The 57,671-nt window shown below is 62.3% G+C and carries 49 protein-coding genes (1 of these 49 running past the window's edge); 24 read left to right on the top strand and 25 right to left on the bottom strand.

The features are described from left to right. Positions 1 to 603 precede the first annotated feature (603 nt). The 10 genes from P9220_RS07340 (at position 604) to P9220_RS07385 (ending at position 13,469) form a co-directional block, all read left to right on the top strand. Positions 604 to 894, top strand: a complete 291-nt coding sequence (locus tag P9220_RS07340) for a hypothetical protein (protein ID WP_309764244.1) — start codon at positions 604 to 606, stop codon at positions 892 to 894. Between the two features lie 60 nt (positions 895 to 954). Then, the gene (locus tag P9220_RS07345; protein WP_309764245.1) at positions 955 to 1,956 is read left to right on the top strand and encodes a helix-turn-helix domain-containing protein; all 1,002 of its coding nucleotides are present in this window, start codon (positions 955 to 957) and stop codon (positions 1,954 to 1,956) included. Between the two features lie 192 nt (positions 1,957 to 2,148). Further along, positions 2,149 to 3,678, top strand: coding sequence for a mannose-1-phosphate guanylyltransferase/mannose-6-phosphate isomerase (locus P9220_RS07350; RefSeq protein ID WP_309764246.1), 1,530 nt, complete (start codon positions 2,149 to 2,151; stop codon positions 3,676 to 3,678). A 113-nt stretch (positions 3,679 to 3,791) separates the two neighbouring features. After that, complete coding sequence (locus P9220_RS07355) at positions 3,792 to 5,171, top strand: undecaprenyl-phosphate glucose phosphotransferase (RefSeq protein WP_309764247.1); 1,380 nt, start codon at positions 3,792 to 3,794, stop codon at positions 5,169 to 5,171. Between the two features lie 51 nt (positions 5,172 to 5,222). Then, entirely contained in the window at positions 5,223 to 6,377 is a 1,155-nt protein-coding gene (locus P9220_RS07360; protein WP_309765415.1) for a polysaccharide biosynthesis/export family protein, read from the top strand. An 84-nt stretch (positions 6,378 to 6,461) separates the two neighbouring features. After that, positions 6,462 to 8,690: a polysaccharide biosynthesis tyrosine autokinase gene (locus P9220_RS07365; protein ID WP_309764248.1), complete on the top strand. Its 2,229-nt coding sequence runs from the start codon at positions 6,462 to 6,464 to the stop codon at positions 8,688 to 8,690. Positions 8,691 to 8,774: 84 nt separating this feature from the next. Beyond that, positions 8,775 to 9,893 (top strand): GDP-mannose 4,6-dehydratase, encoded by a 1,119-nt coding sequence (gmd, locus tag P9220_RS07370; RefSeq protein WP_309764249.1) that lies wholly within the window; start codon positions 8,775 to 8,777, stop codon positions 9,891 to 9,893. Between the two features lie 7 nt (positions 9,894 to 9,900). Continuing rightward, positions 9,901 to 10,857 carry a GDP-L-fucose synthase gene (locus P9220_RS07375; RefSeq protein ID WP_309764250.1) on the top strand — a complete coding sequence of 319 codons (957 nt, stop codon included), beginning with the start codon at positions 9,901 to 9,903 and terminating at the stop codon, positions 10,855 to 10,857. Positions 10,858 to 10,892: 35 nt separating this feature from the next. Then, complete coding sequence (locus P9220_RS07380) at positions 10,893 to 12,035, top strand: glycosyltransferase family 4 protein (protein WP_309764251.1); 1,143 nt, start codon at positions 10,893 to 10,895, stop codon at positions 12,033 to 12,035. Positions 12,036 to 12,152: 117 nt separating this feature from the next. Beyond that, on the top strand, positions 12,153 to 13,469 hold the full coding sequence (locus P9220_RS07385) for a glycosyltransferase WbuB (RefSeq protein WP_309764252.1): 1,317 nt from the start codon (positions 12,153 to 12,155) through the stop codon (positions 13,467 to 13,469). A 41-nt stretch (positions 13,470 to 13,510) separates the two neighbouring features. On the opposite strand, the gene P9220_RS07390 is transcribed toward P9220_RS07385, so the two are convergent. Next, on the bottom strand, positions 13,511 to 13,963 hold the full coding sequence (locus P9220_RS07390) for a hypothetical protein (RefSeq protein ID WP_309764253.1): 453 nt from the start codon (positions 13,961 to 13,963) through the stop codon (positions 13,511 to 13,513). A 368-nt stretch (positions 13,964 to 14,331) separates the two neighbouring features. On the opposite strand from P9220_RS07390, the gene P9220_RS07395 reads away from it, so the two are divergent. The 3 genes from P9220_RS07395 to P9220_RS07405 all read left to right on the top strand — a co-directional run bounded on the left by P9220_RS07395 (position 14,332) and on the right by P9220_RS07405 (position 17,351). Next, positions 14,332 to 14,973: a DapH/DapD/GlmU-related protein gene (locus P9220_RS07395; RefSeq protein ID WP_404989546.1), complete on the top strand. Its 642-nt coding sequence runs from the start codon at positions 14,332 to 14,334 to the stop codon at positions 14,971 to 14,973. Between the two features lie 87 nt (positions 14,974 to 15,060). Continuing rightward, positions 15,061 to 16,791: a GMC family oxidoreductase gene (locus P9220_RS07400; RefSeq protein ID WP_309764255.1), complete on the top strand. Its 1,731-nt coding sequence runs from the start codon at positions 15,061 to 15,063 to the stop codon at positions 16,789 to 16,791. Positions 16,792 to 16,895: 104 nt separating this feature from the next. After that, the gene (locus tag P9220_RS07405; RefSeq protein ID WP_309764256.1) at positions 16,896 to 17,351 is read left to right on the top strand and encodes a hypothetical protein; all 456 of its coding nucleotides are present in this window, start codon (positions 16,896 to 16,898) and stop codon (positions 17,349 to 17,351) included. On the opposite strand, the gene P9220_RS07410 is transcribed toward P9220_RS07405, so the two are convergent. Next, positions 17,332 to 18,534, bottom strand: coding sequence for a glycosyltransferase (locus P9220_RS07410; RefSeq protein WP_309764257.1), 1,203 nt, complete (start codon positions 18,532 to 18,534; stop codon positions 17,332 to 17,334). The genes P9220_RS07405 and P9220_RS07410 overlap by 20 nt on opposite strands. A gap of 34 nt (positions 18,535 to 18,568) precedes the next feature. After that, a complete protein-coding gene (locus P9220_RS07415; RefSeq protein WP_309764258.1) occupies positions 18,569 to 20,053 on the bottom strand; it encodes a hypothetical protein in 1,485 nt (494 codons plus the stop codon). A gap of 450 nt (positions 20,054 to 20,503) precedes the next feature. Between P9220_RS07415 and P9220_RS07420 the strand changes: the two genes are divergently transcribed. After that, the gene (locus tag P9220_RS07420; RefSeq protein WP_309764259.1) at positions 20,504 to 21,640 is read left to right on the top strand and encodes an acyltransferase; all 1,137 of its coding nucleotides are present in this window, start codon (positions 20,504 to 20,506) and stop codon (positions 21,638 to 21,640) included. Positions 21,641 to 21,707: 67 nt separating this feature from the next. On the opposite strand, the gene P9220_RS07425 is transcribed toward P9220_RS07420, so the two are convergent. Then, complete coding sequence (locus tag P9220_RS07425) at positions 21,708 to 22,925, bottom strand: glycosyltransferase (protein WP_309764260.1); 1,218 nt, start codon at positions 22,923 to 22,925, stop codon at positions 21,708 to 21,710. Between the two features lie 224 nt (positions 22,926 to 23,149). Here P9220_RS07425 and P9220_RS07430 point away from each other — a divergent pair, with 224 nt between their 5' ends. The 3 genes from P9220_RS07430 to P9220_RS07440 all read left to right on the top strand — a co-directional run bounded on the left by P9220_RS07430 (position 23,150) and on the right by P9220_RS07440 (position 26,274). Beyond that, complete coding sequence (locus tag P9220_RS07430) at positions 23,150 to 24,397, top strand: oligosaccharide flippase family protein (protein WP_309764261.1); 1,248 nt, start codon at positions 23,150 to 23,152, stop codon at positions 24,395 to 24,397. After that, positions 24,397 to 25,479, top strand: a complete 1,083-nt coding sequence (locus tag P9220_RS07435) for a glycosyltransferase (RefSeq protein ID WP_309764262.1) — start codon at positions 24,397 to 24,399, stop codon at positions 25,477 to 25,479. Before P9220_RS07430 ends, P9220_RS07435 begins: the two co-directional genes overlap by 1 nt. 99 nt (positions 25,480 to 25,578) lie before the next feature. Next, positions 25,579 to 26,274 (top strand): dienelactone hydrolase family protein, encoded by a 696-nt coding sequence (locus P9220_RS07440; RefSeq protein WP_309764263.1) that lies wholly within the window; start codon positions 25,579 to 25,581, stop codon positions 26,272 to 26,274. A 57-nt stretch (positions 26,275 to 26,331) separates the two neighbouring features. Here the strand turns inward: P9220_RS07440 and P9220_RS07445 are convergent, their stop codons facing one another. From P9220_RS07445 to P9220_RS07465, 5 genes are all read right to left on the bottom strand, one after another. Further along, positions 26,332 to 27,441, bottom strand: a complete 1,110-nt coding sequence (locus P9220_RS07445) for a glycosyltransferase (protein ID WP_309764264.1) — start codon at positions 27,439 to 27,441, stop codon at positions 26,332 to 26,334. 72 nt (positions 27,442 to 27,513) lie between these two features. After that, entirely contained in the window at positions 27,514 to 28,560 is a 1,047-nt protein-coding gene (gene galE, locus P9220_RS07450) for a UDP-glucose 4-epimerase GalE (protein WP_309764265.1), read from the bottom strand. Between the two features lie 25 nt (positions 28,561 to 28,585). Further along, positions 28,586 to 29,725: a glycosyltransferase family 4 protein gene (locus P9220_RS07455; RefSeq protein ID WP_309764266.1), complete on the bottom strand. Its 1,140-nt coding sequence runs from the start codon at positions 29,723 to 29,725 to the stop codon at positions 28,586 to 28,588. Between the two features lie 15 nt (positions 29,726 to 29,740). Then, the gene (locus tag P9220_RS07460) at positions 29,741 to 30,544 is read right to left on the bottom strand and encodes a glycosyltransferase (RefSeq protein ID WP_309764267.1); all 804 of its coding nucleotides are present in this window, start codon (positions 30,542 to 30,544) and stop codon (positions 29,741 to 29,743) included. Next, on the bottom strand, positions 30,541 to 31,803 hold the full coding sequence (locus P9220_RS07465; RefSeq protein WP_309764268.1) for an oligosaccharide flippase family protein: 1,263 nt from the start codon (positions 31,801 to 31,803) through the stop codon (positions 30,541 to 30,543). Before P9220_RS07465 ends, P9220_RS07460 begins: the two co-directional genes overlap by 4 nt. 437 nt (positions 31,804 to 32,240) lie before the next feature. Here P9220_RS07465 and P9220_RS07470 point away from each other — a divergent pair, with 437 nt between their 5' ends. The 4 genes from P9220_RS07470 to waaA all read left to right on the top strand — a co-directional run bounded on the left by P9220_RS07470 (position 32,241) and on the right by waaA (position 37,075). After that, positions 32,241 to 33,641 (top strand): phosphomannomutase/phosphoglucomutase, encoded by a 1,401-nt coding sequence (locus P9220_RS07470; protein WP_309764269.1) that lies wholly within the window; start codon positions 32,241 to 32,243, stop codon positions 33,639 to 33,641. A gap of 133 nt (positions 33,642 to 33,774) precedes the next feature. Continuing rightward, positions 33,775 to 34,770, top strand: a complete 996-nt coding sequence (gene waaC / locus P9220_RS07475) for a lipopolysaccharide heptosyltransferase I (protein ID WP_309764270.1) — start codon at positions 33,775 to 33,777, stop codon at positions 34,768 to 34,770. A gap of 50 nt (positions 34,771 to 34,820) precedes the next feature. Continuing rightward, on the top strand, positions 34,821 to 35,705 hold the full coding sequence (locus P9220_RS07480) for a Kdo hydroxylase family protein (RefSeq protein WP_309764271.1): 885 nt from the start codon (positions 34,821 to 34,823) through the stop codon (positions 35,703 to 35,705). Then, positions 35,702 to 37,075 (top strand): lipid IV(A) 3-deoxy-D-manno-octulosonic acid transferase, encoded by a 1,374-nt coding sequence (gene waaA / locus P9220_RS07485; protein WP_309764272.1) that lies wholly within the window; start codon positions 35,702 to 35,704, stop codon positions 37,073 to 37,075. The genes P9220_RS07480 and waaA overlap by 4 nt, the downstream gene beginning before the upstream one ends. A gap of 273 nt (positions 37,076 to 37,348) precedes the next feature. Here the strand turns inward: waaA and ureG are convergent, their stop codons facing one another. The 15 genes from ureG to P9220_RS07560 all read right to left on the bottom strand — a co-directional run bounded on the left by ureG (position 37,349) and on the right by P9220_RS07560 (position 53,589). After that, positions 37,349 to 37,999, bottom strand: a complete 651-nt coding sequence (gene ureG, locus P9220_RS07490; RefSeq protein ID WP_309764273.1) for an urease accessory protein UreG — start codon at positions 37,997 to 37,999, stop codon at positions 37,349 to 37,351. A gap of 28 nt (positions 38,000 to 38,027) precedes the next feature. Further along, entirely contained in the window at positions 38,028 to 38,708 is a 681-nt protein-coding gene (locus tag P9220_RS07495; protein ID WP_309765416.1) for an urease accessory protein UreF, read from the bottom strand. After that, complete coding sequence (ureE, locus tag P9220_RS07500; protein ID WP_309764274.1) at positions 38,695 to 39,267, bottom strand: urease accessory protein UreE; 573 nt, start codon at positions 39,265 to 39,267, stop codon at positions 38,695 to 38,697. The genes P9220_RS07495 and ureE overlap by 14 nt, the downstream gene beginning before the upstream one ends. Positions 39,268 to 39,273: 6 nt before the next feature. After that, positions 39,274 to 40,980, bottom strand: a complete 1,707-nt coding sequence (gene ureC / locus P9220_RS07505) for an urease subunit alpha (RefSeq protein ID WP_309764275.1) — start codon at positions 40,978 to 40,980, stop codon at positions 39,274 to 39,276. A 15-nt stretch (positions 40,981 to 40,995) separates the two neighbouring features. Next, positions 40,996 to 41,301, bottom strand: a complete 306-nt coding sequence (locus P9220_RS07510; protein ID WP_309764276.1) for an urease subunit beta — start codon at positions 41,299 to 41,301, stop codon at positions 40,996 to 40,998. Positions 41,302 to 41,309: 8 nt separating this feature from the next. Beyond that, entirely contained in the window at positions 41,310 to 41,612 is a 303-nt protein-coding gene (locus P9220_RS07515) for an urease subunit gamma (protein WP_014192076.1), read from the bottom strand. 136 nt (positions 41,613 to 41,748) lie between these two features. Then, complete coding sequence (locus tag P9220_RS07520; RefSeq protein ID WP_309764277.1) at positions 41,749 to 42,609, bottom strand: urease accessory protein UreD; 861 nt, start codon at positions 42,607 to 42,609, stop codon at positions 41,749 to 41,751. Between the two features lie 30 nt (positions 42,610 to 42,639). Continuing rightward, positions 42,640 to 43,332 carry an urea ABC transporter ATP-binding subunit UrtE gene (gene urtE, locus P9220_RS07525; protein ID WP_309764278.1) on the bottom strand — a complete coding sequence of 231 codons (693 nt, stop codon included), beginning with the start codon at positions 43,330 to 43,332 and terminating at the stop codon, positions 42,640 to 42,642. A 68-nt stretch (positions 43,333 to 43,400) separates the two neighbouring features. Further along, on the bottom strand, positions 43,401 to 44,270 hold the full coding sequence (gene urtD, locus P9220_RS07530) for an urea ABC transporter ATP-binding protein UrtD (protein WP_309764279.1): 870 nt from the start codon (positions 44,268 to 44,270) through the stop codon (positions 43,401 to 43,403). Continuing rightward, on the bottom strand, positions 44,267 to 45,460 hold the full coding sequence (urtC, locus tag P9220_RS07535; RefSeq protein WP_309764280.1) for an urea ABC transporter permease subunit UrtC: 1,194 nt from the start codon (positions 45,458 to 45,460) through the stop codon (positions 44,267 to 44,269). Before urtC ends, urtD begins: the two co-directional genes overlap by 4 nt. Positions 45,461 to 45,463: 3 nt before the next feature. Then, a complete protein-coding gene (urtB, locus tag P9220_RS07540) occupies positions 45,464 to 47,053 on the bottom strand; it encodes an urea ABC transporter permease subunit UrtB (protein WP_309765417.1) in 1,590 nt (529 codons plus the stop codon). 126 nt (positions 47,054 to 47,179) lie between these two features. Beyond that, the gene (gene urtA, locus P9220_RS07545) at positions 47,180 to 48,490 is read right to left on the bottom strand and encodes an urea ABC transporter substrate-binding protein (protein WP_309764281.1); all 1,311 of its coding nucleotides are present in this window, start codon (positions 48,488 to 48,490) and stop codon (positions 47,180 to 47,182) included. Between the two features lie 1,402 nt (positions 48,491 to 49,892). Next, on the bottom strand, positions 49,893 to 51,209 hold the full coding sequence (locus tag P9220_RS07550; RefSeq protein WP_309764282.1) for an MFS transporter: 1,317 nt from the start codon (positions 51,207 to 51,209) through the stop codon (positions 49,893 to 49,895). A 138-nt stretch (positions 51,210 to 51,347) separates the two neighbouring features. Further along, positions 51,348 to 52,124 carry an SDR family oxidoreductase gene (locus tag P9220_RS07555; protein WP_309764283.1) on the bottom strand — a complete coding sequence of 259 codons (777 nt, stop codon included), beginning with the start codon at positions 52,122 to 52,124 and terminating at the stop codon, positions 51,348 to 51,350. Positions 52,125 to 52,149: 25 nt separating this feature from the next. Next, positions 52,150 to 53,589, bottom strand: a complete 1,440-nt coding sequence (locus P9220_RS07560; protein ID WP_309764285.1) for an aldehyde dehydrogenase family protein — start codon at positions 53,587 to 53,589, stop codon at positions 52,150 to 52,152. 183 nt (positions 53,590 to 53,772) lie between these two features. Here P9220_RS07560 and ppa point away from each other — a divergent pair, with 183 nt between their 5' ends. Next, positions 53,773 to 54,300 (top strand): inorganic diphosphatase, encoded by a 528-nt coding sequence (gene ppa / locus P9220_RS07565; protein ID WP_309764286.1) that lies wholly within the window; start codon positions 53,773 to 53,775, stop codon positions 54,298 to 54,300. Between the two features lie 54 nt (positions 54,301 to 54,354). On the opposite strand, the gene P9220_RS07570 is transcribed toward ppa, so the two are convergent. Continuing rightward, on the bottom strand, positions 54,355 to 54,654 hold the full coding sequence (locus P9220_RS07570) for a GIY-YIG nuclease family protein (protein WP_309764287.1): 300 nt from the start codon (positions 54,652 to 54,654) through the stop codon (positions 54,355 to 54,357). Between the two features lie 146 nt (positions 54,655 to 54,800). On the opposite strand from P9220_RS07570, the gene P9220_RS07575 reads away from it, so the two are divergent. Next, positions 54,801 to 55,958: a GNAT family N-acetyltransferase gene (locus P9220_RS07575; RefSeq protein ID WP_309764288.1), complete on the top strand. Its 1,158-nt coding sequence runs from the start codon at positions 54,801 to 54,803 to the stop codon at positions 55,956 to 55,958. An 18-nt stretch (positions 55,959 to 55,976) separates the two neighbouring features. Beyond that, positions 55,977 to 57,671 carry the 5' portion of an NAD(+) synthase gene (locus tag P9220_RS07580; RefSeq protein ID WP_404980356.1) on the top strand. 393 nt of this gene lie beyond the right edge of the window, so only the first 1,695 of its 2,088 coding nucleotides appear in the window; the start codon lies at positions 55,977 to 55,979; its stop codon lies beyond the right edge, outside the window.

The raw sequence follows: 57,671 nt of genomic DNA on the forward strand, positions 1-57,671 counted from the left end.
CCGGTTACTGATGCGCCACGGCGACCGGAAAACTTGACCGATGCATCGCATCGTTGCGTCTTAACATTTGTTTCCGCCGGACATCATATTAATCGGGTCAATCCCGATGTATTCCCCGGAGGAATCGCCGCGTCGCGCAACCGTTCGTTCGTATTAACCTTGAACTGTGCACTGCCGCAATCCGACTAGGTTTTGGCGGAAATGTCCGGCTCCCAACGCCTTTGCTCGTGGTGCCTGACGGGGGTTTCACCCTCGTGCAGCGCAGCAAGTCAATTCATAACAAAAGACCGGATTATGTCCGTGAATAAATAGTCGCAATGCGTTTTAAAAATCCGTTTATGCGTATTAGATAATCTAAATCGAGAATGAGCGTCGATTAATAAATGAACGTATTCCGCATTTAATCGACGGTCGGGAATGACGCGTGTCTGTATCAAAATCTTACTGCCGATAAACCAAAAATTGCCGATTCGGCACGCGCGAACGAGCGGCAATGCCGTCTTCGATGTTTCATCGATGAATCATTTTCAAACGCTGTTCTGAAACTCCGGAAGCGTTCGATAGGCCGCACACGTCCGCGCAGCGGGGCTTCTGGCGCTTTGAGTGGGCGATCGCACGGAAAAGGCGCGGCGTCGGATTGGCGAATCCATCGACCGTTCGTATGAAGAATTAATGAATTGGCGGCGATCCGCATTGAAAGACCCTCAAATTGATTCCGGACGTGGTTATCAATGTGCGGTCACCCTCATAACCGAACAGATTTTGTGGTTTAAGCGCGAAAATCGAACCCACGCAAAACATTGTCTGCTTATTATTCACACCAGCGGAGACGATTCCGCCAACCTCTCGTTCCCATCGGTCACGGCAACCCGGCGCAGTTCGGGAACGCCTTGATGCAATGCAATGGCCGAGTAACTCTTCCGCACCCTGGAAACAAAGCTGCAGAGGATGACCATGCCTTACGCCACGCTCGAACCCGCAGTGATGGGTTGGATGCCTCCCTCGACGAGACCGTCGCAGGCCGAGGTGAAACGGATTGCGATTTTGCTGTTCGACGGATTCTCGCTACTGGGTGCGGGAATCGTCGCTGAAGTCTTTCACATGGCCAATGAGCTCTCGTCGGCCAAGGCGAAAGCCGACTGCACCTACGACGTGCGCTTTCTCTCCGTCGAAGGCGGCAACGTCGCCTGCTCGTCGTCGGTGCGCGTGTGGACCGACGGTCTCGACGCGCGCCACTACGGCGGCTTCGACGCACTGTTCGTCGCGGGCGGCCGGGGCGCAGAGGAAGCCGCGAAGGACGATCGCATCGTCGAATGGGTGCGTCGCGTGAACGGCAAGACCACGGCCATCAAGTCGATCTCCGAAGGCCGCAAGGTGCTGGAGGCGGCGGGTATCGGCCACGCGTTCGATGCACAGGCGCGCTACGGCAACGCGATCATGCCGCTCGTGCGCGACGAACAATCGGGCGATGGCGGCGACCGCTACGAGTCGATGAAGGGCGCGCTGATGATCGTCAAGCGCGATCTCGGGCTCGACGTATCGCGCAGCGTGGCCGAACGTCTCATGCCCGGCTCGGCCGCGAAGCTCGTGTCGATTCTCGGCGACAGCGGCGCGGCCTCGGCGGGCGACAAGATTCGCGCGGCGGCACGGTGGCTCCAGGACAACTGCGAGCGACCGATCTCCGTCGTCGATGCGGCGCAGGTCGCCGCGATGAGCGAGCGCAACTTCCTGCGCCGCTTCAAGATCGAGATGGGCATCACGCCATCCGATTATCTGCTGCAGGCACGCCTTGCCGTGACCTGCGCGCTGCTCACCGACTCGGAGTTGCCGGTGGACAAGATTGCGCGCAGGAGCGGCATGGGCAACGGCGACAGGCTCGCCAAGATTTTCCGCAAGCGCCTTCTGATTTCGCCGACCGAATACCGGATGCAAAGCCGGCGCGAGGCAAACGGCTGAGAGCCGGACGCGTCAGAAGGGCCAGGAGACAGCAAGGCCGAAGCACAAGGCGTCCCTCTGTGTGGGGTAGCGGACAGGGGTGGCGTAAAGCGTCGAACATTTGGCCGGACCATCTTGGTCCGGGGCCCAATCATTCTCGGGCGGCAGTGATTCAAGCAAGCCGCGAACGAACATGCAGGCAGGAGTCCTACGATGAGCAATGAGACACGCACGGAAGGCGAAGTGACGACAAGCAGCAGCGACGTGCAAACGAGCGTGGCCACGACGGCCGCACCGTGCCGCCGGCTGGTTTCCGTCATTTTGGCCGGCGGCTCGGGCACGCGCCTGTGGCCGATGTCCCGTGAGCAATTTCCGAAGCAGTTGATCGGCGTCGTCGGCCGCGACTCGCTTTTGCAGGCCACCGTTTCGCGCATGAAAGGCTTTACGGGCGACTTCAACGTGAGCGCCGAGCCGATCATCGTGTGCGGTGAAGAGCATCGCTTCACGACGGAAGAGCAGACGCGCGAAAGCGGCGTCAGCGCGAAGATCATCGTCGAGCCGGCACGCCGCGATACGGCCCCTGCGCTCACGCTGGCCGCGCTCGCCGCATGCAGGGACGGTCAGGACGCGATCATGGTCGCGATGCCGGCCGACCACTCGATCGCCGATATCCCGGCGCTGCATCGCGCAATCGCGATCGCCGCCGAACACGCCGAACGCGGCGCGATCGCCACGCTCGGCATTCCGCCGACGCGTCCCGACACCGGCTTCGGCTATATCCGGCTGGGCGGCGCGCTGTCCGACGGCGCGCACCAGATCGACCGCTTCGTCGAGAAGCCCGCCGCCGAACTCGCCGCGCAATACGTCGCAGCGGGCACGTACTGGTGGAACAGCGGCATCTTCGTCGTGCGCGCAAGCGTGTGGCTGGCCGCGTTGCAGAAGCTCAATCCCGACATGTTCGCGGCGTGCCGCGCGGCGCTCGGCGAAGGCAAGGACGACGGCAAGTTCTTCCGCCCGAACGCATCGCAGTTCGGCAGCGCGCCGTCCGATTCGATCGACTACGCGGTGATGGAGCACATCGGCACGCCGAACGCGCCGTGCGAAGGCGTCGTGGTGCCGCTCGTCGCGGGCTGGTCGGACCTCGGTTCGTGGGATGCCGTCTGGGACGCGATGGACAAGGACGACTCGGGCAACGTCGCGAGCGGCCGCGTCGTGTTCGAAGGCGCGACCTCGAGCTATGCGCGCTCCGAAGGCGGACGCCTCGTCGCATGCGTCGGCACGACCAACATCATCGTCGTCGAAACGGATGACGCGGTGCTCGTCGCGGACCGTTCGCGCGTGCAGGACATCAAGGGGCTCGTCGCGCGCATCCGCGAACAGCATGCGCCGGAAGCGGACACGCATCGCAAGGTGCGCCGTCCGTGGGGCTTCTATGACTCGATCGAGCACGGCGAACGCTTCCAGGTGAAGCGCATCGTGGTGGCGCCGGGCGCGCAGCTCTCGCTGCAGATGCATCACCATCGCGCGGAACACTGGATCGTCGTGTGCGGAACGGCGCTCGTCACGCGCGGCGACGAGCAGTTCCTTCTTTCGGAAAACGAATCGACGTTCATCCCGCTGGGCGTGCGGCATCGCCTCGAAAACCCGGGCAAGGTACCGCTCGAGATGATCGAAGTGCAGTCGGGCAGCTACCTCGGCGAAGACGACATCGTTCGTTTCGACGATACGTACGGCCGTAGCTGAGCGCCGCGCGTAACACTGGGCCTTCGCGGCGGCGCTTAAAGACATTGGCGCCGCCCGCGAGAGGGAAGATGAAAAGTTAGCTGGGCGGGATCGATTTCGTTCGGGGAAAAGACATGCGCGATTTACAAGGATTGCTCGCGCGCCTGTTCGACGTCGCCATGATCGTGGGCGGCGCGGCGTTGGCGTCGCAGATCAGGTTCGAGAACATAGCGGTGCCCGCCTATTCGGCGGTGTTCGTCGCTTTTGCGGCGGCGTTTTCGCTTGCCCTCTTTCCGGGCTTCGGCGTCTATGAATCATGGCGCGGCCGCAGGAAAGTCATGCTCGTCTGCCAGGTATCGCTTGGCTGGCTGGTGGTGCAGGGCTGCGCGCTCGCGCTGATGTTCTCGCTGCATCGGCTCGACTATGTGTCGCGCCTCTGGTTCGCATACTGGACCGCGATGTCCGGCGTGCTCATGATCGGCGGACGGCTTCTCACGCATGTCGTGCTCGCACGCATGCGCAATGCGGGCATGAACCTGCATCAGGTCGCGGTCGTCGGATGCGGCAAGCATTGCAATTCCATCGTCAGGAAGCTCGAACGTGCGAAGAACTCGGGCTTTCGTGCGAGCGCCGTGTTCAACGTCGCGCCCGAATCGGGCCGGCTCAATACGCGCGTTCCCGTGTTCGAAGATCACGATGCCTTCGTGAACTACGTACGCACGCACAACGTGCACGAAGTGTGGCTCGCGTTGCCGCTTTCCGAGGAACGCACGATTCATCGCTTCGTGAACGAGTTCCGCGAAGAGCTCGTGAACGTGCGCTTCATGCCGGATGTGCGCAGCCTGTCGCTCTTCGAAAGCAGCACGACCGACCTGCTCGGCGAAACCGCGATCAATCTCGTTGCATCGCCGATCTCGCAGAGCGCGCTCCTGCAGAAGGAGATCTTCGACCGTGTGTTCGCGCTCGCCGCGATCATCGCCATCTCGCCGCTGCTGATCGCCATTGCAATTGCGATCAAGCTGACGTCGCGCGGTCCGGTGTTCTTCAGGCAGCGTCGCAAGGGCGCGGATGGCCGCGTGTTTCGAATCTACAAGTTCCGTTCGATGCGACTGCACACGGAACAGGCCGGAGTGGTCCGTCAGGCCACGCGCAACGATCCGCGCGTGACCCGTGTCGGGGCATTCCTGCGCCGTACCAGCCTCGATGAGCTGCCGCAGTTCTTCAACGTTCTGCTCGGCGACATGTCGGTCGTGGGCCCGCGTCCGCACGCACTGGAACATGACGATCTTTATCAGAAGGTCGTGTCGGGGTACATCCATCGTTACCGGATCAAGCCGGGCATCACCGGCTGGGCCCAGGTCAACGGCTTTCGCGGAGAGACCGATCTCATCGAAAAAATGGAAGGACGCGTCGCTCACGACTTGTACTACCTGGGTAATTGGTCGTTCGGCCTCGACATGAAAATCATCGCCGCAACGATCTTCAAGGGACTACGCCACACCAACGCTTATTGAATGCAGGGGACGACCATCATGCACAATCAACAACAACCGGGCACCACATCCATGGCCGCCAATACCAACGTGTCGGGCGTCTTCCGGCTTTCGAGCCTGGCGGCTGCTGCTTCGTTCTGCGTGATCTTCGCCGGTTGCGCGCTCGCACCGGGCATGCACATGGAAAAGCCGGCCGCGCTCGCGGAAACGTCGAACGACCAGGGCGATACCGCCACGGCCGTGAACATTCCGATCACGCCGATCGACCTGTCGCTCGTGCGCAAGCTGAAGGCCGCGCAGCCGGTCTCCACGGTCGATCCGAACGCGAGCCTCTACGGCAAGCCCACCGCGTATCTGCTCGGACCGGGCGACGTGCTGCAGATCACGGTCTGGGATCACCCGGAACTCGTGGCCGCGCTCGGCCAGCCCGCGCAGCAGACGCGTCTTGCCGATGCCGCGCCCGGCTTCGTCGTCGATGCCGACGGCAACCTGCAGTTCCCGTATGTGAACCGCGCGATCCACGTCGCGGGCAAGACGGAATCGCAGGTGCAGCGCGAGCTGTATGCGGAGCTGTCGAAGGTCTTCGTGAAGCCGCAACTGACGGTGCGCGTCGCGTCCTTCCGTTCGTCGCAGGTTTATATCGACGGCGAAGTGCGCACGCCCGGCTCGCAGCAGATCAACGACATTCCGATGACGCTCACCGAAGCCATCGGACGTGCGGGCGGTTTTGCACCGACCGCGGATCAAAGCCGTGTCACGCTGATCCGTGACGGCGTGACCTATCACATCAACATGGCGGGCATGACCGCGAAGGGCCGCAGCCCCTCGGACATCATGCTGAAGCCGGGCGATGCACTGCGCATCGATTCACGCGAAGACAACGGCGTGTACGTGATGGGTGAAGTGACGAAGCCGGCCACGGTGATCCCGATGCGCAACGGCAAGCTGACGCTCTCGGATGCGATCTCGCAGGCCGGCAGCTTCAATGCCGAAACGTCGGATCCGAAGGAGCTGTACGTGATCCGCAATGGCCAGACGGACAACCCCGAGGTGTACAAGCTCGATGCGCGTTCGCCGGTGTCCATGCTGCTCGCGAACAGCTTCGAGCTGCAGCCGAAGGACGTGGTCTATGTGGACAACAACGGCCTCGTCCGCTTCAGCCGCGTGCTGAACCTGCTGTTGCCTGCGATCAACGCGGGTCTGACGGCAGCGGTGATCACCAAGTAAGGACTTCGTTTCTGGCTTCAACCGGCGCGCGCGGGGCGCGCCGGCGTTCTGTGCGACTTTTCAAAGAAATAAGCGAGCGAGACCATGGCCATAAACTTTGATGCACGCTACTCGGACGTCTCGACCGGCGACGAGTTGCGATTATCCGACTATCTGGCGGCCGTCTTCGGCAACTGGAAACTCGTGACGGTCGTTATGCTCGCGGTGGTCGCACTCGGCGCCGCGTATGCATTCGTTGCGCCGCCGACCTACAAGGCCGACGCGCTCATTCAGACCGAAGAGACCAACGCCAACAACAACGCGAACGCGAACGTCAATGCGGTGCAAGCCGTGTCGCAGATGTTCGACGCGAAATCCACCACGGCCGCGCAGATCGAACTTCTGCGCTCGCGCCTCGTCGTCGACGATACCGTGCGCCGTCTGCACCTCGACATCAGCGCCGCGCCGCATGCGGTGCCGGTGATCGGCGGCGTGATCGGCAGCGCATTGTCCACGTTCGACGTGAAGGTGCCGGAAGGCTATCTGTCGCGCTTCGCATGGGGCAACGAGCAGATCGACGTGCCGCTCTTCGATACGCCGAAGGAGCTGTACGAGCAGAAGTTCACCGTGGTTGCAGGCGAGAACGGCTCGTATGTGCTGAACGATCCGAACGGCGTGGCGGTCCTCTCCGGCAAGGTCGGCGAGGAAGCGTCGGGCATGACGCCGCAAGGTCCGGTCAGGCTGAAGGTCGACAAGCTCGTCGGCGCACCCGGCGTGCACTTCGACGTCCAGCGTTTCTCGACGCTCACGACCATCGACAATCTGCAGCAGCGTCTCACGGTCGCTGAAACGGCCCTGCAGTCGGGCATCATCAGCGTGAGCCTCGAAGGGCGCAATCCGAAGGAGATCGCGCAGATCGTCAACAACATCGCGAACCGCTTCGTGCAGCAGGACTCGGACAAGCGATCGGCCGAAGCCGAGCACACGCTCGCCTTCCTCGACCAGCAATTGCCGATTCTGAAGAAGCAGCTCGACGAAGCCGAGCAGCGCTACAACACGTTCCGCAATCGTCAGGGCACGGTGGACCTGAGCGAGGAAAGCCGTCTGCTGCTGCAGCAGATCGTCGACAACAAGACCAAGCTCACGGACCTGCAGCAGCAGCGCGCGGAACTGTCGCAACGCTTCACGCCGCATCATCCGTCAGTGCAGGCGCTCGATGCGCAGATCGCTTCGCTCTCCGGCGCGCAGACGCGTCTCGGCAAGAACGTATCGACGCTGCCGGACACGGAGCAGACCGCACTGCGTTATCTGCGCGATGTCCGCGTGAACACCGAGCTGTACACGAACCTGCTCAATAGCGCACAGCAACTGCGTATCGCGAAGGCGGGGCAGATCGGCAACGTGCGCGTGGTGGACTATGCACAGCCGGCCGATGATCCCGTGCGTCCGAAGCGCCTCATCGTCATTCTGATTTCGGCTGGCGTGGGCCTCGCGCTCGGCATCCTGTTCGCGCTCGTTCGCAAGTCGCTGTATGGCGGCGTGGAGCGTCCGGAAGAGATCGAAAAACAGCTCGGCGTGCGCGTGTTCGCCATCGTGCCGCGCAGCGACACGCAGCTTCGCCTGCAACGCAAGGTCGGCATGCGCAGCGAAGGCATGCACGTGCTGGCCGCGCAAGCGCCAGAAGATGCAGCGGTGGAGGGCATTCGCAGCCTGCGTACGTCGCTGCAACTGCAACTCGCCGATGCGCGCAACAACGTCGTGATGATGACGGGCTCGCGTCCGGAAGCCGGCAAGTCGTTCCTGTCGGCGAACCTCGCGACGCTGGTTGCTTCGACGAGAAAGCGCGTGCTTCTGATCGACGGCGACATGCGCCGCGGCGATATCCACTCGCACTTCGGCGTGCGTCATTCGCCGGGCCTGTCGGATGTCCTGATGGGCGCGGATGTCGAGAGCGCGATCCTGCATGACGTGCTGCCCGGTGTGGACCTCATCACGAAGGGCACGTTGCCGTCGCATCCGTCGGAACTGCTCGCCAGCGAGCGTCTCGGCGAGATGCTCGATCAGCTGAAGCAGATGTACGACCTGGTGATCGTCGATACCCCGCCGGTCCTCGCCGTCACCGACGCGACCGTGATCGGCAAGCATGCCGGCACGAGCCTGCTCGTCGTGCGGCACGGCAAGAACCAGGTGCAGGAAATCGGCGAAACGATGAAGCGCCTGCAGCACGGCGGCGTGAACATGAAGGGCGTTCTGCTGACCGACGTGCCGCAATCGAAGATGCTGATGGGCAGCACGTACGCCGGCTACTACGGCTACGAAAGCATCGCCGAATAAAACTACAAGCAAGACCAGCAATAAAAAAATAAACGCGGCGCGTGCACGCGCGCCGCTTTCAGACCGAAAAACAAGAGGTTACGCATGGACCGCAAAGTTGCTTTGATCACGGGGATCACGGGGCAGGACGGGTCGTATCTGGCCGAACTGCTGCTCAACAAGGGTTACGAGGTGCATGGCATCAAGCGCCGCAGCTCGCTTTTCAACACCGACCGCATCGATCATCTTTATCGCGATCCGCACGATCCGGATCAGCGTCTCTTCCTGCATCACGGCGACCTGACCGATTCGACGAGCCTCGTGCGCATCATCCAGCGCGTGATGCCCGATGAAATCTACAACCTGGCCGCGCAAAGCCATGTGGCCGTGTCCTTCGAAGAACCCGAGTACACGGCGAATGCCGATGGCCTCGGCGCACTGCGCATCCTCGAAGCCATCCGCATTCTCGGCCTCGAGAAGAAGACGCGCTTTTATCAGGCATCGACTTCGGAACTGTACGGCCTCGTGCAGGAGATTCCGCAGCGCGAAACCACGCCGTTCTATCCGCGCAGCCCGTACGCAGTGGCGAAGCTCTACGCCTACTGGATCACGGTGAACTATCGCGAAGCGTATGGCATGTACGCGTGCAACGGCATTCTGTTCAACCACGAATCGCCGGTGCGCGGCGAGACCTTCGTCACGCGCAAGATCACGCGCGCCATCGCGCGCATCGCAGCGGGCCTGCAGGACGATCTCTATCTCGGCAATCTCTCCGCGATGCGCGACTGGGGCCATGCGCGCGATTACGTCGAGATGCAATGGATGATGCTGCAACAGGAGCAGGCCGAGGACTTCGTCATCGCAACGGGTGTGCAGTACAGCGTGCGCGAGTTCGTGCAGCAGGCGGCGGCGGAGCTCGGCGTGCACGTGCGCTTCGAAGGCGAGGGCGTCAATGAGATCGGCATTGTCGATCGCGTGGAAGGGCGCGAGACGAAGCTGCGTCCGGGGCAGGTCATCGTGCGCGTCGATCCGCGCTACTTCCGCCCGACGGAAGTCGAAACGCTGCTCGGCGATCCGACCAAGGCGCACGAGAAGCTCGGCTGGCGTCCGGCCACGTCGTTCCAGTCGCTCGTGAAGGAGATGGTGCGCGCGGACTATCAGATCGCGCGTCGCGACGCACTCGTCACGCTCGCCGGTTTCAAGGCCCTCGAACATCACGAGTAAAGGCGCCATGGACAAGCAAGCACGAATCTTCGTGGCGGGGCATCGGGGCATGGTGGGATCGGCGCTGGTGCGCCGACTCAGGGCGGCCGGCTACCAGAACATCATCACGCGAACGAAGGCGCATCTCGATCTCACCGATCAGGGCGGCGTGAATCTCTTCTTCGAAGAGAATCGGATCGACGTGGTGTTTCTGGCGGCGGCGCGCGTGGGCGGCATCCTCGCGAACTCGACGTTGCCCGCCTCCTTCATCTACGAGAACCTGGCGATCGAAACGAACGTGATCCACGCGGCCTGCCGCTGGAACGTGTCGAAGCTCGTTTTCTTCGGGTCGTCCTGCATTTATCCGAAGGCCTGCCCGCAGCCGATCAGGGAAGAGTATCTCCTGCAATCCGAGCTCGAGCCGACCAACGAAGCGTATGCCATCGCGAAGATTGCGGGCCTCAAGATGTGCGAGGCCTACAACCGTCAGTACGGCACGCACTTCGTTTCGGTGATGCCGACCAACCTCTACGGCCCGAACGACAACTACGATCTGAAGAGCAGCCACGTGCTGCCGGCGCTGATGCGCAAGGCGCACGAAGCGAAGCTGCGCGGCGATGACACGCTGCCGGTCTGGGGCACCGGCTCGCCGCGCCGCGAGTTCCTGCATGTCGACGATCTCGCCGACGCCGCGGCCTTCCTCATGGAAAGCGACGTGAACGACGGCGTGTTCAACGTCGGCGTGGGCCACGATCTGACCATCCGCGAACTCGCGCAGACCGTGTGCCGCGTGGTGGGCTTCGAAGGCGAACTCGTGTTCGATGCGAGCAAGCCGGACGGCACGCCGCGCAAGCTGCTCGACGTATCGAAACTGGAAGGCATGGGATGGAAGGCGTCGATCGCGCTCGAAGAAGGCATACGCGCGACGTACGAGGACTTCCTTGAACGCTATGCATCGATGCCGCAGACCCTGGTGACCGCCTGAGTCGCGACGCATCCTTTCGCAGGGATAAAACAATAATGTCAGCTTCAGTGACCATCTTTCATAACGTGGTGTGGTCGCGGCACAAAGGGGAAGTGCTGTCCGCGCTGCACAACATTTCGGGCACCGGCTCCATCCGCTATTCGATGGTGCAGATCGCGGATACGGAGCACGACCGCATCGGCTTCTCCGATGTCGATTACTCGTTTCATCGCTATCCGATGAAGAAGCTCTACAACGGATGCTATGAAGACGTGCCGACGTGGCGCATGACCGCGCGACTCGTCTGGGAAGTGCTCAAGGCGAAGTCGGACCTCGTGGTTTTGCCGGGTTATCACCGGCCCGAATACTGGGCGATGATGGCCGCGTGCATCGTGACGGGCAAGCGTCGCGCCGTGTTCTGCGACTCGACTGCGCGCGACAATCCGCGCCGCATGCTGACGTCCATTCCCAAGCGCGTGTTCTTTGCGCTATGCGATGGTTACTTCGCGTTCGGCACGCGCAGCCGCGAGTATCTGATGTCGCTCGGCGCGAAGCAGGAGAAGATCTTCATTCCGTGCCAGGCCGCTGCATTGCCGCGTTCGTTTTCGCCGGATACGGTGATTCCTGACCGTCTGGCGCATCGTCAGGGCAACAAGCCGGTGTTTCTGTTCGTCGGGCGCTTGTCAGCGGAGAAAGGTATCGATACCCTCGTCGATGCATTCAAGCTGTTGCGAAAGAGCGTGCCGAATGCGGAACTGCGCATCGTGGGGACGGGGCCTCTCGGCGATGAGCTCAAGAAGCAGGTAGCCGATGCCGGCTTGCAAGGCGCGGTGCACTTTCTGGGCAGCCTGCAGGACGCGCCGCTTTCGCGCGAGTACTTCAGCGCGACGTGCATGGTGTTGCCGAGCAAGCGCGAACCGTGGGGCCTCGTCACGAACGAAGCATTGAATCATGGATGCCCGGTGATCGTGAGCGAAAGCTGCGGCTGCGTGCCGGAGCTGGTCGTCGAAGGCGTATCGGGGTATGCGTTTCCTGCGGGGGATGTCGCGAGCCTGCATCGAACCATGCTCAAATCGCTGGAAGCGTTCGCCGATACGGCGGGCGTCGCGAGGCGCTGCAGCGATGTCATTCAGCGCTTCGATCCGCCGTCGGCAGCGGCCAACATAGCACGGGGCTGTGCGCTGCTGCTGACGAATTGATGAGTCGATCGACACGGGGAAGGAGGGCGCACTACACGCAGTGATCGAGGGCTGGCGCTTCGCGGGCGACGAGGACACGCCCGGGACTCGAAGCGCGATTGTCGGGCGAGGGACCACATGAAAATACTGATATACGGGCTGAATTACGCGCCCGAGCTGACGGGAACCGGCAAATACACGGCGGAAATGGCGGAAGCATTGGCGCAGAGCGGGCACGACGTGCGCGTCGTCTGCGCGCCGCCGTACTATCCGGAATGGAAGGTCGGCAAAGGCTATGCGAGCTGGCGGCCTCGCTTCGAGACGCGCAAAGGCGTGCGCCTGTCGCGCGCGCCGTTGTGGGTGCCGAAGAAGCCGAGCGGACTGAAGCGCATGCTGCACCTCGGCTCCTTCGCGGCGCTGTCGCTGCCTGCGCTGCTCCTGCATGGACTCTGGCGTCCGCATGTCGTGATGACCATCGCACCGAGCCTGGCCAACGCGCCGGGCGCGCTCGCACTGGCTCGTCTCACCGGCGCGCGTTCATGGCTGCATATTCAGGATTTCGAAGTAGACGCGGCATTCGATCTCGGCCTGCTCAGGAACGCACGCGCGGCGCGTGGCGCACTGGCGTTCGAGCGCTGGCTGATGCGCCGTTTCGACGTGGTCTCCTCGATATCCGACAAGATGGTCGAGCGCGCGGTGAAGAAAGGCGTGGCACCCGCCGATGCCTTTCATCTCCCGAACTGGGTCGATACCACCGCGATCTATCCGCTCGACGGCCCGAGCGCCTTCCGCCGCGAACTGGGCATCGGCAGGCACACGAAAGTGGTGCTTTATTCGGGCAACATGGGCGCGAAGCAAGGTCTCGAAGTGCTGGCGGCCGCCGCCGCGGACTTCGCTTCGCGCGATGACGTGGTCTTCGTCTTCTGCGGCAACGGCGCGACCAAGGCCGAATTGCAGAAGCGTTGCGCGGATTTGCCGAACACGCGATTCCTCTCGCTGCAACCGGTCGAGCGTCTCAACGAGCTATTGAATCTCGCGGACATCCACGTACTGCCGCAGCGCGGCGATGTCGCGGACCTCGTCATGCCCTCGAAGCTCACCGGCATGTTCGCCAGCGCGCGCGCCGTGGTGGCGATGGCGCATCCCGGCACCGAGCTATACGAAGCGGTATCGGGGCGCGGCGTGGTGATCGAGCCGGAAAGCGTCGAGGCGTTGACCGATGCGATCTCGATGCTCGTGCGCAATCCGGCGTTGCGGGCTCGCTATGGCGAAGAAGGGCGCCTCTTCGCACAGGAACGACTCTCGCCGCAATCGGTGTTCGCGCGGCTCGAGGAACGCCTGAAGTCGCTCGTCGGCGATACGGCAGCGGTGCGTGGCGGCGATGCAGTCGAGCTGCCGATCGTCCGCATGAAAGAGCGTGCGCCGATCCTGCCGCAAGTCGAAAAGATCGAGTGACCGCGTCGGCCGTTCGGTGCGCCGAACGGCCGATGACATCATCAATACGGCGACTTGTAAATCTGTACTGGCCGCGCGGCTCTTGCCGGCGGCTTCAATTCATCCGGCGTGCGATAAAGCGTTGCCGCCGCGCCCTGGGGCATCATCATCGCCTTCGCATCCGGATTGCGTCCGACACGCCGCAATTGCGCGCGAGCGCCCGGATTGCCCGCATAGCCATTCTGTTGCGCGAGCAGCTTGTCCGTCGGCGATACACCTTGCGCAGTCTGCGCATTGGTAATCGGCCCGCGCTGTCCGCCCTTGCCATTGACCGGCGCGCCATACGGATCGGCGTATCGATCCGGACTACCTAGCAAATCCATCTCTGACGGTGCGCCGCCGCCTGCCTGCTTCGTGATCGCGGCATCGGCGAAATTGCCCGCATGCGCGAGCGGCGATGCCATCAATGTAGCCAGCATCAGCGGCATGAGCGCCGCGCGTAGCTCGTGTTTCATTCGATCCTCCGGGACTCGTTGCAAGTGATCGGCATGCATTCCTGAATGCTTCGTCATGCGTTGTACAGAGATTTCACCGATGCATCGGTACGCTACTTCACGCGGCATGACGATTCGCATACGCACCGGCAGCGCTTACGTCGAGGCTCCGACTCGTACCGCCAAAAGTCTTGCCGATGCGGCCAAGCGTGCCATAGCGCACGTGGCGCTTTTCGACGTTCGCTGATAATCGATTCACCGTATGCGGCTGCGTTGATGAGCGCCGATGCGAAGAACAGGCAACGAAGACTGCACATCACCTTGTATTCGAATAATCAATGCGCGCGACCACGCGCATCAAGCGCACAGCGAACAAGGCCGGGGATCACATGGACAGAGCGATCGACGAGCGATGCATCGGCGCGCCCAGCGATGGACGCAGCGACGACACACGTGACGCACGCGCAGACCGTGTAAGGCGCGGCAATGTAATCGATCTCTCGCTCGCGGGTCCGGGCAACTTCGTCGCGAAGCGCAGCTTTCTGATCGAACTCGTGTGGTTCTTCGTCGAAGCGTGCTTCATCAATAACAAGCTGATTCCGGTTTCCTTCGTGCGAGTGGCGCTATTGCGGGCGTTCGGCGCGCGCATCGGCAAGAACTGTCGGATGCCGCATCCCATCCGCGTGAAGGCGCCCTGGAATCTCGAAGTGGGCGACAACTGCTGGTTCGGCGTCGATGCGTGGATCTATAACCAGACCGACATTCGCATCGGCTCGAACGTGTGCATCTCGCAAGGCACGTTTCTCACGACCGGCTCGCACGATGCGGCCGGCAACATGGATTTGCAGGTCGCGCCGATCGTGATCGAAGACGGCGTATGGATCACTTCGAAATGCGTCGTGCAGATGGGCGTCACCATCGGACGATCGGCGCTCGTCACGCCGATGTCGGTCGTGCATCGCTCGCTCGAAGCAGAGGGCGTGTACGGCGGCAATCCGGTGCGATTCATCAGAAAGCGCTTTCCTGCATGACGGACGGGCAAGGCATCACGAGGGCGCTGCATCGTAGACGGCAGCGCGGCATCGCTTAAAGCATGAAAATAAGAAGGAGCACGGGGCATGTTCATTGACAGCCGGGGCGTGGACGAAGGCGCAGTCATCGAGACCACGGTATGCATCGTCGGCGCGGGTGTCGCCGGCATTACGCTGGCGCTGGAGCTGGAAAAGCAGGGCATCGGCGCGGTTTTGCTCGAAAGCGGCGGATACAAGGCGGACAACGACACTCGCGATCTGTATCGCGGTGAGAACGTTGGGGTTCCTTATGAATTCGCCGATGGATGCCGCAGCCGCTTTCTCGGCGGCAGCAGCAATTGCTGGGGCGGATGGTGTCGTCCGCTCGATCCGTGGGACTTCGAGAAGCGCGACTGGGTAGCCGACAGCGGCTGGCCCTTCGGCCTCGAAGAACTGCGCCCCTATTACGAGCGCACGCATGCATTGCTGCAACTGGGCGAGAACAATTTCGATCCCGCGCATTGGGAAGCGGCCATCAACCGGCCCGACGTGCGGCGTCATCCGTTCCTGAGCGGCAACGTGCGCGACACGATCTCGCAGTTCAGCCCGCCAGTTCGCTTCGGCAAGGTATATCGCAAGGAGCTGCTCGCGGCGAAGAACGTGCGCGTGTTCCTGTACGCCAATGCGCTGAACATCGACACCGATACCGACGCACGCTCGGTCACGAAGATCGATGTCGGCACGCTGTCCGGCCGCCGTTTCGCGATTCGCGCGAAGGTGTTCGTGCTGGCGACGGGCGGTATCGAGAATGCGCGGCTGATGCTGTCGTCGAACAAGGTGCAGGCATCCGGTATCGGCAACGGCAACGATCTGGTCGGCCGCTATTTCATGGACCACCCGCGCATCATGTCGGCGAGCGTGCACTTCAAGAAGGAGTGGGCGCGCAACAAGCTCTATGACATCAAGTATCACTACCAGAACAAGGCGGTCTCCGCGAACGGCACGTTCATTTCGTCGCAGTTTGCGCTGACGCAGAAGACCCTGAGACGCGAGAAGCTGCTCAACGCGCGTGCGTGGTTCTATTCGGTGTTTCGCGGCGAAAACACGAAGGGCTCCGAGGCGCTCATCCGCGCCAAGCAGGCGATGCTCAAGAAGGATCAGCCGGGCTACAACATGGCGGCGGACCTCGTCACGATGATGGCGCATCCCGTCGATACCGCCTGTTTCGGTCTTGCGCGCCTGTTGCAGCCGCGTCCGCTCATCACCGAAGTGAAGATTCAGACCATCGTGGAAGCGGAGCCGAATCGCGACAGCCGCGTGACGCTGTCTGCGCAGAAAGACGCGCTCGGCATGAATCGCGTGAAGGTGGACTGGCAGGTGACGGAGCTCGTTAAGCGCACGTTCGATCGCACGGTCGCGCATATCGCGACGGAACTGCGGCGTGGGGGCGTCGCCGATGTCACGCTCGACGAGCCGCTTCAGGGCAAGCCGTGGCCGGCGCAACTCGAAGGCACGTGGCACCACATGGGCACGACGCGCATGCACGATTCGCCGAAGAACGGCGTGGTGGACCGCAATCTGAAGGTTCACGGCATGAGCAATCTGTATGTGGCGGGCAGTTCGGTGTTCCCGACCGTCGGCGCGAATTTCCCGACGATCACCATCGCTGCGCTGACCTTGCGACTGGCCGGCCATCTTCAGCGCGTCATCAAGAGTGACGATACCGCGCCGACGATCGTCACGGCATCGGGCAGACCGATGCGCCACGAGAAACAGACCGAGACGCTGCCGATGGCGGCGTCGACATCGGCAATGCATATGCGGGGAGACCTGGCGTAAAGCCTGGCATGTAGGGGAAGGGGGCGCCACCGGTCCGGAAGACCGGTGGCGTTTTCTTTGCTGGCTATAATCGGCATCCGTTCATCGCTTCAACTGGATCGCCCGTGAAAAAGCTCACTGTCATTGCCATTGCCGTTGCATCGATGTTGCTCGCAGCCTGTTCCTCGCCCGAGAAGGAAGCGCTGAAGGCTCAGGGTTTCACGCGCTCGGAACAGGCGCTGGAGACGGCGCAGCGCAACGCGACAGTCGAGTGCCGCGACGCCGCGCAATGCGATGCAATGTGGGATATGACGAAGCGTTATATCGAGCAGAATTCGAATCAGCCTGTGATTCGCTCCGATGCTTCCGCCATAGAAAGCGACCTGCCTTCGCGTTCGGGCAAGCCGGTTTATTCGGCCACGCGCGTGGCGAAGGGAAATGGCGCGGCCATCGCGCTCTATGCGCAATGCCGCGGCATGTATGGCCCGGAGCGCGCGAAGGGCTCGGACTACGACGACTGCGCGAGCAAGATAATCGCGGTGCAGAACCGCTTCGCGAGCGTTATCCGGCCGCCTCGCTGACCAGCCCGCGCGTGAGCCCGCCGTCGCGCCGGCTGGACGTTTCGCGCAGCACGCGCACGAGGTCTTTCGACATCGCATCGACGTCAAAGCGCTGCGTGAAGGTGGCGAGCGCTTGCTCACGCATCGCCGCTACCGCGTTCGCATCCATGCGCAGCCATGCCGATAACGCGTCGATGGTGCCGTCGATCGTATCGCTCGCGACGATGCCCGCGCCGTCTTCCTTCACTTCGCGCCAGATGTTGACCTTGTCGGAGATGAGCACCGGCAGCTTTGAGCCGAGCGCCTCGGCCACGGCAATGCCGAAGTTTTCCTGATGCGACGGCAGCGCGAATACATCGCTCGTGCGGAACGCGCCCCACTTGAGGTCGCCGGTCAGCATGCCCGTCCACGTCGTGCGGTCCCCGATGCCGAGCTCCTTCGTGAGCGAGCGCAGTTGCGCGGCCCATTCGCCATCGTCGGGACCGGCCATCACCAGATGCGCGCGAGGGTCGATATCGCGCACGGCGGCAAAGGCCTTCAGCAGCAGATCGCATCCCTTCTTCTCGTGGATGCGGCCCAGAAAAAGAATCGAGCGCTTGCCCGCGAGCTGCGGAAACTTCGACAGAAACGCGTGGCGCAAGGTCGTCGAATCGGCGGGCGGCTGGCGCGTGCCGAACGACACCACTTCTTCGTTCGCACGATATAGCCTGAACGATTCGCGCGCGAGCAGGCGCTCCTCTTGCGTCGTGAAGAGCACGCGTTTTGCATCGCGCAGCACGCGGTATTCGGCCCACGGCCAATACAGGCACTTCTTCAGGTGCTTGAGCGGATACGTGCGCTTGAACCACGGATCGAGCATGCCATGCGGAAACACGTAGTACGGCACGTTGCTGCCGCGCAGCGCCTTCCACGCGCCGAAGCTGTGGTACTGCCAGAGACCGTTGACGATGACCGCGTCGAAGCGCGGCGCATGTTCCGTGAGCCAGGGCACGAGCCGCGAGCATAGTCCATAGAATCCGCGCGACGGACCGAGCGCATGCAGACGCAGAGAAAACGCCTTGAGATAAGGCGCGTCCGGTGCATCGAGCGAGACGACTTCGATTTCATGGCCCATCGCACGCATGCTGAGGCCGCTTTGCAGCACGCCTTCTGTTGGGCCGCCTGCGCGCGGATCGACGGTGGACAGCAGATGCAGAATTTTCATGAAGCGACGAGTTCTGAGGTCGTTGTCGTTGTCATCACGCGGACGGTGCGAGCGAACCCGCGCCCGATGGCGGCTCGCGACGGTCCTTTGCGTGATGATCGTGCGTGATGGCGGCCGCGTGCAGAGGCAGCATGTCCGGCATCGGCCCGTAATGCGGATCGTAGTTCGGATGCACGTCCGGACGCATGCCGCCGCCATGACGCCTTTTCATCGATGCCTCGTGCGCCGAAGCATGTGCGGCCCGCATCCGCATGTTCTGAGCGATGCGTGCGAAGGCCGCCACGAGCAGACCGAGCGCGACGCCGAACACGATGCCGGAGAAGCGATTGCCGAGCGGATTGCCGCCAACGGACGTTGCGGGCAGCGCGGCGACGACGAGCAGCGCGCGGCCGAGCACCGGCAGATACATCGCATCGGGCGAGCGGCGCCGCCACGCACGATAAGCCATCGACCCGCGATACAGCGCCCACAGCAATGCGATCGGCAACGCAATGCCGAACAGCACGCCGCCCGCGAAGAACTGATACACCCAGAAGTTGTGGCCGGCCGCCCATTCCTTGATCGCGTAGAAATCCTTCGGCGTGAACTGGCCTGCAAGGTCCGGCAGATAGTCGGGCGAATAACGATAGTCGTGGCCGTAGCCCTTGCCGACGAAGACCGACAGCGTGTCCGACATCGTCTGGTCGTACTGGTCCTTCATTTCAGCGAGACGCGTGATGGTCGTCGGATCGCGGCCGGATTCCGTGGCCTTTGCGAACGACATGCGCTGCGACCAGTGCTCGGCGACGGCGGGGAAGAACGCGGCGGACGCAGCGACCATTGCGCCGAGCAGCGCGGCGATCATGACCGCGCGCAGTCCCGCCTTGAAGAGATGCCTGGCCGAAGGCGCGGCGAGCCACGTCGCGAATGCGAACAGCAGCACCGTGCCGACGAGCAGACTGCGCGTGACGCTCAGCAGCTCGATCACGACCGTGGCAAGAAACAGCAGCACGGTGAGCTTCGTCATGCGCTTCGCGACGACGAACTCATGCAACAGCAAGCCTTGCAGGCAGAGGAACGTAACGGACACGATGCGAAAGCGAACGTTCTCCAGTCCGCCGCCGGTCGCCATGCCATAGGCGAAGCTGAAGACGAGCGATGCGACCATCGACCAGAACATCGCCCGCTCGATCTGTTCGAGCCGCTGCGAATCCCACGGACGGCAGGCGACGAAATAGCCGAGCAGCATCAGCAGGAACGGCAGGATCACGCGCATGTAGTTGCCCGAATCGTTCCCTTGCAGCACTTGCGTGGCGACGCTGCCGAGCATCGTGACGAGCAGGAGCGAGGTGATGATCGTGCGCAAGCGCGAGCGCTCTGCGAAGCGCGGCGCGATCATTAGCAGCGCGCAGCCCGCGCCTATCGCGGGAATGGTGAGCAGTATCTGTATGGCCTTGCTGGCGGTTTCTGCGGCCTTGAAGTCGAATGCGAGCGGCAGGAGAAAAAGCCAGATCCAGACGACGGCGAACTTGTTGCGCATGGCGTTCTCTTTAGATGGCTTCGCGGCATTGAGCCGGTGCGTGCCCTGGAAGCCTGAAGTCGCGTGTCGTGTGCTTGCGTGAAGCTCGAGCGACGGTCCCCGGGTACCCCGTATTTGTGCGTCGAATATATCAGCGGGCAAAAGCGCGAGCCGCCGGCGCGGCGTTTAGCGACTAGTCTTCGGCGCGAATCGACGGATGGCCATGTGCGCCGCACCACGCTCGTTCGCCGCGCATCCTTCGTGTGTTGCCGAGGGCACGCAGCACGAGATGCGCTGTCGGCTAAGCACGCGATTCTGGCGGATCGCACCGCGTTTCCCGAACGAACATTGCACTGCCGGAACACCGGTGTGAGACCACGATAATCGCGATGCGCGTGCGTGCGCCGATATGAGGACCCGGGCGGCGAGGCATCCAATACAAACAAGACCTTCGCAGACAGGGGGAAGGCCATGAGCCTTTTCGGCGCCACACGCATGCCAGGACCCAATCGATCGATCGAGCTCGATTTCATCCGGGGACTTGCCATCATCGCAGTCATGGGGTTTCACTTTCATTCGTATCCGACGGGCAGTGCGTTCATTGCCGCCATCGAATATCCGCTCAAGAGCTTCGGCCACGAAGGCGTGAATCTCTTCTTCACGCTGAGCGGCTTTCTCGTGGGCGGCTTGCTGCTCAAGCAATACGCGCAGGAAGGGCGCATCGATGCAGGGCGCTTCATCGTGCGGCGCATGTTCAAGATATGGCCCGCGTACTATGCGCTGATTCTTTTCCATGTGATCGTGGGGCGGCATCCGACCGATACGTTCCTCGTGCAGAACCTCACGCACATGCAGAACTACTTCGGCTCGTCGGTGGCGCAGACGTGGAGCCTCGCGGTGGAGGAGCATTTCTATCTGTTCCTGCCGCTGTTGCTGATCGTGTTCTCGCGCTGGCAAACGCGCGTCAATACGATACTGACCGTGCTCGCCGGCATCTGTGTCGCGGTATTGATTGCGCGCAGCATCGCGGTCTATAACGGCGATCTTCAGGGCACGTTCTTCTATACGCAATACCGCATCGACAGCCTGCTGTTCGGCGTGATGCTCGCCGCGATCTACTGGCTCAAGCCTGCGGTGTATCGCGGCATCGCGGAGAGAAAGGGCATGCTGGTCGCGCTCGTCGCGGCGCTCGTGCTGTGGCTCGTGCTCGGCACGAAGAACGCATCGGTCGATCAAAGCATCGGTTATACCGTGCAGGCGCTCGGCTATTGCGCGCTGATCGTGCTGACGCTCGAATACTCCGGGCGCGTGCGCGGAACGCTGGTTTATCGCGTGATCGGATGGATCGGCGTGTACTCGTACGGCATCTATCTGTGGCATTCGCTGGCGCTCGCGCCGAGCGACATGCTCATCCGCAAGGCTGCGGCCCTGCATTTGCCGGCGATACCCGCGTGGGGCGTCATCATGGCGGCGCAGTTCGCCATCGCCATCGTCGTGGGCTATGTGACGACGCGCGCTGTCGAATTCCCGTTCCTTCGCATCCGCGATGCGTTGTTTCCGGCGAAGCGGAAGATCGACGTATCGGAAGTGGCGGGACGTCAGGCTTGATCGGGCGTGGTAAAGAAAAAGCCGGTGCTTGCGCTTATCGCAAGCACCGGCTTTTATTTGCAACGCATCAGGCCATTGCCTGACGCAGCGTTTCCTTGAATTGCGTGAGCGTATTGCGTTCGAGCAGATGGCCCTTGACGACAGGCCGCGTGCGTCGCGCGAGCACATCGTCGAGCGCACGATTGATCGATGCAGACGACAGATCATCGATGACCGGTCCCAGATCGCCCGTGCGGCAGAACCAGCCGATCAGTCCATCGGCCGTCGCGACAACCGGCTTGCCGAAGCGGAACGCCTGCACGAGCACGCCGCTCATGCCGTAGTGGCCTTTATAGCCGAGCCACACCACGTCACACGCGGAGAAGAGGTCAAGCTCCATCTCGCTCGAGATGAAGCGGTCGATTACGATAGGCGCGGGCGTGAGCTTCGCGACCGCCGCGCTCAGCAATGCGCGCGCGTCGTCGTCCTGCTTGCCGGCGATGATGAGCGTCGGCGCGAGCGCATCGCCGTTGCGCGTGGCGAGCGCATCGATGAGTTCGAAGAGGCCCTTGCGATCGTTGATCGCGCCATACACGAGCACATGTTTGCCGCGCGAAAGCCCGAGCCGTTGCTTCGCCGCCGAAGGTTCCGCCGCGTGTGCATCGGGAAACGGATCGGCGAGATATTCGATCGCCGTGCGTCCTCGACGGCCGGCGTTGCGCTTCCACCAGTCGGGCAAGGTCGGATCGATGGTCAGCAGCGTCTTCATGCCGCCGACGCGCACCGCACGCGCAAAGAGCTTCGACTTGACCGCATTGACGAGCGGCCGGCGCGGCGCGCGCACACCGACGAGATGATGATGGAAGTTGGAGCGCATCGTCACGCCGACCCAGGGCGTCTTGCCGAATGGCGAGCGCAGGAAGGGCAGCGCGAGCAGGAAGTAATCGACATAAGGCACGACGACGAGCGCGACCTTGCGTTCGCGGCTTGCCATTGCATAGGCATGCCGAAACTCTTCGTGGAAGCGCATATAGCTGATCGACGACAGACCCTTGCGACTCTCGGGCGGCGCAATGAAGGTGATGTCCAGCGCATCGCTGCCTTGCTCTCGAATCTTCGCGACGAGCGGATGCTCCGCGTTACGCGGCTGCGTCACGATGAGGCAGCGATAGCCCGCTTCCATATAGGCGTTGGCGGCCCATTCCGCATAGCGCCAGCGATGGCCGCTGAAGTCGGGCTCGATGATGAGGACGGTCTCGTTCGCCATGTTGTTGGTATCCGGCATGGTGATGTTGGATTGAGGCACGGTGCATTTTGAGGCCTGGGCCGCAGCGCGCGATGTGGTCGAGGACACGCAACGCGATCCGTCAACCCGCACTCACCCCACTCAGGGCCGATTAGCACTACGCGTTGTCGTCCAAAGCGCATGCGCTCACGATACTTTGCGTCAGTCGCCTGAAACGCGCGCGATACCGACCTGTCGCCGCGCCACAAAAGCATATTGAATAAACAGCAGCGCGGGGAAATTGAGTGAGATCTGTCCGGCTACCTTTCTTGCCAGCACGCGCGCGATTCGAGCACGATGCAGCGTTCTGGGTGCTCCTTCAGCAAGTGGCCGTGCGCGGCTTCGTGGCCGTGAAGTTCCTGGCCATCGGCCGCATACTCGGGCCTGAAGCGATCGGCGCGGTGAGCATCGCACTGCTTGCGGTGGCTATCGCCGAATCCTTGTCCGATACGGGGCTTGCACAAGCCGTCGTGCAGGGGCGTGACGCACCGACGAACGACCAGCTCGGCGCGGTATGGTCCACGCTCGCGATGCGCGGCGTGTTGATCGGCCTTCTGCTTGCCGCGCTCGCACCGTTGATGACGAGCCAGTTCCATATGAGCGGCTCGATCGGGCTGATTCTGCTCGCGGCCGTCTTGCCGATCCTGCGCGGCATCGCATCGCCTGCGTATTTCATCGTGACGAGGCAGCGAGGCTTTCAGACGCTGGCGGGCGTGGAGACATCGGCGGCGTTCACGGATTGCGCCGTGGGGCTCGTATGCGCGCTATCCGGCGCGGGCGCCTATTCGGTGCTGATCGGGCTCGTCGCGGGCGAGTTGCTGAAGACCACGCTGACGTGGACCGCCATGTCGCCGCGTCCGCCCATGCGCTTTTCGTTCGCGGGCATCTCGCACTACGTCAACTTCAGCCGATGGATCTGGGCGGGCAGTGTGGTCAATCTGCTGCTCAATCAGTTCGACAAGGTGGTCGTCGCGAAGCTGCTCGGGCCGATGCAACTGGGCGCGTATCAAATGTCGTCGAAGCTCGCGCAGATGCTGCTCGCCGATGCCGCCATCGCCATGTCGCAGTATCTGTTTCCGACATTCTCCGAGCATCATCGGCGTGACGTCGCGGGCGCGCGCAAGCTGTTTCGCCGCTATCTGATGCTCGCGGGCGTGGGACTGACGGTGCTCGTGATCGTGCTGCGCATCGCCGCCGAACCGCTCTTCAATCTCGTGCTCGGACCGGCGTGGCTTTCGGCGGTGCCGCTCTTCAGGATTTTCGTCATCAACATGGCGATAGGCGCGGTCATCGCCGTGCTCGTGTCGTGGCTGCGTGCCGTCGGCATGCCCAAGGTCGCGACGCACGCGTCGATCATTCAGGCGATCGTGCTGTGCGTGACGGTGCCCGTCGCGATGCATCTGTGGGGCGTGACGGGCATTGCATGGGCGATGACAGCGGGCCTCGGTTCGGCTGCTGCATGGATGCTCTATCGAAGCGTGAGGGAGGCGTAATGCGGATAATTCATCTCGTGCTCGCGCCGCGTCTTTCCGGCGCCGAAGTGCTGGCGAAGGACCTGGCGATACATCAGCAACGCGGCGGGCAGACGGTCGCGATCGCATCGCTCACGCCCGCGCATGACGACTTCACCGCGTTGCAGGCGGAGCTGGTTGCAAACGGCGTGCAGTGTCTCTTTCCGCAGCGCGCGCAAGGCCGCGTCGGCAAGCTGTTGAGCCTGTATCGGACCATCGGCGCGTATCGCGCGGACGTGATCTTCGCTCACGCGACAATCCCCGCGTTCTATGCGCGCATGTTGCCGCTCGGCGTGCCGGTCGTCTACGTGATGCACTCGGCCACCAACGATTTCGAAAGCGCGATGTTCCGGCGTGTCGAACGCATGTTGTCGCGGCGTGCGCGCGCGGTGATCGCGGTATCGCCCGCGAATATCGACGATTACGTGCGCGCCGTCGGCCGCCATCCGTCGATGACGCTGATCCCGAACGGCGTCGACATGTCGCGCTTCTCGATGCGTACCGCAGATGGCGCAGCTAACGCATCGAAGCAGATCGTGCAGATCGGACGCTATACGTCGGTGAAAAACCAGCTTTCGACGGTGCATGCGTTTCAGCGGGTCGTCGAGCGCGTGCGCGACGCGCGCCTGCTTTTGTGCGGCGTGATCGAAGATCCGGCGTATCACGCGGCCGTGGGCGATCTCATCGACAAGCTCGGCCTGTCGCATCACGTGACGCTGCAGGGGCCGCGTTCGGATATCGCGGAACTGCTGTTTTCGTCGAGCGTCTTCGCGATGCCCTCGCGTTCCGAAGGACACAGCATCGCGTTTCTGGAGGCGCTCGCCTCAGGCGTGCCGGTGGTCGCGAGCACGATCCGCCCGTTTGCGTTCGCGGCGGATTTTCCCGGCGTGCATCTGTGCGATCCCGACGATACCGCCGCCTACGCCGATGCCCTCGTTGCCGCACTGACGCAACCGCGTTCGCACCGGCCGCTCAACGGCCTCACGCTCGCCGATACCGCTGCGCAATATCTGGCCGTCGCACGCGGCGTCACGCGCGGTCTGCCGGGCGCTGCGCCCGCGTAAGGATTGCACGGCGACTCGCGTCAGCGAAATGTTCGCTGGCGCATCCGTCGTTTTTCGCGTATCAGAAGAGATGCCGCAGCCCTCTTGGAAGGAGACTTCATGTCCGACATGCTCAGCATCTCGACGCCCGATGGCGACTTCGACGCCTACGTGGCCTTTCCCACGCAAACGCCCGCACCCGCCGTCGTCGTTCTTCAGGAGATATTCGGCATCAACGGTGACATGCGCGAAACCACCGACGAATACGCGCGACAGGGCTACGTGGCGCTATGCCCGGACCTCTTCTGGCGGCTCGAGCCCAACGTGAATCTCACGGATCGCACCGAAGCCGAATGGCAGCAGGCGATGAAGTACTACACCGCATTCGACCTCAACACGGGCGTCGAGGACATCGCGGCGACCATCGGCTTCGCGCGCGGGCTATCGCAGGTGCAGGGCAAGATCGGCTCCATCGGCTTCTGTCTCGGCGGGCTGCTGTCCTTCCTGAGCGCGGCGCGCACGGATGTCGATGCCGCAGTGTCGTATTACGGCGGCGGCACGGACCAGCATTTGAGCGAAGTGCCGAACATCAAGATTCCGTTGCTCATTCATCTGGCGGAAGAAGACGAATTCATCAATGCCGATGCGCGCAATCGCGTGCTCGCGGCGGTGCAGGGACGCGAGAACGTCGAGGCGTACACGTATCCCGGCTGCCATCATGCGTTCGCACGCAATCAGGGCGCGCATTACGATGCCGCCGCGGCGAAACTCGCCAATGGCCGAACCGCCGATTTCTTCAAAAAGCACCTGAAATAAGGCGTGAAACAAAAACGCCGCCCGAAAAGGGCGGCGTTTTTCATGCGATTGATGGCGCTATTTCTTTGCCGTGTGCGGCCTGCGAAACACCATCCAGCGCGGCGCCTTGAAGCGCACGATGCTCACATACAGCCACACGTAAGTCACCGCGAACACCACGACGAAGCAAAACAGGTGCACCGTATGCCGCCAGAACAGCGTCGCGGGAATCACGGCGATCAGGCACAGCAGCCACAGATAAGGCGACGTCAGCGAATTGCGCCGCGTGATCTCGCGTGCGTTCTGCGCACCGACCGCCCATCGCATCAGCCGCTTGTAGACCAGCATGTGCAGATGCACGCCATCGGGAATGCCGGGGGACATGCCGCGAATGAACTTCTTGCGGTAGATCGAGAAGCAGGTCTCGAAGATCGGATACATGAAGAGCAGCACCGGATACCACGCGGAGACATCGCGGTTGCGCATGACGAGCATGATCGACAGTTCGCCCAGCATGAAGCCGACGAAGTACGCGCCGCCATCGCCGAGAAAGATCAGGCCCGCCGGAAAATTCCAGATGAAGAAGCCCATGACCGCGCCCATCATGATGAGCGATCCCGACAAAACGATCGGATCATGCACCTGGAACGCGACGTAAGCGAGCGAAGCGAACATCATGAACGTGACCATCGATGCAAGGCCGTTGAAGCCGTCGATGATGTTCACCGCATTCGCGAGCGCCGCAACGGCGAGCACTGTCACCGCGCAAGAAATGACGGCGTAGGAGAGCAGGAAATCGAGTGGCGGCACGCTGATGCGCGTCACTGCGATGTTCAGCAGCGCATACGCGAGACCCGCTGCGGCCATCGTGCAGAGAAGGCGAACGAGGGGCGTCACGCGTTTGGTGAGGTCTTCGAGAAGCCCCGATAGAAACGCGGGCATGCCGCACGCAATGATGCCGAGTATGCCGGCCGACACGAACGGATAGCTCCATCGCAACTGCACGGCCGATGCGGTCAGCCCGCACAGGATGCCGACACCGCCGATGCGCGGCACCGGCCGCGCGTGAAACTTCTGCACGCCGGCGAGATCGGTGTCGCCGAGCACGCCTTCCTGCAAGTGCGCGAAGCGCACGATCAACAAGGTCACGAAGAGCGAGACCAGAAAAGCAAGCGCGAAACTAAGCATGAAAAATGGACCGGTTGATGACAGCGCGCTGCATCGATCGAAACATCGCGCGATGCAGCGCGCGGCGCGACTTTAAGCGAACCCTTGCGGATTCTGCGACTGCCAGCGCCAGTGATCGGCGCACATGCGTTCGATGCCGTGTTCCGCGCGCCAGCCGATCAGCGACAACGCGGCGCCGGGGTCGGCGTAGCAGGCGGCGACATCGCCCGGACGGCGCGGCACGAGTTCATACGGCACGGGCTTGCCGGACGCACGCTCGAACGCCTTCACGACATCCAGCACGCTGTAGCCTTGCCCCGTGCCCAGATTGACGACAAAGCTGCGATCCAGCCGCTTGAGCGCGTCGATCGCGGCGATGTGTCCGCGCGCGAGATCGACGACGTGGATGTAATCGCGCACGCCGGTGCCGTCATGGGTATCGTAATCGCTGCCGAACACGCGCAGCCGTTCGAGCTTGCCGACCGCCACTTGCGCGACGTAAGGCATCAGGTTGTTCGGCACGCCCGCCGGATCTTCGCCGATGAGCCCGCTTTCGTGCGCGCCGACCGGGTTGAAATAGCGCAGCGTTGCGATGCGCCAGGACGGATCGGAGACTTCGAGATCGCGCAGAATCTGCTCGGCGATGAGCTTCGACTGGCCATAGGGATTCGTCGCGGACAACGGGAAGGATTCGTCGATCGGCACCGATTGCGGCACGCCGTACACCGTCGCCGACGAACTGAACACGAAGTTGCGCACGTTGCGCTCGCCCATCACCTTCAGCACCGCAAGCAGGCTGCCGATGTTGTTGCTGTAATAGTCGATCGGCTTTGCAACCGATTCGCCCACGGCCTTCAGCGCGGCGAAGTGGATCGCGGCGGTGATCGGATGTGCGTCGAAGATGCGGTTGAGCGCGGCTTCATCGCGGGCGTCTTCCTGATAGAAGGCCACGCGCTTGCCCGTGATGCGCTCCACGCGCTTCAACGATTCCGCACGGCTGTTCACGAGGTTGTCGATGACCACGACGCCGTAGCCCGCATCGAGCAGTTCCACGCACGTATGCGAGCCGATGAAGCCCGCGCCGCCCGTCACGAGGATGGTGCCTTTGATGCCGTTGGCGCTTGGGTTCGTGCCATTCATGGTGATGCTCTCCAGGAAGCGCGGTTCAGAGTGAAATGCCGGTAATGGCGTGTATTGTGCTCTTGTATCGTTCGACGACATTTTTCTCGTCGAATTCGCGGGCGACTTTCTCGCGGCCACGCTGCGCCATCGCCTCGCGTTCTTCGAATGGCAGCGTCAGCATGTGTTCCATCTGATCGGCGAGGCTGTCCGCGCTCTTCACTTCGCACAGGAAGCCGTTGACGCCGTGTTCGACCACTTCGCGGCAGCCGGGAACATCGGTGGCGACGATCGGCCGGCCCATCGCGGACGCTTCCATCAGCGTGCGCGGCACGCCTTCGCGATACGACGGCAACACCACGCAATCCGCTGCCGCCACGAGCGGGCGCACGTCGTTCGCTTCGCCCAGATACTCGACGATATTCTCACGCTCCCACGCCTCTACGTCCGTGCGGCTGATCGCGCTGGGATTGTCGACGCCCACGGGTCCCAGCAACTGAAAACGCGCGTGCGGATAGCGGCGGCGCAAACGCCGGGCCGCCTCGACATATTCGGCCACGCCCTTGTCCCACAGTAGCCGCCCGATCAGGATGAACACGAAGTCTTCGCGGCGCGGCAGGGGCGTGAGCGCGAAGTCATCGAGATCGACGCCTTCGCCATGCAACCGACGCGCGCGATCCGGATGCGCGAGCAGGTTTTCATCGACGAAAGCCTGATGATCGTCGCGATTCAGGAACCAGATTTCGCGCGGAAAGCGGAACGCGAAACGATAAAGCCGCTTCGCGATCTGCGCGGTACGGCTCTTCTGAATGAACACGTAACCGAGACCGGTCGTCACCGCGATGGACGGCACGCGCGCGAGCGTCGCGGCAAGCGAGCCGTAGATGTTCGGCTTGATCGTGTAGTGAAAGACGAGATGCGGACGGCTCGCGCGATACTCGCGGTAGAGCGCCCTCATGGTTTTCAGGTCTTCACGCGGATTCGTGCCTTTGGATGCCACCGGCAATTCGACGCAACGGCAGCCCATTTCGATCAGCGGTTCGAACGTGCGATCGCGCGGCGCGATGATGGTCACGTGTGCGCCGCGTTCGGTCAGCATGCGCAACACGCCGCGCCGATACGTATAAATGGCCCACGCCGTGTTGCACACGAGGGCGATGCGTAGGCTGGACTCTTGTTCGTTCATCCGGAAGTTTTGGTTTTAGCGCGATGCAGCTTTGAACAGCCTTGCCTTGAGCGCACGCAGCGCGCGATACGGCAGCAGCAGATGGGCCATGCTCTTCGCAACGCCGATCCAGTCGAATGGATTCGCCGCACGGAAGTAACGCAGTTGCAGCCGCAGGGTTGACAGTGCTTGCGTTCGCCGCTTCGTCGCGCTGATGCCGCTTTCGTTCAGCTCGTAGTAGAGCCCGAATTCGGGCAGGTTCGCGCCGTCATGGCGCGCCAACAGCCGCAACAGCAAATCCAGGTCTTCGGCGGCACGATACGTCGCCCGATAATTGCCGACTTCGCGCACCGCATCGACACGCAGCATCAGCGACGGATGCGCGAAGCAGGAACGCGCGAGCATCATGCGGCGGATCGCGGCGGGATCGGTGGGCGGCTTGAGATCGAAGAGCGGGGCGCCGTTCATGCCGACGACGTGCGTCCACATGCCGACGACGGCAACGCGTGGATGCGCTTCGAGATACGCGCGTTGTGCTGCAAGACGGCCTGGCGTTGCGAGATCCCCGGCATCGATGCGGGCCGCGTACCGGAAGCCGCGTTCAGCGAGCGCGTCGATGCCGGCTTGCAATGCGCGCTCGATGCCGCCGTTCTTCGCCATGCGCACGATGTGGATGTCGAGGCCGTCGATGACAGGCGCGACGATGGGCGGCGCGCTGCCGTCATCGACGATCACGACGCGCACACGCGACGCCTCGCTGAATGATGCGAGCGTGCGTTCGACATCGGCCTGGCCGTTGAATGCGGGAATCAGGACGGCTACGTCGGAGAGATCGGTCATGCGCGCAGCCGGAAACGAATGTAGTAGAAGTTGACCGATGCCGCCGCGACATAACCCGCCGCCAGTCCGGCCAACGCGCCATAGCCGTCGAAGCGCGGAATGGCGAACGCATTGACCGCGGACGCAACGGCAAGCGCAAGCAGCCACTTGGAGAGCAGCACGTACTTCGCCTGATACTTGAGCAGCACGAGATTGCCGATTGCTTCGATGCCCGCGGGCACCGAGAGCCAGACGGCCCAGCGGAAGATATCGGCGGCGCCCGCATAGTTCGGCCCGAACACGCGCGCGATGATGAAGCCCGCGAGCGCATCGAGCACGGCTGCGCCCGCGATCATCAGCACGGTGGTCATCGCGAAAAGGCGCAGCAGGTTGCGCTTGAGCCGCGCGGTGTCGGTCACGCGATACACGAACGCCGGCGCGATGGTTTGCGAGAGCATCAGCGCCAGCGCGATCCAGTTTTCGTTGAGCTGCTGCGCGGCGGAATAGAGCCCGAGTTCCGCGAACGATACGCGATGCGCGAGCATCAACCGGTCGAGCTTCAGGAACAGATACATGCAAATGAGGCCGATCCAGAAGACCGTGCCCGCGCTCGCGAAATGACGGAAGAGCGCGCGATCGAAGCGCCAGCCGAGCGTGCCGCCATGCCGGCGCATGTAATAGAACACGAGCGCGCCTGCAATCGCAGCCGCTTCGAGCGCCCATAGCCAGCCGAAACTCGCCGCGCCCGCCGCCACGCGCACGAGCGCATAGACGAGCGCAGCCTTGACGATGGCCGTCATCATGCTCGCGATCAATTGCGGCTTGCTGTAGGTCATGCTTTGCAGCCACGCGTTGATCACGCCGATGAACGGCTCGCGAAAGAGCAGCGTCACGGCCAGGCCCGCGAGCATCGCGCCGACCAGTGGATCGGCGCCGCCCATTGCAATCCATGTCCATGTGAGAAGCAGCGCGACGATCGACACGCCCATGCGCAACACGAATGCGCTGCCGAGCACCGCGCCGGTTTGCGCGGGCGGCTTATCGACGATGGTGGGGACGAGAATCTCCGCACCGCAGACCCATGTAATCGGTGCAATGACGAGCAGCAGCGTGTTCGCGTATTGCCACTTGCCGAATGCATCGGGGCCGAGATAGCGCGCGAGCAGTCCCGAGATGACGATGGCCATGGCGATCTGCGTGAGCCGCTCGAGCCCGAGCCAGACGATGTTGGCGAGCGCCCGGGCGACGTCCGGATTGCCCGAGCGCGTCAGCACTTTCATGCGGCGCAACCGTGGACGATGCCGGGCACGCGCCGTGCTACCGTAGCCCGCTTGCCGTGTTGCGCACCACGTAACAAAGCTGCGTCAACGATCAACTTATGTGCGGTTGCGCGCGAAGGCGACTCATTCGTCGGCCTGAAGGCGAAAGAGCGTTTGGGCATTGGATTAGAATGAATGCGCAGGCTTGAACCGCGACGCGCAACATCGAAAGCGCTGAAAGACAGCGATTATAAGTGCGAACCGAAGCCCGCCCTCGCGTGGCGCTTGCAACGTTTCGTCGGCAGGCCCGCGATGGTCCGACGCTCGACACATGAGCCTCGCAGTCGTTCGCGCGCATGTTGGCCTGGTCGGCGCGCTATTGTCGCCACGACTTGCCACGCCCTTATGGCTGCATCGCCGAGAATTCATCAATTAAATACAGAAGAGGTAGCCATCTTATGAGCCAGGTATCCCAATCCATTTTCAAGGCCTATGACATTCGCGGCATCGTCGGCAAGACGGTGGACAAGGATGTCGCGAAGAACATCGGCCGTGCCTTCGGCAGCGAGATTCGCAAGCAGGGCGGCGATTCCGTCGTCGTGGCCCGCGATGGCCGCCTGTCCGGTCCGGAACTCGTCGGCGCGCTCGCTGACGGCCTGCGCGAGGCGGGCGTCGATGTCATCGATATCGGCATGGTGCCGACGCCTGTCGGCTACTTCGCGGCGAGCGTGCCGCTGCCGCTGCCGTCGGGCGAGCGTCGCGTGGATTCGTGCATCGTCGTGACGGGCAGCCATAATCCGCCCGATTACAACGGCTTCAAGATGGTGCTGCGCGGCGCGGCCATCTATGGCGAGCAGATTCAGGGCCTGTATCAGCGCATCGTGAATGACGACTTCGAGTCGGGCGAAGGCAGCTATACGGAGTTCGATGTATCGCAGATCTATCTGGATCGCATCGTCTCGGACATCAAGCCGGTGCGCCCGATGAAGATCGTGGTCGATGCGGGCAACGGCGTCGCGGGCGGTCTCGCGCCGCGTCTTTTCAAGGCGCTCGGCTGCGAACTGGTCGAACTGTTCACGGACATCGACGGCAATTTCCCGAACCATCACCCGGACCCGGCGCATCCCGAGAATCTGCAGGACGTGATCAAGGCGCTGAAGGAAACGGACGCGGAGATCGGCTTCGCTTTCGATGGCGACGGCGACCGTCTCGGCGTCGTCACGAAGGACGGGCAAGTGATTTTCCCGGACCGTCAGTTGATGCTGTTCGCGCAGGAAGTGCTGTCGCGCAACAAGGGCGGCCAGATCATTTACGACGTGAAGTGCACGCGCAATCTCGCGAAGTGGGTGCGCGAGCAGGGTGGCGAACCGGTGATGTGGAAGACGGGCCACTCGCTCGTGAAGGCGAAGCTGCGTGAAACGGGCGCGCCGCTCGCGGGCGAAATGAGCGGTCACGTGTTCTTCAAGGATCGCTGGTACGGTTTCGACGATGGCCTCTACACCGGCGCGCGCATGCTCGAAATCCTGTCGCGCGTGGACGATCCGAGCAAGCTGCTGAACGATCTGCCGAACTCGCTCTCGACGCCTGAATTGCAGCTGAAGCTGCAGGAAGGCGAGAACTTCGAGCTCATCGGGCGTCTGCAGAAGTCGGCGAAGTTCGAAGGCGCGGATGACGTGCTGACGATCGATGGCTTGCGTGTCGAGTATCCGGATGGATTCGGTCTCGCGCGTTCGTCGAATACCACGCCGGTTGTGGTGATGCGTTTCGAGGCGGACAGCGAAGAGGCGCTCAAGCGTATTCAGGAAGACTTCCGCCGCGTGATTCTTGCGGAGAAGCCGGACGCGCAACTGCCGTTCTGAGTTCGTGATGTGTCGAAGCGGCGCGATCGAAGGGTCGCGCCGTTTTTTATTGGGCGGCGGACAAGCGTGCCGCGCTAAAATCCCCGCTTCCCGTTCTTCTTCCATCGCGCAAGCCGCGCCACCCGTTCACAGCGTGCAAAAGATCCTGATCGTCCGCGTGTCGTCGCTTGGCGACGTCGTCCACAACATGCCGGCCATCGCCGACATCCGTCGCCGCTATCCCGATGCGCAGATCGACTGGCTCGTCGAAGAGAGCTTCGCGAGCCTCGTCGAACTGGTGAATGGCGTGCGCCGCGCGATCCCGTTCTCGCTGCGTCGCTGGCGCAAGGGCTTCGCCTCGGCTGCGAACTGGCGCGAGATCGGCAAGTTCAGGCGCGACCTTGCCGCCGAAAAGTACGATCTCGTCATCGATTGCCAGGGGCTCATCAAGACCGCATGGGTCGCAAGCTGGGCGCGCGGGCCGCTCGTCGGACTCGGCAATCGCACGGACGGCGCGGGCTACGAATGGCCGGTGCGCTTCTTCTACGACCGCCGCGTGCCCATCGAGCCGCGCACGCACGTCGTCGAGCGCACGCGTCAGCTCGTGGCCGCCGCACTCGATTTGCCGCGCCCGCAGATGACCGACGATATCGACTTCGGCCTCGACACGCGCCGCGCGACGCTCGCCGTGTCCGCGCTCGGTCTGAATCTGCCGGTGCCCTACGTGGTGTTCGTCCACGCAACGTCCCGCGCGGACAAGCAGTGGCCCGAAGCCGCGTGGATCGAACTGGGGCAGGCGCTCGTGACGCGCGGGGCATCGATCGTGCTGCCGTGGGGCAGCGACGCCGAACGCGCGACCAGCGAGAAGCTCGCGAAGGAGTTCGGCGCGGCCGCGATCGTGCCGCCGAAGCTGTCGCTGCCGGCGGTCGTCGGGTTGATCGATGGCGCAGCCGCGACCGTGGGCGTCGATACCGGACTCGTACATATTGCCGCAGCGCTGAAGCGTCCCACGGTCGAGTTGTACAATTTCTCGACCGCATGGCGCACCGGCGGCTACTGGTCGCCCAACGTGATCAATCTCGGCGACGCGAGCCGGCATCCGACGCTCTCCGAAGTGAAGGCCGCGCTCGCGGGTTTCGGCCTGCTGTGATGAAGTAACGATCCAGCGCCGTGCGCGAGCCCAATCAAGTTGGAAGGCACATGACGGAATCTCAAATCATCGAAGTCGCATCATGCGACTGGCAGGGCAAGAACCTGTCCGTACCGCGCGAGGCGCTCCTGGCCGGCTTGGAAGACGGCAAGGTCCTCTATTTCCCTAACCTGCGTTTTGCAATCGAAGGCGGCGAGCAGGCGCTGCTCGACCCGAAGATCGCGGACCCGAAGCGCAAGAACATCAGCCTCGCGCCCAACGGCGGCGCGCTCAACGGGGTCATCGGCGACAACGTGATGCAATCGGCGGTGCGCTCGCTCATCGCCCGGTATCAGACGAACGCGCGCACGCTCGTCGACGGGCTCTTTCCCGAATACGACGGCAAGCTGCGCGTCGCGCCGACGAGCCTGCGGCTGCATCAAGTCGAAAAGCGCGAGACGTCGTGGCGCAAGGACGATAGCCGCCTGCACGTCGATGCCTTCCCGTCGCGCCCGAACTACGGCGAGCGCATCCTGCGCGTGTTCACCAACATCAATCCGAAGGGCACGCCGCGCGTGTGGCGCGTGGGCGAGCCGTTCGAGGACATGGCGAAGCGCTTTCTGCCGGGCATCAAGCCGCAAGCGCCGGGGTCTGCGTGGCTCATGAACCTGCTGCACATCACGAAGACGAAGCGCAGCGAGTATGACCATCTGATGCTGCATCTGCATGACGCGATGAAGGCGGACCTCGATTATCAGAAGTCTTCGCCGCAGCAGACGATGCCCTTTCCGCCCGGCTCGGTGTGGGTGTGCTTCTCGGATCAGACGTCGCACGCGGTGATGTCCGGCCAGTTCATGATGGAGCAGACGTTCTTCCTGCCCGTCAGGGCGATGGCGCGGCCCGATCATGCGCCGCTCGGCATTCTCGAACGCCTGAAGGGCAGGGCGCTCGTTTGAGCGGCGCTGCATCCGCGCCGGCGGCGCCGTTCTCGGAGGTCGTATTGAGAGCGATCTATCGCGCGATGTGGTGGATCGTGGCGCCGCTTGCCGTGTTGCGTCTGCTGATTCGCTCGCGCAGGGAGCGGGGGTATCGCGAGCATATCGGCGAACGATTCGGACGCGGCCCCGCACGCCGCGCCGACGACCTCGCGCCGCTAATCTGGGTGCATGCGGTATCGGTCGGTGAGACGCGCGCCGCGCAGCCGCTGATCGAAGCGCTGATGAAGGCGCATCCCGAAGCGCGCCTGCTCATCACGCACATGACGCCGAGCGGTCGCGCGACGGGCATCGACCTGTTCGGCGATCGCGTGCTGCGCAGCTATCTTCCCTACGATTCACCGCATCTCGTGAGGCGTTTTCTGCGCGCGTGGCGGCCGTCGCTCGGCATCGTGATGGAGACGGAAGTGTGGCCGACGCTGATCGACGAATGCAAGCGCGCCGACGTGCCGCTCGTGCTGACGAACGCGCGCATGTCGGAGCGGTCGTATCGGCGCGCGGCGCGGTTCGGGCGGGCGGTGCGCGAGGTCTTCGGCGGGTTTTCGCGCGTGCTTGCGCAGACGCCGGCCGATGCGGACCGGTTGACTGCGCTGGGTGCCCGCAATGTCGCGGTGCTGGGCAATCTGAAGTTCGATATGAGTGCGCCGCCCGAGCTGATCGCGCGTGGACAGGCGTGGCGCGCGGCGATCGGCGACCGTCCCGTGTGGGTCGCGGCGAGCACGCGTGAAGGTGAGGAGACGTTGGTGCTGCGGGCGTTTGCCGCGCTGAACGTGCCGGATGCGCTGCTGATTCTCGTGCCGCGTCATCCGCAGCGATTCGACGAAGTGTCGGCGTTGATCGCGGCGGCGGGCATGACGAGCGCGCGGCGATCGGTGTGGGCGCCGAAGCCTGTTGCGGCGGGATCGGGGGCGGATGTGCCGGCGCGCTTGCCATCGAATGTACAGGTGTTGCTCGGGGATTCGATGGGCGAGCTGGGTGCGTATTACGCGGCGGCGGATCTGGCGTTTATCGGCGGGAGTTTGTTGCCGCTTGGCGGGCAGAATCTGATCGAGGCTTGTGCGGCGGGTGTGCCGGTGCTGATCGGACCGCATACGTTCAACTTCACTCAGGCGACGAATGATGCGATTGCGGCAGGGGCTGCGGTGAGGGTGCACGATCCGCAAGGGCTTGCTGGGGCTTTGCGCGGGTTGTTTTCGGATAAGGCGCGGAGGGTCGCGATGAGTGAGGCCGCGGCGGGGTTCGCGGCGAAGCATCGGGGGGCGACGGAGAGGACGGTCGGGGTCTTAACGGGGATGATGGAGAGGGAATCGTCGACTATCGCTGCTCAATGAACCTGAGCACACGGCGCTATCCGCATTGCTTGCCGTGATTTCGGTCCCAAGGCTTTATTCAGATTCTAGGCTGCCGAATGACCGCCGATACTGCAAACTTTAACCGCTGGCGGGAAGAGGCGCTCAAACTGGCTCACCAGGTTCTCGACAGCGATCCGCGATGAGTGAACGGGGCAATGAAGCAGAGAAACCGCGGCTGAATGCATTCGGTGATGCGCCTCGGCAGTAGGCGCTATCTTCGGAGTCATCTTCGCTCGCGGAAATTTTGCCGGGTTAGACCGCCAACAACCCCTTCCTCTCAATGAACTCGATCACTGCATCCAGTCCTTCGAGCGCTTTGAGATTACACATCACAAACTCCCTTTCTCCCCGCATCTTCCTGGCATCGCTAGCCATGACCTCGAGATTAGCCCCCACATGAGGCGCAAGGTCCGTCTTGTTGATCACCAGCAAATCCGACTTCGTAATCCCCGGCCCGCCCTTACGCGGAATCTTCTCCCCACCAGCCACATCGATCACATAGATCGTCAGGTCGGAAAGCTCGGGGCTGAACGTAGCCGCCAGATTATCGCCACCGGATTCGATAAAAACGATATCCACGTCCGGAAACCGCGACACCATCCTATCGACCGCTTCAAGATTGATGGACGCATCCTCGCGAATCGCCGTATGCGGACAACCGCCCGTTTCCACGCCCATGATCCGCTCAGCCGGCAACGCGCCCGCCACGGTCAAAAGCCGCTGATCCTCTTTCGTATAAATATCGTTGGTGATCGCGACGAGATCGTATCGATCGCGCATCGCCTTGCAGAGCATTTCGAGCAGCGTCGTCTTGCCGGAGCCGACAGGCCCGCCCACGCCCACGCGCAACGGCGGCAGTTTCTTCGTTCTACGGGCGGCGGCGGAATAAGCAGGAGCGTTCATGCGATATCGTTTCGATGACTAAAGCAGGTTAAGAACGAAAGAGCCGCGAATACTGCGACTCATGCCGCGCCGACAAAATGCCGAGCTGCGGCGCGAAGGTGTTGACCTGATCGGGCGATGTCACGAGCGCACGGCACACCGCATCATCGATCGGCGCGCGCAGCGCCACGATGGTCCGCTGCCCCGCAAGCTGCCCGAGCGGCACGGCCTTCAGCGCCGCAGCGGCCTGATTCTCGACCCAACTGAACGCATAGGCAGCAAGCGCTGCATCGGTCGATGCATCGTTTGCATACGCGGCGAACGCATAGGCCGTCGGTTGCGCGATGGGCTTTACCGCAGCAAGCGTCGCGCGACGCGCTTCGTCGCCCCATTCGAGCGACGCGCACAGTTGCGCAAGCGACCATCCCATCTGCTCGGTCTCACGCCGCAATTCAGCGGACTCGCGGCTCGCGATGTATTCATCGTTGGCGCGGCGAAGGGCGGCATCGTCATGCGTTCGCCAGCGTTCCATCTGATGCGCGATGATCGGCAACTCGCCGCGCGCAAGCACATGCGACAAGCCGTTCGCGATCCACTCGCGCGCGGTATCGGCATCGTGAACGAAGCCACATTCGATGGCCGCTTCCAGCCCTTGCGAATAACTGAACGCGCCGATCGGCAACGCAGGCGACGCCAGATGCAGCAGCGCGGTCAGCTCACTCGTGCCCATGACCGTGATGGTGGTGATGATGGTCATGGTCATGCCCGCATTGCGAATGGTCGTGCTCGCGATACAGCTTCTGCGCGAGCGCGTAGTCCTCGCTGAACGTCTCGTCGTGACCATGCTTGTGACCGCCGCCATATGCCCCGGTCTCCGGCTGAAACGGCTGCGATTCGCGCGTGACGGTCGTCCCCAGACGCTTCAACATGTCTTCGAGAACGGAGTCGGCTTCGAGCTTCAAATGATCCGCATGGATCTCGACGGGCGTATGCCGATTGCCGAGATGGTATGCCGCGCGCATCAGCGTGAGCGGGTTCACCGCACGCACGACGAGCACGTCTTCGGCAGCAGCGACCACGCGCACGAAACCGCCGTCGTCGGCGACGAGCATGTCGCCATCGGCGAGCACGGTGCCGCGCGGCATGACCAGCGCGACTTCCTCGCCGTTATCGAGCGTGACTGCGAGGCGGCTCTTGCAGCGCGCATCGAACGCCAGTGTGATCGTAGGCGCGCGCTTGACGAGAACCGGAGCGAGCTTCGCGGTGAGACGTTTGTCGATAGTGCGCATAGGGCTTCAGAACAGAAAGTAGCGTTGCGCCATCGGCAGCACGGTGGCGGGATCGCAGGTGAGCAATTGACCATCGGCGATCACCTGGTAGGTCTGCGGATCGACGCTGATGGACGGCTGCCATGCATTGTGAATCATGTCGGCCTTCCTCACATTGCGGCAGTTCTTCACCGCGACAACTTGCTTTCTCAAGCCATAACGCTCGGCTATGCGCGATTCCAGCGCCATTTGCGACACGAAGGTGAGCGATGTCTTGCCGAGCGCACCGCCACGCGTTGCGAACATCTCCCGATAATGAACGGGCTGCGGCGTCGGTATCGATGCGTTCGGATCGCCCATTTGCGCCACCGCGATCATTCCGCCCTTGACGATCATCGCGGGCTTCACGCCGAAGAACGCCGGCTCCCAGAACACGAGATCGGCCCATTTGCCGGGTTCGATCGATCCCACTTCATGCGCGATGCCATGCGTGATCGCAGGATTGATCGTGTACTTCGCGATATAACGTTTCGCACGGAAGTTGTCGTTGCGCGCGTTGTCTTCGGCGAGCGCGCCGCGTTGCACCTTCATCTTGTGCGCGGTCTGCCATGTGCGGATGATGACTTCGCCGACACGGCCCATCGCCTGCGAATCGGACGAGAGCATGGAAAGCGCGCCGAGATCGTGCAGGATGTCTTCGGCCGCGATGGTCTCGCGGCGAATGCGCGATTCGGCGAATGCAATGTCTTCCGCTATCGACGGGTCCAGGTGATGGCACACCATCAGCATGTCTAAATGTTCGTCGAGCGTGTTGACGGTGTAAGGCCGCGTCGGATTCGTGGACGAGGGCAGCACGTTCGACTCGCCCGCCACTTTGATGATGTCGGGCGCATGACCGCCGCCCGCGCCTTCCGTGTGATACGTGTGAATCGTGCGGCCCTTGAACGCGGCGATGGTGGCTTCGACGAAGCCCGCTTCGTTGAGCGTGTCCGTGTGAATGGCGACTTGCGTATCGGTATCGTCGGCAACCGAGAGACAGTTGTCGATGGCTGCGGGCGTCGTGCCCCAGTCCTCGTGCAGCTTGAGGCCGATCGCGCCCGCCTTGATCTGCTCGACGAGCGGCTCCGGCAAGCTCGCATTACCCTTGCCGAGAAAGCCGAGATTGACCGGCCAGCCATCGGCGGCCTGCAGCATGCGCTCCATGTGCCAGGGGCCGGGCGTGCATGTCGTCGCGTTGGTGCCGGTCGCGGGGCCGGTGCCGCCGCCGAGCATCGTCGTGACACCGCTTGCGAGCGCCTCGTCGATCTGCTGCGGGCTGATGAAGTGAATATGCGTATCGATACCGCCGGCCGTCACGATCATCCCTTCACCCGCGATGACTTCGGTGGCGGCGCCGATTGCAATGGTGACGTCCGGCTGAATGTCGGGGTTGCCCGCCTTCCCGATAGCGAAAATGCGCCCGCCCTTGATGCCGATATCGGCCTTCACGATGCCCCAGTGATCGAGGATCAGCGCGTTGGTCACGACGGTATCGACCACATCGGCGGCGGTGCGTTGCGATTGGCCCATGCCGTCGCGTATCACTTTGCCGCCGCCGAACTTCACTTCCTCGCCGTATGTCGTGAAGTCGCGTTCGACCTCGATGATGAGTTCGGTGTCGGCGAGGCGCACGCGGTCGCCGGTGGTCGGGCCGAACATCTCTGCATAAGCGCGGCGGCCGATGCGTAACGTCATGTTGTTATGTCCTGATCAGAGTGGGCCCATGATGAGGCCGTTGAAGCCATACACGTGCCGCTCGCCTGCGAGCGCGACGAGTTCGACCGTGCGTTCCTGTCCCGGCTCGAAGCGGACAGCTGTCCCCGCTGCGATATTGAGGCGGAAGCCGCGCGTTCTCTCGCGATCGAACAGGAGCGCCGTGTTGACCTCATAGAAGTGATAGTGCGAGCCGACTTGCACGGGCCGGTCGCCGCTGTTCGCCACGACGACCGAAACCGTCGCACGTCCCGCGTTGAGCTCATGCTCGCCGTCATCGATCAGATATTCGCCGGGGATCATCGCGTTTCTCAAGGAATGGGATGGTGGACGGTGACGAGCTTCGTACCATCGGGGAAGGTGGCTTCGATCTGGATGTCGGGAATCATCTCGGGTACGCCTTCCATGACGTCGTCGCGTGTGAGCAGCGTGGTGCCGTAGTGCATGACTTCGGCGACCGTCCTGCCATCGCGCGCGGCTTCCATCAATGCAGCCGAAATGAAAGCGACGGCTTCCGGATGATTCAGCTTGAGACCGCGTGCTCGACGGCGTTCCGCGAGCAGCGCCGCGGTGAAGATGAGAAGCTTGTCCTTTTCGCGAGGCGTCAGTTTCATGGTCTCGTTTTATGTTGCTTTAGAACCGACGCTTTAAGCGAGACGCGTGCCATCGACGCTTAAGCCTACTCGCAGAGGCTTTAGCGCATGACGTGCACATCAATGGGGCAACGCCGTGCGCAACGTTGGTGCGCAATCAGGTGTTCCAGAGCCTCAACGGTCGCGCATCGACGCCATGCACGAGCGGGCGAAGCTGCATCCAGCAATCGGTGAGCGCGCGTTGCAGCGGCTCCATCGAGTGACTTACCGCACGCACGATGAGCACGCCCGGCGCAACGCATGATGCGCCTGCGCGCAGGGCGTCATCGAACGGCAACTGCGCCGTAAGGGCTTCGGCGAGGGCGTCGTCGCATGTGGGGCTTATCGCCCATAGCGTTCCGTATGCGGGATGGCTTGCGAGGCCTTGTCCTGCATCGCGCAATGCATCGCTTGCTTCGATGAGGCTGCGTTCGAACCATAGCGTGCGTCCATCGCGATATTCAATGCGCGAGACCGCCTTGATATGCCCTTGCGTCCATCTTTCGCCGGCAGCGGCGCGGCCGAGCAGCATTGCATCCCAGCCGATGGCCGTCGCGCCTTCGTCGAGCGTGAGACTGAAATCCAGTTCGATGCTGGACGATTCGAACACGATGTTGTTTTGCGGAAGCCAGTCGAGTTTTGCATGTGCCGCGAGACCGATATGGATGCGCTGCGTCGCGAGCTTGCCGTTGGCCTTGTACCACTTCGTTGCGCCGGGCGTCGTGATGACGGCATGTGTGCTTTCACCGAGCTTCACGTCGATGTTCAGGCGATCGCCGCCCGCCACGCCGCCCGGCGGATGCACGATGACTGCGTGACAGATATCGCCTTCCGGATAGAGCGGCCGTTGCATGCGCAGCGGGCCTTCGTGCTTGCGATGTGTGCAAACGGTGCGGTCGTGCTGACGAGCGAAGCCGAGTTCGAGCGTGCCGCGCCACGTGTCGGGATCGGCGAGGGCTGCGTGAGGTTCGTGATGCATGGAGACGGTGCTATCGGGAACGATGCGTCATCATACGGCGATTAGCTCACGTACTCCATGTGCATCCATATCCGATCCTGCACCGCCCGCGATGATCTCGCCGCGGCTCATCACCCAGTAGTGGTCGGCAAGTTCGCGTGCGAAGTCGTAGTACTGCTCGACCAAGAGTACAGTCATGTTCATTTCTTCGACGAGCTGGCGCAGCGTGCGGCCGATGTCGCGAATGATGGAAGGCTGGATGCCTTCCGTCGGTTCGTCGAGGATGAGCAATTGCGGTTCGCTCATCAATGCGCGTCCGATGGCGAGTTGCTGCTGTTGGCCGCCGGACAGGTCGCCGCCGCGACGGTGCTTCATGTCGCGGAGCACGGGGAACAGGTCGTAGATGCGATTGGGGATTTTCGAGGGCGCCTTGCGGGTTGCTGCGCCGACGAGCAGGTTTTCTTCTACTGTCAGGCGGGGGAAGATGTCGCGGCCCTGCGGGACGTAGGCTAGTCCGTTCGCTACGCGCGTATGGGTTTGCATTTGCGATATCTTCGCGTCGCGCCAGGTGATTGAGCCGCTTCTTGTGGGGACTACGCCTAAGAGGCAACGCAGCAGCGTTGTTTTGCCTACGCCGTTGCGGCCTAACAGGACGGTTAGCTTTCCTTCCGGAGCGGTGAAGTTCACATTTCGCAGGATGTGGCTGCCGCCGTAGTATTGGTTCAGGTTTTCTATTTCTAGCATTTGGGCTCTGTCTGTCTCTAAGTTTGCGGTTCTGTTCGAAATTAATTACCCAAAGAAACAAGCAACCCTCACCGTCCAAGATAAGACTCAATAACAGCATCGTCCCGCTTGACGAAATCAAGCGTGCCTTCTGCAAGAACGCAACCTTCAGCCATAACAGTGACCTTCCCGCTATCCCCACTGAGTGCAGCAACAAACTCCATATCATGCTCGACGACCATGATCGAACAGGACCCGCGCAGTGTATTGAGCAGATCGGCGAGTTCCATAGTCTCATGATCGGTCATCCCAGCAGCGGGCTCATCGAGCAAAAGAAGCGCCGGTTGCTGCATGAGCAACATGCCAATCTCGAGGCGCTGCTTCTGCCCATGCGATAACTCACCCGCAAGCCGCATCGCATGATGCTGCAAGCGAATGAGTTCAAGCGTCTCTTCAATCCGCGCCTGCGCCGCGCGATCGAGCCGCGCCCGCAACGATGCAAACCACCGCTTGTCCGTCTTCATCGCAAGTTCGAGGTTCTCCCACACAGGATGATTCTCGAAAACAGTCGGCTTCTGAAATTTGCGACCGATGCCGGTACGTGCAATTACCGGCTCCGACATGCGCGTGAGGTCGAACGTCTGCCCGAGAAAAACCTTGCCCTCATCAGGACGCGTCTTGCCCGTGATGACGTCCATCATCGTTGTCTTGCCCGCACCGTTCGGGCCGATCACGCAGCGCAACTCGCCCACGTCGATCGACAACGTGAGCTTGTTCAGCGCGCGAAAGCCATCGAAGCTCACGGTCACGTCCTCGAGATAAAGAATCGTTCCGTGCGATACGTCGATCTCGCCAGGCGCAAGCACATGGCCAAGCCCGGCCACGCCATTGACGTTCGCATGTTCGTGAACGGGCGGAATCGGCGGCAGATCGACGATCAATGCGTGGTGAGCAGTCATTCGGCAGCGTCTCCCGCAGTCTTCTTGCGACGCGCAAGATCGATAAGTCCCATGATCCCGTTGGGCAAGAGCAAGGGCACGAGCGTAAAGATGAGGCCGAGAAAAAACAGCCAGTACTCCGCGAAATATGCCGTGAAAAAACTCTTCGCTCCATTCACCGCGAATGCGCCGATGATCGGCCCGATCAACGTGCCGCGCCCGCCCACCGCGACCCAGATCGCCATCTCGATCGAGTTCGCAGGCGACATCTCGCTCGGGTTGATGATGCCGACCTGCGGCACATACAGCGCGCCCGCGATGCCGCACAGCACCGCCGACACCGTCCATATGAAGAGTTTGTACGCAAGCGGGCTATAGCCGAGAAACATCAGGCGAGCTTCGCCATCGCGCACGCCAGTGACGACACGGCCCAGCTTCGAGGTCACGATCCAGCGCGCGGCAAGGAACGCAAGCACGAGCACCGCGAAGGTAATCAGGAAGAGGGCAGTGCGCGTGCCGGGATGCGTGACCGGAAAGCCCGCAATGCGCTTGAAATCGGTGAAACCGTTGTTTCCGCCAAAGCCCGTTTCATTGCGATAGAAAAGCAGCATCGCGGCGAACGTCATCGCCTGCGTGATGATCGACAGATACACGCCCTTCACACGCGAACGAAACGTAAAGAAGCCGAACACCCACGCAAGCACGCCCGGCACGAGCACCACGAGTAACAGCGCATACCAGAGATGCTCGGTGCCTTGCCAGTACCACGGCAACGCGTGCCAGTCGAGAAACACCATGAAGTCCGGCAAATCGCTTTGATACGTGCCTTCGCGTCCGATCGATCGCATCAGGTACATGCCCATCGCATAGCCGCCGAGCGCGAAGAACAGCGCATGACCGAGACTCAGGATGCCGCAGTAGCCCCATACGAGATCGAGGGCGAGCGCGCCGATCGCATAGCACATGAGCTTGCCGGCGAGCGTCATCGCATAGGCCGACAGATGGAAGGCGCTCGTCTCCGGGAGCACGAGCGCGGAGAGTGGCACGCAGATGCCCATCGCAATGATGAGGGCGATCAGCGCGATCCATCCATTGCGCGGCAATAGAGACGCGCGCGGCGGCAGACCCAGTGCGAAGCCTGCGCGTGCGGCGCTGTGATCGGGCTGCGGCGCGACGTCGAGACTTGCGCCGATATTGGTCGATGCGGTCATCGATCAGGCCTCCGCGCTGCGGCCCTTGAGGGCGAACATGCCCTGCGGACGCTTCTGAATGAAAAGGACGATGAGCACGAGCACCGCGATCTTGGCGAGCACCGCGCCCCAGAACGGCTCAATGGCCTTGCTGACGAGTCCGAGCCCGAAACCGCCGATCACCGTGCCCGCCAGTTGACCGACTCCGCCGAGCACGACCGCCATGAACGAATCGATGATGTAGCTCTGTCCGAGATCGGGGCCCACGTTGCCGATCTGCGAAAGCGCGCATCCGCCGAGCCCAGCAATGCCCGCGCCGAACGCGAACGCATAGGAATCGACACGCGCGGTCTTCACGCCGACACATGCAGCCATGCGCCGGTTCTGCGTCACGGCGCGCACAAAGAGGCCGAGCCGCGTGCGCGTGAGCACGGCCCACGCGATGAACACGACGGCAATCGAGAACGCGAGGATCGTCAGGCGGTTATACGGCAGGATCAGGTTCTGCATCACCGCGATGCCGCCGCTCATCCACGCAGGGTTGGTCACTTGCACGTTCTGCGCGCCGAAGATCGTGCGCGTCGCCTGAATCAGAATGAGGCTGATGCCGAAGGTCGTCAGCAGCGTTTCGAGCGGACGTCCATAGAGATGCTTCAAGACGAGCCTTTCCAGCACGATGCCGATCGACGCCGCCGCAATGAACGACACAGGCACCGCAAAGAGCGGATACCAGTTGAACGCAGCGGGCGCGTAATGCTGCACGAGGTTTTGCACGACATAGGTCGCATAGGCGCCGATCATCAGGAACTCGCCGTGCGCCATGTTGATGACGCCGATCAGGCCATAGGTGATCGCGAGACCGAGCGCGGCAAGCAGCAGCACGCTCCCGAGCGAAAGGCCCGCGAAGATGGTCCCGGCGATTTCACTGCGGCGCTGAATCGTGTCGAGTTCCTGGATGCCCGCTTGCGCTGCGGCGCGCACGCGTTCGTCGGATTCGTTATAGCTGCCGTCGCTTTTCCTGGCGACGATAGGGCGCAGCAATTCATACATGTCGAGGCCATGGCGAGCAGCGACGAGTTGCGCGGCTTCCAGACGCTTGCTTGCGTCGGGATCGTGCAGCGCGGTCATGGCCCATAGCGTATCGAGGCGCTTCTTTAGTTCGGAGTCCGTCTCAGAGGCGCGGGCGCGATCGATCAGCGGCTTCATCGATGCATCCGGGTTTTTTAGCAATGCGGCGACGGCTTCCCGACGCTTTGCCACATCGGGCGATGCCAGTTGCAGGCCCGACAGCGCGCCCGCGACCTTGGTTCGCAGCGAGTTGTTCAGCGTGATGGCTTGCGCATCGGGAGCATCGACGATCTTGCCAGTGATCGGGTCCTTGTTGCCGTCATCGGTTTGCAGTGCGACGCGGCCGTCTTCGGTCGCGACGAGCGAGCCGTCCGCAAGCGCGTTCAGCACGGTGACGGACGGCGCATCGGCGCTGGCGATCAGCTTGTCGATGGCGGCGGACTTCGCTTCGAAATCGTCGCTGGCGAGCGGGGCGAGATCATCGGCGGTGAGTGCATGGGCTGCAAACGGCATGCACGCAATGAAGAACGCGAGCAACACGCGCATGAAGGGGGAGGCGAGCGAGCCGGTCATGTTGGCCTTTCTGGTGAGACTGAACGGCCGCGCGCCCGATGACGACGTGACGTCATGCACGAACGCGCGGCCCTGCATCGAGACATCGATGCAGACGACTTATGCCGTGCGAAGGCGCGAGCGGCGCAGGAACGAGGGAATGGAACTCACGACATCCGGCTTGCCCTCGTTGCCCGCGATGAACGGGCTCCACGGTTGAGCGCGAACCGCCGTCTTCGTTTTCCACACGACGTTGAACTGGCCGTCGCCGCGAATCTCGCCGATCATCACCGGCTTGTGCAGGTGATGGTTGCCGTCCATCGTGAGCGTGAAGCCCGAGGGCGCGGCGAACGATTGTCCGACCATCGCGACGCGCACTTTGTCGACGTCGGTGCTCTTCGCTTTCTCGACGGCCTGTTTCCACATGTGGATGCCGACGAAGGTCGCTTCCATCGGGTCGTTCGTGACACGCTTGTTTCCGCCCGGCAGGTTCTGCGTCTTCACCCATTCGGCGAATTGCGTTTCGAACTTCTTGTTGGCGGGGTTCTTCACCGACATGAAGTAGTTCCATGCGGCGAGGTGTCCGACGAGCGGCTTGGTATCGATGCCGCGCAGTTCTTCTTCGCCGACCGAGAACGCGACGACGGGCACATCGGTGGCCTTCAGCCCCTGGTTGCCGAGTTCCTTGTAGAACGGAACGTTCGAGTCGCCGTTGATCGTCGAGATGACGGTGGTCTTTCCCCCTTGCGCGAAGGTCTTGATGTTCGCGACGATGGTTTGATAGTCGCTATGTCCGAACGGTGTGTAGACCTCTTGAATATCCGCATCCTTCACGCCTTTCGAGTGCAGGAAGGCGCGCAGGATCTTGTTGGTCGTCCGCGGGTAGACGTAGTCGGTGCCGAGCAGGAAGAAGCGTTTGGCGCTGCCGCCTTCCGGTCCCATCAGATATTCGACGGCGGGGATGGCCTGCTGATTCGGTGCGGCGCCTGTATAGAAGACGTTGCGCGACATTTCTTCGCCTTCGTATTGCACGGGATAGAAGAGCAGGCCGTTGAGCTCTTCGAAGACGGGCAGCACCGATTTGCGCGATACCGAAGTCCAGCAGCCGAACACGCATGCGACCTTGTCTTGCGTGAGCAGTTGGCGGGCCTTTTCGGCGAAGAGCGGCCAGTTGGAGGCGGGATCGACGACGACAGGTTGAAGCTGACGTCCCATGACGCCGCCGTTCTTGTTGATATCGGCGATGGTCATGAGGGCGGTGTCCTTGAGCGATGTTTCGGAGATCGCCATGGTGCCGGACAGCGAATGCAGAATGCCGACCTTGATCGGACCGTTCGTGTCGGCGGCTTGCGCTTTCGATATCGGCAGTTGGCCTGCGATGGCCAGTGCGCCCGACATGGAGCCGAGTTTCAGCAGACTGCGTCGTTTCATTTTTTGGTTTCCCCTCTTGGCGGATTTGGCTCTTGCATGCTTGCTTTCTGTTGCTCGCAGGGTGGTTTGCAAGGGGTATGCCAATGGGGGCCGTTTGCACGGCTGGCTTGGGTTTGCTGGGGTTTTTCACTCCAGTTCTTCTTGTTCGCTTGAGCTTGTTCTGGATTGTTTTGGTGCACTGCCCGTGCGGGTTGCATCGTTGCGGTGCGCTTAGGGATTTCTTTTTCCTTGCAGGGGCTTCTTCGTTGAGCTTGTATTCGTGTCGGTCTATTAGTGCGCCCCTCCCCGGGGCGGGGGTCACTTTCTTTGCTGCTGCAAAGAAAGTAACCAAAGAAAGCAGCTTTTCCGGCCCGAAGCAGTGACTGTTTCGCCACTCCGTAGATCATCGGTGGCACTCAGCTTGACACAGCCTTGAATCACCTTCCACGCCCACTGACGACTAACGTCCTCCGAGCCCCCTGGCTCGACAACACCACCACGACACACAACACCACTCTCTAAGAAATAAAGCGGAAGCAAACCCATACACCGCTAGCCGCTAGCCAAAAGCCAAAAGCCAAAAGCCAAAAGCCAAAAGCCAAAAGCCAAAAGCCTCGAACGCAACTTAAAGCGCACGAGTACGACCAAGCGAAAGGGCCGACTTCCACGGCGAATGATGGCCGAGGCCGTACAGGAGGGAAGTCGGTTGCGATCGACAAGCGCTTTAGGGAAATGGGAAGTTATCGAGTGATTTGCTTGGGCGGGGTGGTGACAGTCCTGATGGTGCTAACGAGCCAGGGGGCTCGGAGGACGTAAGTAGTCAGTGGGCGTGGAAGGTGATTCAGGGCTGTGTCAAGCTGAGTGCCACCGGTGTTCTACGAAGTGACCACACAAATCAGTGCATCGTGCGGTTCAGAAAAAAGCTGCTTTCTTTGGTTACTTTCTTTGCAGCAGCAAAGAAAGTAACCCCCGCCCCGGGGAGGGGCAAGCTAATAGACCGACACGAAAACAAGTTCACCGTAAGAAAAAAACTCACCGATTGACCATCCGCGCCGGAACACTAAGCGCGAGCAAAGCCCCAAGCACGAGGAAACAAGCGAGCATATACATCCCACTAGAGTTAGACCCAGTGACCTGCTGGTGTTAACGAGCCAGGGGGCTCGGAGAACGTAAGTAGTCAGTGGGCGTGGAAGGTGATTCAGGGCTGTGTCAAGCTGAGTGCCACCGGTGTTCTACACAGTGACCACACAGTCAGTGCATCGTGCGGTTCAGAAAAAAGCTGCTTTCTTTGGTGACTTTCTTTGCATGGGACCAGAGTAGGCGCTAAAGCGCCAACTCTGGTCGACAGCCAAGAAAGTGACCCCCGCCCCGGGGAGGGGGAGCAAGCAGACCGACACGAAAACAAGTTCACCGCAAAAAAAACTCACCGATTGACCATCCGCGCCGGAACACTAAGCGCAAGCAAAGCCCCAAGCACAAGGAAACAGGCAAGCATATACATCCCACTAGAGTTAGCCCCAGTAACCTGCTTAAGCCAGCCCACAAGATAAGGACTAAGAAACCCAGCCAGATTACCGAGTGAATTGATCATGGCGATGCCAGCAGCGGCTCCAGTGCCAGCAAGAAACGCCGTAGGCAAGCTCCAGAACAACGGCAAAGTAGTGAGAATGCCCATCGTGGCAAGCGTAAGTCCGAGCATCGCAAGCGCGGTATTCCCGGCCCAGACCACCGAAAGCACGAGCCCAATGGCCCCAACAAAAGCCGGCACGGCAATATGCCACCGACGCTCGCCGCGCTTGTCCGCACTGCGCGCCACGAGCAGCATGCCAACCACCGCAGCCCCATAAGGAATCGCCGACAGAAGCCCGATCATCAACGCATCCGTCACGCCCGTCGCCTTGATAATCGTCGGCAACCAGAAACTCACGCCATAAAGACCCATCACGAACGAAAAATAAATCAGGCTCATCAGCCAGACCTTCGGGCTCGACAAGATACGCCTGATCGGCGGATCCTCCTTCTCGACGTTATCCGCCGCGATATTGCGCTCCAGTAAGTCGCGCTCTTCCTGCGTCAGCCACTTGGCCTTGGATATGCGATCGTCCATCATCAACAGCACGACGATGCCCACGATCACCGACGGAATGCCCTCCAGCAGCAACAGCCATTGCCAGCCATGCCAGTTGTTCATGCCATCGAAGGTCTTCATGATCCAGCCCGACACCGGCCCGCCAATCAGTCCCGACAACGCAATCGCCGTCATGAACAGCGTCGTCATCCGTCCGCGCCGCTGCGCCGGATACCAGTACGTCAGATAAAGAATGATGCCGGGAAAGAAGCCCGCTTCCGCGACGCCGAGCAAGAAGCGCATCACGTAGAACATCGTGGGCGTGGTGACGAACATCGTGAGCGCAGAGATGATGCCCCACGAAATCATGATCCGCGCAATCCACACACGCGCGCCGACCCTGTGCAGAATGACGTTGCTCGGTATCTCGAAGATGAAATAGCCGAAGAAAAAGATGCCCGCGCCGAAGCCATATACGGCATCCGACAAGCCGAGATCGGCGGACATCTGCAGCTTCGCAAAGCCGACGTTCACGCGATCCAGGTAAGCCACCACGTAACAAATCAGGAGCAGCGGCGAGAGCCGCCACGCGACCTTCCGATACGTCGCTTCCTCAAAGCTCGAAGGCGCACCCGCGCCCGGGCGCTGCATGGGATTGGCAGTGCTGGACATCTCGTCTCCTTACGCTCGTGCGAACGCGAGCATCGTTATGTTTGCGTAAGGATTCTAGCCGCTCGGCTGCACGCCAAGCGGCTGTTTTCGATGGGGAAAACACCGATGAAGCCCGCACGGTGCGCCCGTTACGCCGCGTCAGACGCAGCGTCCGCCATCCACTTCGAGCGCGACGCCCGTGATGAACTCGGCATCGTCGGAAGCGAGGTAGAGCGCCGCGTTCGCGATGTCCTGCGGCGTCGAAAGGCGGCCGAGCGGAATCGTCGCAAGGAACTTCTGACGGTTCGCGGGGGTGTCCTCCATGCCCATGAACTCGGAAAGCAAGCCCGTCTCGCCCATCACCGGATTGATGCAGTTCACGCGGATGCGGTCCGGGCCCAGTTCGACGGCCAACGCCTTGCTCGCGACGATCACCGCCGCCTTGCTGCCGTTGTACCAGACGAGTCCGGGACGCGGCCGCACGCCCGCCGTCGACGCAACGTTGATGAACGCGCCGCCGCCTTGCTCCCGGAAATACGGCACGAACTGCTCGACGCTCCAGTAGATGCTTTTCACGTTCACCGCATAGACGCGATCGAACTCCGCCTCCGTCACATCGAGCACGGGCTTGTTACGGTGCGTCGTGCCCGCATTGTTGACGACGACCTGCACGCTGCCGAAGTCGTCGATGGCGGCATCGAAGAGACGCTGCCAGTCGTCGCGCTTCGTGACATCGCCCTGAACGGCGATGGCGCGTCCGTGCTTCGCTTCCGGCGACGAAGCCAGCGCAATCTCGCTCGCCACGCGCTCGGCCGCCGCGCCGTTCAGATCGTTCACGACCACGTTCGCGCCTTCGCGTGCGAACGTCTTCGCGATGCCTTCACCGAAACCCGAGCCCGCGCCCGTCACGATTACCGTTTTGCCTTGCAGTCGCATGTTGTCTCCTGTTGATGGCTATGCGTCAGCCGTGCTTGATTGCAATGGTCTTGAGCGTCGTGAAGCCATAGAGCGCCTCGAAGCCTTTCTCGCGTCCGTGTCCCGAATGCTTGACGCCGCCGAACGGCAACTCGACCCCGCCGCCCGCGCCATAGTTGTTGATGAACACCTGGCCCGAACGCACGCGCCGCGCGAGCCGCATTTGCCGTGCGCCGTCGCGCGTCCAGATGCCGGCGACGAGGCCGTAATTCGTGTCGTTGGCGAGTTTCAATGCGTCGGCTTCATCGTCGAAAGGCATCACGGCGAGCACCGGGCCGAACACTTCCTCACGCGCGAGCCGATGCGTGCGCGGCACGTCGCGCAACAGCGTCGGCGCCTGATAGAAGCCCGCTTCGGGGGCTTCGGTGACGACCTCGCCATGCGCGGCCATCGCGATGCCGTCGTGCTGGGCATCGGAAAGAAAGTCCCACACGCGCTGCTGCTGCTTCGCGTTGATGAGCGGGCCGCAGTCCAGATCGAGCCTGCTCGGGCCGACCTTCAGCGCCGCGAACGCCTCTGACAGTCTCTCGATGAGCGGCTCGTAAGCCGCACGCTCGATCAAGACGCGGCTGCCCGCCGAACACGTCTGCCCCGCGTTCTGCACGATCGCCGCGACCAGCACGGGCAGGGCGGCGTCGAGATCCGCATCGGCGAAAACGATCTGCGGCGACTTGCCGCCCAGTTCCAGCGTGACGGGCACATGGTTGTCGGCGGCCATCTTCGTGACCGCTGCGCCCGTCATCGGCGAACCGGTGAAAGAAATATGGTCGATGCCCGGATGACGCGCGAGCGCCGCGCCGGCTTCGTGTCCGTAGCCGGTGACGATGTTGAGCGCGCCTTCCGGCAACCCCGCCTCCGCGGCCAGCTCCGCGATGCGCAAGAGCGACAGGCACGCGTCCTCCGCCGGCTTCACGACGCACGCATTGCCCGCAGCCAGCGCGGCGCCGACGCTGCGTCCGAAGATCTGCAGCGGATAGTTCCACGGCACGATATGGCCAGTCACGCCATGCGGCTCGCGGATCGTGAGCACGGTGTAGCCGGATTGATAAGGCAGCGTCTCGCCGTGCAGCTTGTCGGCGGCGCCCGCATAGAACTCGAAGTACCGTGCGATGCCGGTCGCGTCGGCGCGCGCCTGCGTGAGCGGCTTGCCGGTGTCGCGGGCCTCGATCTGCGCGATATCCTCGTGACGCGCGGCGATCAGCATCGAGAGGCGAGCGAGGATGCGCCCGCGCTCGGCGGCGCTCGTCGCGCCCCATGCGCCGTCATAGGCGGCGCGGGCGGCGCTCACGGCGCGGTCGATGTCCGCGCTCGTGCCGCGAGCGATCTCCGAGAACACTTGCCCGTCCGATGGATCGACGACCGGAATGGTTTCGCCGACCGACGGCGCGGTCCATCGGTTGCCGATGAAATGCTTGCCTTCTTCCATGCGTGTCTCCTTGTGATAGTCCGTCTTCGCGTATCGATTATCCCGCCATCCGTGCTGCATGGCGCGCCAGGCAGGCCCGGTCCGGCAGGCTCGTTTGGCTATAATGCCTGAAGTGTTTCACCTCGCTGCGCCGGCGTTTCATGCGTCGCCTGCTTTACGAACCAACTTCTCCAGAGAGCGCTCATGAGCTTCAACAACGTACCTCCCGGTAAGGATCTCCCGCAGGATTTCAACGTCATCATCGAAATTCCCGCACAGAGCGATCCGGTCAAATACGAAGCGGACAAGGACATGGGCCTGCTCGTCGTCGATCGATTCATCGGCACCGGCATGCGCTATCCGGCGAACTACGGCTTCATTCCGCAGACGCTGTCGGGTGACGGCGACCCCGTCGACGTGCTCGTCATCACGCCGTTCCCGCTGCTCGCCGGCTCGGTCGTGCGCGCACGTGCGCTCGGCATGCTGCAGATGACCGATGAGTCGGGCGTGGACGCGAAACTGATCGCCGTGCCGCACGACAAGATCTGCCCGATGACGGCGAACATCAAGTCCATCGACGACGTGCCCGAATATCTGAAGGATCAGATCAAGCACTTCTTCGAGCAATACAAGGCGCTCGAGAAGGGCAAGTGGGTGAAGGTGGAAGGCTGGGCGGGCATCGACGCCGCGCACAAGGAAATTTCGGAAGGCGTCGCGAACTACAAGAAGTAAGCGCGTCTTATCGATGAAAAGCGCCGCCGCGCGATAGAAGCGCGGCGGCGCTTTTTATTTTTCTTCTGCTGCCTCGATTTCTTTCCGAGGCAACACGGATTCAAGCGTTCTTTCTCCCGCGATCAGCGCGCGCTTTTGCTGCACCGGCAAGCGCTTCACCCAATACTCGGCGCGCGACGCTTCCGACCGTCCGGACAATTCGAACGACGCCATCACCCTGAGCGGCTTTCTCGTTCGCGTATAACGCGCGCCCTTGCCGCTCGCGTGCGCGGCGAAACGCGCATCGACATCGGTGGCGATGCCGGTGTACAGACTGCCGTCGGCACATTCGATCAGATAGAGAAACCACGGCATCGCGTCGTATCGGCAATGGGAAAGAATTGCCGGGCATTATCGCCGATACACATCGCATCGGCCCATGCCGACGCCTTTTATCGACTTGCGCGAAAATAGCCGCTTCGCGCATGACGCGCTCATCGGTCACACAGCGAGGTAGCCTGTTGAATCGCGAAGTCGAAATTCATGTGGTCGATACGCTCGACGATATTTCAACGGACGACTGGAATCGCCTCTCCGGCGACAATCCCTTCGTGCGGCACGGCTTTCTTCGCGCGTTGCAGGACACGCAATGCGCGGTGAAGCGCACGGGCTGGCGCGCGCACCATCTGATCCTGCGGCGCGGCGGCGATTTCGCAGGCGCGATGCCGCTGTATCTCAAGTCGCATTCACGCGGCGAATACGTGTTCGATCACGCCTGGGCCGATGCCTTCGAACGCCACGGCCTGCGCTATTACCCGAAGGCCGTATCGGCGGTGCCGTTTTCGCCGGTGACAGGGCCGCGTCTCATCGCAGCGGAACACGAGGATCGCGTGTTGCTCGCGCGCGGCGCGATCGAGCTGACGCGCCGGCTCGACATCTCGTCGCTGCACGTGCTGTTTCCGCATGCGCAGGACCTCGACGCGCTGACGGACGCCGGCTACATGCTGCGCGAAGGCGTGCAGTTCCACTGGGAGAACTTGCCCGGCGAAGGCTACGCGAGCTTCGACGCCTTCCTCGCGACGATGAGTCACGACAAGCGCAAGAAGGTCAAGCAGGACCGGCGCCGCGTGATGGAAGCGGGCGTGCGTTACACGTGGCTGCGCGGCGCGCAGATCGACGACAGCGCGCTCGACTTCTTCTACGACTGCTACGACAACACGTACCGCGAGCACTGGAACGCGCCGTATCTGTCGCGCGAGTTCTTCGGACAGATTCACGCCGATGCCCCCGACAGCATGCTGCTTGTTATCGCCGAAGCGGACGGCGAGCGGCTCGCGTGCGCGCTCAACATGATCGGCGGCGACACGATGTACGGCCGCTACTGGGGCACGCGCGAGTTCATCTCGGGGCTGCACTTCGAGACGTGCTACATGCAGGGCATCGCGTATTGCATCGAGCACGGACTCGCGCACTTCGAAGGCGGCGCACAGGGCGTGCACAAGATGTCGCGCGGCCTGCTGCCGACGCCGACATGGTCCGCGCACTGGATCGCGGATCAACGTTTCGCGCATGCGATCAGCGAGTTTCTGGATGCCGAAACCACCGCGATGAACGAGCACATCGAAGAGCTCGAAGCGCATACGCCGTTCAGAAAAACCAGCGAAAGCCCCATGCGATAATCGTTTGAACGCTTCGCTATGTCCGACACACACGCGCAAACAACGATGAACACGAGCAAGAACTTCTTCAACTTATACAGTCACGATTTCGCGCGCGTCGCTGTCGCCATCCCGAACTGCAAGGTGGCCGATCCCGCCTTCAACGCGGAAGCGACGATCGCGCTCGCAAGGCAGGCGGCCGCGCGCGGCGCGGTGCTCGTCGCGTTCCCCGAGCTCGGCTTGTCCGCTTATACATGTGACGATCTCTTCCATCAAAGGCCCTTGCTCGATGCGTGCGAAGAAGCGCTCGGAAGCATCGTCGAGGCGTCGAAGGGCTTGAAGATCGCGATGATCGTCGGCTTGCCCGTGCGCGCCGAGCACAAGCTCTTCAATTGCGCAGTGGTCGTGGCGAACGGCGTGATCCGCGGCGTCGTGCCGAAGAGCTATCTGCCGAACTACGGCGAGTTCTACGAAGCGCGTCAGTTCAGCCCCGCCGATGCCGCCACCACGCGCACGCTCTCGCTGTGCGGTCAGGAGGTACCGTTCGGCGCATCGCTGCTGTTCCAGATCAAGGACCTGCCGCTCTTCCGGTTCCACGTCGAAATCTGCGAGGACGTGTGGGTGCCGATCCCGCCGTCGTCGTTCGCCGCGCTCGCGGGTGCGACGGTGCTCGTGAACCTGTCGGCGTCGAATATCGTCGTGGGGAAGTCGGCGTATCGGCATCAGCTCGTCGGGCAGCAGTCCGCGCGTTGTGTCGCCGCTTATCTCTATACGTCGGCGGGCGAGGGCGAATCGACGACCGACCTCGCATGGGACGGGCAGGGCCTCATCTACGAAAACGGCGAGATGCTCGCGGAGTCCGAGCGTTTCGCGGGCGAATCGCATGTGATCTTCGCGGATGTCGATCTGGAACGGCTCTCGCGCGAGCGCATGAAGCAGACCACGTTCGGACGATCGACGGCGCGCCATGCCGATGAAGTCGCGAAGTTCACCGTCGTGGAGTTCGCGCTGGCGGCGCCGGTCGAAGGCGCGCTGCCGCTGGAACGGCGTGTCGCGCGCTTCCCGTATGTGCCGGCCGACCGCACGCGCCGCGACGCGCGATGCAACGAGGTCTACAACATCCAGGTTCAGGCGCTCTTGCAGCGGCTGCGATCGTCGGGGATATCGAAGGTCGTCATCGGCGTATCGGGCGGTCTCGACTCCACCCATGCCCTGCTCGTGTGCGCGAAGGCGATGGACCGTCTCGGCCTGCCGCGCTCGAACATCCTCGCCTATACGATGCCCGGCTTCGCCACCAGCGACCGCACGCTGCGACAGGCGCGCGAGCTGATGGAGGTGATCGGCTGCACGGCCGGGGAGATCGACATTCGCCCGAGCTGCACGCAGATGCTCGCGGACATCGGCCATCCGCACAGCGAAGACAACGCGCAATACGACATCACCTATGAGAACGTGCAGGCCGGCGAACGCACGAGCCATCTGTTCAGGCTGGCGAACCTTCATCACGCGATCGTCATCGGCACCGGCGATCTGAGCGAGCTTGCGCTGGGATGGTGCACGTATGGCGTAGGCGATCACATGTCGCATTACAACGTGAACGCGAGCGTGCCGAAGACGCTCATCACGCATCTGGTGCGCTGGGTTGCGGAGTCGGGCGCTATCGGCGATGCCGGAACCGACGTGCTCGAACATATCCTCAGCACCGATATCAGTCCCGAACTCATTCCGGGGAAA

The sequence above is a fragment of the Caballeronia sp. LZ016 genome (assembly GCF_031450805.1).
In the GTDB taxonomy this organism is placed as follows: domain Bacteria; phylum Pseudomonadota; class Gammaproteobacteria; order Burkholderiales; family Burkholderiaceae; genus Caballeronia.

Coding starts and splice junctions, on each gene's coding strand:
- P9220_RS07375 (WP_309764250.1), top strand. CDS start 9,901: ATGGACAAGCAAGCACGAATCTTCGTGGCGGGGCATCGGGGCATGGTG.
- gmd (WP_309764249.1), top strand. CDS start 8,775: ATGGACCGCAAAGTTGCTTTGATCACGGGGATCACGGGGCAGGACGGG.
- ureE (WP_309764274.1), bottom strand. CDS start 39,267: ATGCGCACTATCGACAAACGTCTCACCGCGAAGCTCGCTCCGGTTCTC.
- P9220_RS07400 (WP_309764255.1), top strand. CDS start 15,061: ATGTTCATTGACAGCCGGGGCGTGGACGAAGGCGCAGTCATCGAGACC.
- P9220_RS07410 (WP_309764257.1), bottom strand. CDS start 18,534: ATGAAAATTCTGCATCTGCTGTCCACCGTCGATCCGCGCGCAGGCGGC.
- P9220_RS07480 (WP_309764271.1), top strand. CDS start 34,821: ATGACGGAATCTCAAATCATCGAAGTCGCATCATGCGACTGGCAGGGC.
- P9220_RS07570 (WP_309764287.1), bottom strand. CDS start 54,654: ATGCCGTGGTTTCTCTATCTGATCGAATGTGCCGACGGCAGTCTGTAC.
- P9220_RS07520 (WP_309764277.1), bottom strand. CDS start 42,609: ATGCATCACGAACCTCACGCAGCCCTCGCCGATCCCGACACGTGGCGC.
- galE (WP_309764265.1), bottom strand. CDS start 28,560: ATGAATGGCACGAACCCAAGCGCCAACGGCATCAAAGGCACCATCCTC.
- P9220_RS07365 (WP_309764248.1), top strand. CDS start 6,462: ATGGCCATAAACTTTGATGCACGCTACTCGGACGTCTCGACCGGCGAC.
- P9220_RS07385 (WP_309764252.1), top strand. CDS start 12,153: ATGAAAATACTGATATACGGGCTGAATTACGCGCCCGAGCTGACGGGA.
- P9220_RS07395 (WP_404989546.1), top strand. CDS start 14,332: ATGGACAGAGCGATCGACGAGCGATGCATCGGCGCGCCCAGCGATGGA.
- urtA (WP_309764281.1), bottom strand. CDS start 48,490: ATGAAACGACGCAGTCTGCTGAAACTCGGCTCCATGTCGGGCGCACTG.
- P9220_RS07470 (WP_309764269.1), top strand. CDS start 32,241: ATGAGCCAGGTATCCCAATCCATTTTCAAGGCCTATGACATTCGCGGC.
- P9220_RS07345 (WP_309764245.1), top strand. CDS start 955: ATGCCTTACGCCACGCTCGAACCCGCAGTGATGGGTTGGATGCCTCCC.
- ureC (WP_309764275.1), bottom strand. CDS start 40,980: ATGACGTTACGCATCGGCCGCCGCGCTTATGCAGAGATGTTCGGCCCG.
- P9220_RS07510 (WP_309764276.1), bottom strand. CDS start 41,301: ATGATCCCCGGCGAATATCTGATCGATGACGGCGAGCATGAGCTCAAC.
- P9220_RS07420 (WP_309764259.1), top strand. CDS start 20,504: ATGAGCCTTTTCGGCGCCACACGCATGCCAGGACCCAATCGATCGATC.
- P9220_RS07350 (WP_309764246.1), top strand. CDS start 2,149: ATGAGCAATGAGACACGCACGGAAGGCGAAGTGACGACAAGCAGCAGC.
- P9220_RS07380 (WP_309764251.1), top strand. CDS start 10,893: ATGTCAGCTTCAGTGACCATCTTTCATAACGTGGTGTGGTCGCGGCAC.
- P9220_RS07555 (WP_309764283.1), bottom strand. CDS start 52,124: ATGCGACTGCAAGGCAAAACGGTAATCGTGACGGGCGCGGGCTCGGGT.
- urtE (WP_309764278.1), bottom strand. CDS start 43,332: ATGCTAGAAATAGAAAACCTGAACCAATACTACGGCGGCAGCCACATC.
- P9220_RS07415 (WP_309764258.1), bottom strand. CDS start 20,053: ATGCGCAACAAGTTCGCCGTCGTCTGGATCTGGCTTTTTCTCCTGCCG.
- P9220_RS07560 (WP_309764285.1), bottom strand. CDS start 53,589: ATGGAAGAAGGCAAGCATTTCATCGGCAACCGATGGACCGCGCCGTCG.
- ureG (WP_309764273.1), bottom strand. CDS start 37,999: ATGAACGCTCCTGCTTATTCCGCCGCCGCCCGTAGAACGAAGAAACTG.
- P9220_RS07440 (WP_309764263.1), top strand. CDS start 25,579: ATGTCCGACATGCTCAGCATCTCGACGCCCGATGGCGACTTCGACGCC.
- urtB (WP_309765417.1), bottom strand. CDS start 47,053: ATGCGCGTGTTGCTCGCGTTCTTCATTGCGTGCATGCCGTTTGCAGCC.
- P9220_RS07355 (WP_309764247.1), top strand. CDS start 3,792: ATGCGCGATTTACAAGGATTGCTCGCGCGCCTGTTCGACGTCGCCATG.
- P9220_RS07435 (WP_309764262.1), top strand. CDS start 24,397: ATGCGGATAATTCATCTCGTGCTCGCGCCGCGTCTTTCCGGCGCCGAA.
- P9220_RS07360 (WP_309765415.1), top strand. CDS start 5,223: ATGGCCGCCAATACCAACGTGTCGGGCGTCTTCCGGCTTTCGAGCCTG.
- P9220_RS07465 (WP_309764268.1), bottom strand. CDS start 31,803: ATGAAAGTGCTGACGCGCTCGGGCAATCCGGACGTCGCCCGGGCGCTC.
- P9220_RS07460 (WP_309764267.1), bottom strand. CDS start 30,544: ATGACCGATCTCTCCGACGTAGCCGTCCTGATTCCCGCATTCAACGGC.
- P9220_RS07390 (WP_309764253.1), bottom strand. CDS start 13,963: ATGAAACACGAGCTACGCGCGGCGCTCATGCCGCTGATGCTGGCTACA.
- urtD (WP_309764279.1), bottom strand. CDS start 44,270: ATGACTGCTCACCACGCATTGATCGTCGATCTGCCGCCGATTCCGCCC.
- urtC (WP_309764280.1), bottom strand. CDS start 45,460: ATGACCGCATCGACCAATATCGGCGCAAGTCTCGACGTCGCGCCGCAG.
- P9220_RS07455 (WP_309764266.1), bottom strand. CDS start 29,725: ATGAACGAACAAGAGTCCAGCCTACGCATCGCCCTCGTGTGCAACACG.
- ppa (WP_309764286.1), top strand. CDS start 53,773: ATGAGCTTCAACAACGTACCTCCCGGTAAGGATCTCCCGCAGGATTTC.
- P9220_RS07495 (WP_309765416.1), bottom strand. CDS start 38,708: ATGGGCACGAGTGAGCTGACCGCGCTGCTGCATCTGGCGTCGCCTGCG.
- P9220_RS07550 (WP_309764282.1), bottom strand. CDS start 51,209: ATGTCCAGCACTGCCAATCCCATGCAGCGCCCGGGCGCGGGTGCGCCT.
- P9220_RS07515 (WP_014192076.1), bottom strand. CDS start 41,612: ATGAAACTGACGCCTCGCGAAAAGGACAAGCTTCTCATCTTCACCGCG.
- P9220_RS07445 (WP_309764264.1), bottom strand. CDS start 27,441: ATGCTTAGTTTCGCGCTTGCTTTTCTGGTCTCGCTCTTCGTGACCTTG.